General features: G+C 63.8%; 53 protein-coding genes and 2 tRNA genes (1 of these 55 cut by a window edge). 28 read left to right on the plus strand and 27 right to left on the minus strand.

Annotated elements, in window-relative coordinates:
- The 6 genes from ACP146_RS21615 to ACP146_RS21640 all read right to left on the minus strand — a co-directional run.
- Positions 1–138: the beginning of a hypothetical protein gene (locus tag ACP146_RS21615; RefSeq protein ID WP_422368823.1), read on the minus strand. Its footprint begins 291 nt before the window's first position; 138 of the gene's 429 nt are visible here — the first part of the coding sequence; the start codon lies at positions 136–138; the stop codon falls past the left edge of the window.
- 597 nt (positions 139–735) lie between these two features.
- Positions 736–1,002 (minus strand): hypothetical protein, encoded by a 267-nt coding sequence (locus tag ACP146_RS21620; protein ID WP_422368824.1) that lies wholly within the window; start codon positions 1,000–1,002, stop codon positions 736–738.
- 113 nt (positions 1,003–1,115) lie between these two features.
- On the minus strand, positions 1,116–4,598 hold the full coding sequence (locus ACP146_RS21625) for a pyruvate carboxylase (protein ID WP_422368825.1): 3,483 nt from the start codon (positions 4,596–4,598) through the stop codon (positions 1,116–1,118).
- 451 nt (positions 4,599–5,049) lie between these two features.
- Positions 5,050–6,393, minus strand: coding sequence for a hypothetical protein (locus ACP146_RS21630; RefSeq protein WP_422368826.1), 1,344 nt, complete (start codon positions 6,391–6,393; stop codon positions 5,050–5,052).
- A gap of 92 nt (positions 6,394–6,485) precedes the next feature.
- Positions 6,486–8,462: an N-6 DNA methylase gene (locus ACP146_RS21635; RefSeq protein WP_422368827.1), complete on the minus strand. Its 1,977-nt coding sequence runs from the start codon at positions 8,460–8,462 to the stop codon at positions 6,486–6,488.
- Between the two features lie 477 nt (positions 8,463–8,939).
- Positions 8,940–9,013 (minus strand) — tRNA-Gly (locus tag ACP146_RS21640).
- A gap of 156 nt (positions 9,014–9,169) precedes the next feature.
- On the opposite strand from ACP146_RS21640, the gene ACP146_RS21645 reads away from it, so the two are divergent.
- The 9 genes from ACP146_RS21645 to argE all read left to right on the plus strand — a co-directional run bounded on the left by ACP146_RS21645 (position 9,170) and on the right by argE (position 19,441).
- Positions 9,170–10,159: a 2OG-Fe(II) oxygenase gene (locus ACP146_RS21645; RefSeq protein ID WP_422368828.1), complete on the plus strand. Its 990-nt coding sequence runs from the start codon at positions 9,170–9,172 to the stop codon at positions 10,157–10,159.
- 119 nt (positions 10,160–10,278) lie between these two features.
- The gene (locus ACP146_RS21650; protein ID WP_422368829.1) at positions 10,279–10,845 is read left to right on the plus strand and encodes a c-type cytochrome; all 567 of its coding nucleotides are present in this window, start codon (positions 10,279–10,281) and stop codon (positions 10,843–10,845) included.
- A gap of 268 nt (positions 10,846–11,113) precedes the next feature.
- The gene (locus ACP146_RS21655) at positions 11,114–12,355 is read left to right on the plus strand and encodes an ABC transporter substrate-binding protein (RefSeq protein ID WP_422368830.1); all 1,242 of its coding nucleotides are present in this window, start codon (positions 11,114–11,116) and stop codon (positions 12,353–12,355) included.
- A gap of 196 nt (positions 12,356–12,551) precedes the next feature.
- Positions 12,552–14,249: an ABC transporter permease gene (locus ACP146_RS21660; RefSeq protein ID WP_422368831.1), complete on the plus strand. Its 1,698-nt coding sequence runs from the start codon at positions 12,552–12,554 to the stop codon at positions 14,247–14,249.
- Positions 14,246–14,968, plus strand: coding sequence for an ATP-binding cassette domain-containing protein (locus tag ACP146_RS21665; RefSeq protein WP_422368832.1), 723 nt, complete (start codon positions 14,246–14,248; stop codon positions 14,966–14,968). The genes ACP146_RS21660 and ACP146_RS21665 overlap by 4 nt, the downstream gene beginning before the upstream one ends.
- 234 nt (positions 14,969–15,202) lie before the next feature.
- Positions 15,203–16,069: an OmpA family protein gene (locus ACP146_RS21670; RefSeq protein ID WP_422368833.1), complete on the plus strand. Its 867-nt coding sequence runs from the start codon at positions 15,203–15,205 to the stop codon at positions 16,067–16,069.
- A 173-nt stretch (positions 16,070–16,242) separates the two neighbouring features.
- Positions 16,243–16,635: a Co2+/Mg2+ efflux protein ApaG gene (apaG, locus tag ACP146_RS21675; RefSeq protein WP_422368834.1), complete on the plus strand. Its 393-nt coding sequence runs from the start codon at positions 16,243–16,245 to the stop codon at positions 16,633–16,635.
- 192 nt (positions 16,636–16,827) lie between these two features.
- The gene (locus ACP146_RS21680) at positions 16,828–18,273 is read left to right on the plus strand and encodes a TrkH family potassium uptake protein (protein WP_422368836.1); all 1,446 of its coding nucleotides are present in this window, start codon (positions 16,828–16,830) and stop codon (positions 18,271–18,273) included.
- A 10-nt stretch (positions 18,274–18,283) separates the two neighbouring features.
- A complete protein-coding gene (gene argE, locus ACP146_RS21685; RefSeq protein WP_422368837.1) occupies positions 18,284–19,441 on the plus strand; it encodes an acetylornithine deacetylase in 1,158 nt (385 codons plus the stop codon).
- 12 nt (positions 19,442–19,453) lie between these two features.
- On the opposite strand, the gene murI is transcribed toward argE, so the two are convergent.
- The 5 genes from murI to ACP146_RS21710 all read right to left on the minus strand — a co-directional run bounded on the left by murI (position 19,454) and on the right by ACP146_RS21710 (position 24,237).
- A complete protein-coding gene (murI, locus tag ACP146_RS21690) occupies positions 19,454–20,320 on the minus strand; it encodes a glutamate racemase (RefSeq protein ID WP_422368838.1) in 867 nt (288 codons plus the stop codon).
- A 195-nt stretch (positions 20,321–20,515) separates the two neighbouring features.
- Positions 20,516–21,106, minus strand: coding sequence for a hypothetical protein (locus ACP146_RS21695; protein WP_422368839.1), 591 nt, complete (start codon positions 21,104–21,106; stop codon positions 20,516–20,518).
- 101 nt (positions 21,107–21,207) lie between these two features.
- Positions 21,208–22,146 carry an Hsp33 family molecular chaperone HslO gene (locus tag ACP146_RS21700; RefSeq protein WP_422368840.1) on the minus strand — a complete coding sequence of 313 codons (939 nt, stop codon included), beginning with the start codon at positions 22,144–22,146 and terminating at the stop codon, positions 21,208–21,210.
- Positions 22,131–23,057, minus strand: a complete 927-nt coding sequence (argF, locus tag ACP146_RS21705; protein ID WP_422368841.1) for an ornithine carbamoyltransferase — start codon at positions 23,055–23,057, stop codon at positions 22,131–22,133. The genes ACP146_RS21700 and argF overlap by 16 nt, the downstream gene beginning before the upstream one ends.
- A 1-nt stretch (position 23,058) precedes the next feature.
- Positions 23,059–24,237: an aspartate aminotransferase family protein gene (locus tag ACP146_RS21710; protein WP_422368842.1), complete on the minus strand. Its 1,179-nt coding sequence runs from the start codon at positions 24,235–24,237 to the stop codon at positions 23,059–23,061.
- Between the two features lie 513 nt (positions 24,238–24,750).
- Between ACP146_RS21710 and chrA the strand changes: the two genes are divergently transcribed.
- Complete coding sequence (chrA, locus tag ACP146_RS21715) at positions 24,751–26,055, plus strand: chromate efflux transporter (RefSeq protein WP_422368843.1); 1,305 nt, start codon at positions 24,751–24,753, stop codon at positions 26,053–26,055.
- A 29-nt stretch (positions 26,056–26,084) separates the two neighbouring features.
- Here chrA and ACP146_RS21720 read toward each other — a convergent pair whose 3' ends face one another.
- The 5 genes from ACP146_RS21720 to ACP146_RS21740 all read right to left on the minus strand — a co-directional run bounded on the left by ACP146_RS21720 (position 26,085) and on the right by ACP146_RS21740 (position 30,730).
- Complete coding sequence (locus ACP146_RS21720) at positions 26,085–26,996, minus strand: TraB/GumN family protein (RefSeq protein WP_422368844.1); 912 nt, start codon at positions 26,994–26,996, stop codon at positions 26,085–26,087.
- Positions 26,997–27,162: 166 nt separating this feature from the next.
- Complete coding sequence (locus ACP146_RS21725) at positions 27,163–28,095, minus strand: TraB/GumN family protein (RefSeq protein ID WP_422368845.1); 933 nt, start codon at positions 28,093–28,095, stop codon at positions 27,163–27,165.
- A gap of 84 nt (positions 28,096–28,179) precedes the next feature.
- Positions 28,180–28,929, minus strand: a complete 750-nt coding sequence (locus ACP146_RS21730; protein ID WP_422369683.1) for a TraB/GumN family protein — start codon at positions 28,927–28,929, stop codon at positions 28,180–28,182.
- A gap of 149 nt (positions 28,930–29,078) precedes the next feature.
- Positions 29,079–29,918, minus strand: coding sequence for an ABC transporter permease (locus ACP146_RS21735; protein WP_422368846.1), 840 nt, complete (start codon positions 29,916–29,918; stop codon positions 29,079–29,081).
- Positions 29,915–30,730 carry an ABC transporter permease gene (locus ACP146_RS21740; protein ID WP_422368847.1) on the minus strand — a complete coding sequence of 272 codons (816 nt, stop codon included), beginning with the start codon at positions 30,728–30,730 and terminating at the stop codon, positions 29,915–29,917. Before ACP146_RS21740 ends, ACP146_RS21735 begins: the two co-directional genes overlap by 4 nt.
- Before the next feature lie 98 nt (positions 30,731–30,828).
- On the opposite strand from ACP146_RS21740, the gene ACP146_RS21745 reads away from it, so the two are divergent.
- The 3 genes from ACP146_RS21745 (at position 30,829) to ACP146_RS21755 (ending at position 32,777) form a co-directional block, all read left to right on the plus strand.
- Positions 30,829–31,419, plus strand: coding sequence for a regulatory protein RecX (locus ACP146_RS21745; protein ID WP_422368848.1), 591 nt, complete (start codon positions 30,829–30,831; stop codon positions 31,417–31,419).
- A 100-nt stretch (positions 31,420–31,519) separates the two neighbouring features.
- Positions 31,520–32,137 carry a glutathione peroxidase gene (locus ACP146_RS21750; RefSeq protein WP_422368849.1) on the plus strand — a complete coding sequence of 206 codons (618 nt, stop codon included), beginning with the start codon at positions 31,520–31,522 and terminating at the stop codon, positions 32,135–32,137.
- Between the two features lie 163 nt (positions 32,138–32,300).
- Positions 32,301–32,777 carry a tetratricopeptide repeat protein gene (locus tag ACP146_RS21755; protein WP_422368850.1) on the plus strand — a complete coding sequence of 159 codons (477 nt, stop codon included), beginning with the start codon at positions 32,301–32,303 and terminating at the stop codon, positions 32,775–32,777.
- 120 nt (positions 32,778–32,897) lie between these two features.
- Here ACP146_RS21755 and ACP146_RS21760 read toward each other — a convergent pair whose 3' ends face one another.
- The gene (locus tag ACP146_RS21760) at positions 32,898–34,577 is read right to left on the minus strand and encodes an adenylate/guanylate cyclase domain-containing protein (protein WP_422368851.1); all 1,680 of its coding nucleotides are present in this window, start codon (positions 34,575–34,577) and stop codon (positions 32,898–32,900) included.
- A 183-nt stretch (positions 34,578–34,760) separates the two neighbouring features.
- On the opposite strand from ACP146_RS21760, the gene ACP146_RS21765 reads away from it, so the two are divergent.
- On the plus strand, positions 34,761–35,069 hold the full coding sequence (locus tag ACP146_RS21765; protein ID WP_422368852.1) for a DUF1289 domain-containing protein: 309 nt from the start codon (positions 34,761–34,763) through the stop codon (positions 35,067–35,069).
- A 107-nt stretch (positions 35,070–35,176) separates the two neighbouring features.
- Here ACP146_RS21765 and ACP146_RS21770 read toward each other — a convergent pair whose 3' ends face one another.
- The 3 genes from ACP146_RS21770 to ACP146_RS21780 form a co-directional block, all read right to left on the minus strand.
- Positions 35,177–35,572 carry a PilZ domain-containing protein gene (locus tag ACP146_RS21770; RefSeq protein ID WP_422368853.1) on the minus strand — a complete coding sequence of 132 codons (396 nt, stop codon included), beginning with the start codon at positions 35,570–35,572 and terminating at the stop codon, positions 35,177–35,179.
- 125 nt (positions 35,573–35,697) lie between these two features.
- Positions 35,698–35,916, minus strand: a complete 219-nt coding sequence (locus ACP146_RS21775; protein ID WP_422368854.1) for a hypothetical protein — start codon at positions 35,914–35,916, stop codon at positions 35,698–35,700.
- Between the two features lie 484 nt (positions 35,917–36,400).
- Positions 36,401–36,477 (minus strand) — tRNA-Arg (locus tag ACP146_RS21780).
- A 326-nt stretch (positions 36,478–36,803) separates the two neighbouring features.
- On the opposite strand from ACP146_RS21780, the gene ACP146_RS21785 reads away from it, so the two are divergent.
- From ACP146_RS21785 to gpt, 3 genes are all read left to right on the plus strand, one after another.
- Positions 36,804–37,976, plus strand: coding sequence for a hypothetical protein (locus ACP146_RS21785; protein ID WP_422368855.1), 1,173 nt, complete (start codon positions 36,804–36,806; stop codon positions 37,974–37,976).
- Between the two features lie 111 nt (positions 37,977–38,087).
- Positions 38,088–38,576 carry a DUF4864 domain-containing protein gene (locus tag ACP146_RS21790; RefSeq protein WP_422368856.1) on the plus strand — a complete coding sequence of 163 codons (489 nt, stop codon included), beginning with the start codon at positions 38,088–38,090 and terminating at the stop codon, positions 38,574–38,576.
- A 151-nt stretch (positions 38,577–38,727) separates the two neighbouring features.
- A complete protein-coding gene (gpt, locus tag ACP146_RS21795; RefSeq protein WP_422368857.1) occupies positions 38,728–39,213 on the plus strand; it encodes a xanthine phosphoribosyltransferase in 486 nt (161 codons plus the stop codon).
- A gap of 209 nt (positions 39,214–39,422) precedes the next feature.
- Here gpt and ACP146_RS21800 read toward each other — a convergent pair whose 3' ends face one another.
- A complete protein-coding gene (locus ACP146_RS21800; protein WP_422368858.1) occupies positions 39,423–40,175 on the minus strand; it encodes a cyclic nucleotide-binding domain-containing protein in 753 nt (250 codons plus the stop codon).
- Positions 40,176–40,336: 161 nt separating this feature from the next.
- Between ACP146_RS21800 and ACP146_RS21805 the strand changes: the two genes are divergently transcribed.
- Positions 40,337–40,816 (plus strand): hypothetical protein, encoded by a 480-nt coding sequence (locus ACP146_RS21805; protein WP_422368859.1) that lies wholly within the window; start codon positions 40,337–40,339, stop codon positions 40,814–40,816.
- 125 nt (positions 40,817–40,941) lie between these two features.
- Positions 40,942–42,669 carry a gamma-glutamyltransferase gene (gene ggt, locus ACP146_RS21810; RefSeq protein ID WP_422368860.1) on the plus strand — a complete coding sequence of 576 codons (1,728 nt, stop codon included), beginning with the start codon at positions 40,942–40,944 and terminating at the stop codon, positions 42,667–42,669.
- Positions 42,670–42,817: 148 nt separating this feature from the next.
- Here the strand turns inward: ggt and ACP146_RS21815 are convergent, their stop codons facing one another.
- The 3 genes from ACP146_RS21815 to ACP146_RS21825 are packed head-to-tail and all read right to left on the minus strand — an operon-like array spanning position 42,818 to position 46,487.
- Entirely contained in the window at positions 42,818–44,875 is a 2,058-nt protein-coding gene (locus ACP146_RS21815; protein WP_422368861.1) for a methyl-accepting chemotaxis protein, read from the minus strand.
- A 60-nt stretch (positions 44,876–44,935) separates the two neighbouring features.
- Positions 44,936–45,313 (minus strand): response regulator, encoded by a 378-nt coding sequence (locus tag ACP146_RS21820; RefSeq protein ID WP_422368862.1) that lies wholly within the window; start codon positions 45,311–45,313, stop codon positions 44,936–44,938.
- Between the two features lie 7 nt (positions 45,314–45,320).
- Complete coding sequence (locus tag ACP146_RS21825) at positions 45,321–46,487, minus strand: ATP-binding protein (protein WP_422368863.1); 1,167 nt, start codon at positions 46,485–46,487, stop codon at positions 45,321–45,323.
- Positions 46,488–46,754: 267 nt separating this feature from the next.
- Between ACP146_RS21825 and ACP146_RS21830 the strand changes: the two genes are divergently transcribed.
- Positions 46,755–47,975, plus strand: coding sequence for a class I SAM-dependent rRNA methyltransferase (locus ACP146_RS21830; RefSeq protein ID WP_422368864.1), 1,221 nt, complete (start codon positions 46,755–46,757; stop codon positions 47,973–47,975).
- Positions 47,976–48,045: 70 nt separating this feature from the next.
- Positions 48,046–48,471: a hypothetical protein gene (locus tag ACP146_RS21835; protein ID WP_422368865.1), complete on the plus strand. Its 426-nt coding sequence runs from the start codon at positions 48,046–48,048 to the stop codon at positions 48,469–48,471.
- 22 nt (positions 48,472–48,493) lie between these two features.
- On the opposite strand, the gene ACP146_RS21840 is transcribed toward ACP146_RS21835, so the two are convergent.
- Entirely contained in the window at positions 48,494–48,913 is a 420-nt protein-coding gene (locus ACP146_RS21840; protein ID WP_422368866.1) for a DUF1801 domain-containing protein, read from the minus strand.
- 80 nt (positions 48,914–48,993) lie between these two features.
- Positions 48,994–50,442, minus strand: coding sequence for an ATP-binding protein (locus ACP146_RS21845; RefSeq protein ID WP_422368867.1), 1,449 nt, complete (start codon positions 50,440–50,442; stop codon positions 48,994–48,996).
- Between the two features lie 189 nt (positions 50,443–50,631).
- On the opposite strand from ACP146_RS21845, the gene ACP146_RS21850 reads away from it, so the two are divergent.
- Positions 50,632–51,039, plus strand: coding sequence for a hypothetical protein (locus ACP146_RS21850; RefSeq protein ID WP_422368868.1), 408 nt, complete (start codon positions 50,632–50,634; stop codon positions 51,037–51,039).
- A gap of 56 nt (positions 51,040–51,095) precedes the next feature.
- On the opposite strand, the gene ACP146_RS21855 is transcribed toward ACP146_RS21850, so the two are convergent.
- Positions 51,096–51,833 carry a TVP38/TMEM64 family protein gene (locus ACP146_RS21855; RefSeq protein WP_422368869.1) on the minus strand — a complete coding sequence of 246 codons (738 nt, stop codon included), beginning with the start codon at positions 51,831–51,833 and terminating at the stop codon, positions 51,096–51,098.
- 340 nt (positions 51,834–52,173) lie between these two features.
- On the opposite strand from ACP146_RS21855, the gene rpmH reads away from it, so the two are divergent.
- From rpmH to argB, 6 genes are all read left to right on the plus strand, one after another.
- The gene (gene rpmH, locus ACP146_RS21860; protein ID WP_422368870.1) at positions 52,174–52,308 is read left to right on the plus strand and encodes a 50S ribosomal protein L34; all 135 of its coding nucleotides are present in this window, start codon (positions 52,174–52,176) and stop codon (positions 52,306–52,308) included.
- Positions 52,309–52,317: 9 nt separating this feature from the next.
- Positions 52,318–52,752: a ribonuclease P protein component gene (gene rnpA / locus ACP146_RS21865; protein ID WP_422368871.1), complete on the plus strand. Its 435-nt coding sequence runs from the start codon at positions 52,318–52,320 to the stop codon at positions 52,750–52,752.
- On the plus strand, positions 52,749–53,048 hold the full coding sequence (yidD, locus tag ACP146_RS21870; RefSeq protein WP_422368872.1) for a membrane protein insertion efficiency factor YidD: 300 nt from the start codon (positions 52,749–52,751) through the stop codon (positions 53,046–53,048). Before rnpA ends, yidD begins: the two co-directional genes overlap by 4 nt.
- A 26-nt stretch (positions 53,049–53,074) precedes the next feature.
- A complete protein-coding gene (gene yidC, locus ACP146_RS21875) occupies positions 53,075–54,847 on the plus strand; it encodes a membrane protein insertase YidC (protein WP_422368873.1) in 1,773 nt (590 codons plus the stop codon).
- Between the two features lie 31 nt (positions 54,848–54,878).
- Positions 54,879–55,556: a ribosome biogenesis GTP-binding protein YihA/YsxC gene (yihA, locus tag ACP146_RS21880; RefSeq protein WP_422368874.1), complete on the plus strand. Its 678-nt coding sequence runs from the start codon at positions 54,879–54,881 to the stop codon at positions 55,554–55,556.
- Between the two features lie 66 nt (positions 55,557–55,622).
- On the plus strand, positions 55,623–56,528 hold the full coding sequence (argB, locus tag ACP146_RS21885) for an acetylglutamate kinase (protein WP_422368875.1): 906 nt from the start codon (positions 55,623–55,625) through the stop codon (positions 56,526–56,528).
- The last annotated feature ends 30 nt before the right edge of the window (positions 56,529–56,558 follow it).

Raw genomic sequence — 56,558 nt, forward strand, 5'->3', positions numbered from 1 at the left:
GGCCGCCGCGTCGATCTGCGCGACTTCCCCGGCCTCCGCCGAAGCGCGGCCCACCGAAACGGCCTCCGCCGTGTTGTCGGGGGAGGCCAACACCGTGAGAATCAGCAGCGCAGACGCCAATCGAGCCGCACCAATCATCCAACGAATCCCTATCGATATAATCTAGTTATACCGACTATCATTCGAGTCTTGATGAAAGGTGAAACCTGGGATTTTAGGGATTTCAGGGGGCACCCTAGTAAGGGTCATACCATCGCCCGGTGACCGCTGACCCGTCACTGTTATACGCGGTGCAGTTGTCTGCGCCATGGCAGAGGCCACCCAGAAAACGCCCGACCTGCTGATTGCTGCAGGCGCTGAGACCCAAGATCAGGGCACCGAGAAGGGCCGTCCTTCCAATCCGTGAGAAAACCGGGCGCGCCACAGGCAAAGGACTAAACTCCCAAGGGTTGCAGTGCATGGAGCTTACAGGAGTTTCTTGGAAGTTTCCGTAAATCGGCCAGCCCGGCCGATACCCCGCGAGGGAGTCGGGGCGCCAGCAGATTCAAATACTTACTCAGAATGCACCTTTAAGCGATTAATTCCACATTAAATCTATCACTGGCGTTCTTCTCGGCACCCCCTTGGGCTTCCGCCAAGCATCTATGGAAGAAGAGAGCAACGCCTCGCGCTGACTGCGCAGAAGGCCGGTGGCGGCAGGCCTTGACGCTGCAGGGCCTGCCATTCTCCCCCAACCTACTTGCGCGTCTCTGCAGCGGGCACCGTCGGCGTGCCGACTGTGGGGATCCGCAGGCGCATGGCAGCGGCCGGCTGACCCACCTGGAAGTTCTGGCTTGCGCCTTCCGCCGTGTCGTTTTCCTTCTCGGGGCGGTCGCCCTTCACGACGATGGGCTCCATCGTACAGTGGTCGCAGGGGCCGTTGTCGATGGCCATGGCGGTGGAAGGAACCACAGCAGCGGTGGAAAGGGCGGCGGCGAGAGCGAATGCGGTGAGCTTCAACATCGGACTGTGTCCTTCGGGGTTCGATTGCGTGTTGCTGATACCCTTTAGTCGCAGCGCCCGAGGGAAGGTTCAAAGTCTCACAGAAAAGGCCCAACGCGAATCGCAGCCCCGGCTCACGAGGGCTCCACCACCACAACGAGGTCATGCGGCTCCACCCGGCTGCCGGCGGCGGCCACCACCTCGGTCACCTTGCCGGCGACCTCGGCATAGACGGCGGTTTCCATCTTCATCGCCTCGATGGTGAAGAGGCGGTCGCCTGCCGAAACCCGCTTGCCGGAATCGCAGATGTTGACGATCAGGCCGGGCATGGGTGCGCCGACCTGGCCGGGGTCGGCCTCGTCAGCCTTGCGCCGCACCTTGCCGGAGGCAGCCAGGGCCTTGTCCAGAACCTTCACCGTGCGCGGCTGGCCGTTCAGTTCGAAGAAAATCGTGCGCTGGCCTTCATCATCGGCATCGCTGAGCGCGAGATAGGAGATGATCAGCGTCTTGCCCCGCTCGATTTCCACCGCGGTCTCCTGGCCCGGCTCCATGCCATAGAAATAGACCGGGGTCGGCAGCACCGAGGTGTCGCTGAACTTGCGCCGGTGTTTTGCGTAGTCGACGAAGACATCCGGGTACATCAGATAGGAGGAAAGCTCGCGTTCGCCGATGTGGCGCCGCGCTTTCTTCTCCGCCTCCTTGCGCACCGCCGCGAAATCCGCCGGCGGCAGCGAGGCCCCGCGCCTTTCCGTAAAGGGCTGCTCGCCCTTCAGCACCTTGGCCTGCAGAGCCTCGGGGAAGCCGCCGTAAGGCTGTCCCACCTCGCCCCGGAACAGGGCAATGACCGAAGCCGGAAAGGCCACTTCGCGCTGCGGATCGGCAACGTCTTCCGGCGTCAGGCCGTTGGAGACCATGAAGAGCGCCATGTCGCCGACGACCTTGGAGGTCGGCGTCACCTTCACGATGTCGCCGAACATCTCGTTCACCTGGGCATAGGCCTGTTCCACCTCGCCCCACTTGCGCGCCAGACCGAGAGAGCGGGCCTGTTCCTGCAGATTGGTGAACTGCCCGCCGGGCATGCCGTGCTCATAGACCGAGGAGGCGCCGGAGCGCATCTCGCTTTCGAAACCGGCGTAGTAACGCCGCGCGCCCTCCCAATAGGTGTTGATCCGGCGCAGCGCTTCGCGGTCGAGACCCGGATCGCGTTCGCTGCCCTTCAGGGCCGCCGCGATGGAGCCCAGGTTGGGTTGGGACGTCAGGCCGCTCATGGCATCCATTGCCGCATCGGCCGCATCCACGCCGGCCTCCGCCGCCGCCAGCACCGAGGCGGCGGAGATGCCCGAGGTATCATGGGTGTGGAAATGCAGCGGCAGGCCGATCTCCTGCTTCAGGGTGGTGACCAGCAGGCGTGCCGCCGCCGGCTTGCAGAGCCCGCCCATGTCCTTGATGCCCAGGATGTGGGCGCCGGCAGCCTCCAGTTCCTTGGCCAGGCCGACGTAGTATTTCAGATCGTATTTGGTCTCGTTGGGATCGGAGAGATCGCCGGTGTAACAGATTGTTGCCTCGCAGAGCAGGCCGCTTTCGCGCACCGCATCGATGGAGACCCGCATGTTCTCGACCCAGTTCAGGGAGTCGAAGATGCGGAACAGGTCGACCCCGGTGTCGGCGGCCTGGGCGATGAAGTGGCGCACCACGTTGTCGGGATAGTTCGAGTAGCCGACGCCGTTGGAGCCGCGTGTCAGCATCTGCAGCAGCGTGTTGGGCACCGCTTCACGCAGCGCGGCCAGGCGCTCCCAAGGGTCTTCTTTCAAAAAGCGAAGCGCGACATCGAAGGTGGCGCCGCCCCAGCATTCCAGGGACAGAAGCTGCGGCATCAGCCGCGCATAGGCCGGTGCGATGGCCACCAGGTCGTGGCTGCGCATGCGCGTGGCAAAGAGCGACTGGTGGGCGTCGCGCATGGTGGTATCGGTAAGAAGTAAACGCTTCTCGTTCAGCATCCACTGGGCAAAGCCCTCGGCCCCCAATTCGTCGAGGCGCTGCTTGCTGCCTTTGGGCGGGTCCTGCAGCGCCTGAGCCGCCGGGATTTCCGGCAGAATGGCCGGCGCCACCGGGCCCGGCAGGGGCCTGCCCTCGACCTCCGGATTGCCATTGACGATGACGTCACCGATAAAGGTAAGCAGCCGCGTCGCCCGGTCGCGGCGGCGGTGAAACTCGAACAGCTCCGGCGTCGAATCGATGAAGCGGGTGGTCGCCTCGCCGCTCTGGAATTTCGGATGACCGATCACCGCTTCCAGGAACCAAAGGTTGGTGGCCACGCCGCGGATGCGAAACTCCCTGAGGGCGCGGTCCATGCGCGCCGAGGCCTCCGCCGCCGTCGGGCCCCAGGCCGTTACCTTTTCCAGCAGCGAGTCGTAGAACGGCGTGATGAGCGCGCCGGAGTAGGCGGTGCCGCCGTCGAGGCGGATGCCGAAGCCCGTGGCGCCGCGATAGGCGGTAATGCGCCCGTAGTCCGGAATGAACTTGTTCAGCGGATCTTCCGTGGTGATCCGGCACTGCAGGGCGTGACCGTCGAGGGAAAGCTGATGCTGCGCCGGCACGCCGCTTTCCGGCTCGCCGATGCGCGCACCGGCGGAGATGCGGATCTGCGCCTTCACCAGGTCGACGCCGGTCACCTCCTCGGTCACCGTGTGTTCCACCTGGATGCGCGGATTGACTTCGATGAAGTAGAGTGCGTCGGTCTCCGCATCCATCAGGAACTCGACGGTGCCGGCGCACTCATAGCCGGCGGCCCTGGCGAGGCGCACCGCGGCATCGCAAAGCTCGGCCCGTTTGGCCTCGCTGAGATAAGGCGCGGGCGCGCGCTCCACGATCTTCTGATTGCGCCGCTGCATGGAGCAGTCGCGCTCGAAGAGGTGAATGACATTGCCGTGCTTGTCGCCGAGGATCTGCACCTCGACGTGGCGCGCCTGGCGCACCAGCTTTTCCAGAAAAATCTCGTCATTGCCGAAAGCGGCCTTGGCCTCGCGCCGCCCGGCGGCCACCTGCTCATGCAGTTCGCCGGCGTTTTCGACCACGCGCATGCCGCGCCCGCCGCCGCCCCAGGAGGCCTTGGCCATGATCGGATAGCCGACCTGCTCCGCCAGGGCCGCCGCTTCCGCCTCGTCGCGCGGCAGGGCGCCGGTCGCCGGCATCACCGGGATACCCGCCTCTTCGGCCAGGTTGCGCGCCTCGACCTTGCTGCCCAGGCGGCGCATCACATCGGGCTTCGGTCCGATAAAGGTGATGCCGGCCTTGGCGCAGGCCTCCGCAAAGTCGGGGTTCTCCGACAGGAAGCCGTAACCCGGATGGATCGCATCGACCCTGGCGTCATGGGCCACCCGCAGGATGTCGTCGATGTCCAGATAGGCCGCCACCGGCTCCTTGCCCTTGCCGACCAGAAAGGCCTCATCGGCCTTGAAGCGGTGCAGGGCGAAGCGGTCTTCGTGGGAGTAGATCGCCACGGTGCGGATACCCAGTTCGCTGGATGCGCGCAGCACGCGGATGGCGATTTCACTGCGGTTGGCGACCAGCAGCTTGCGGAAAGGCGGACGTGCGCCGCCGATGCGGGATGGGCTCACCCTGGTTTCCCCCAGTTGGATTATTGTGGTGCGAGCGCGAGATTGTTGCGCTGCAGTATAGACCCCGGGCCCGCAGAGGCAAAGGGGTCTCGGCAGGACAACGCCGGCGGGAGCGATCTATTCCCGTCGAGGCTAGCGAGGAAAGATCGGCAGCGCGACTTCCGGCGTCTCTCGGCACGCATCATGACCGAGATGTTGTTGCTGTCGATCGAAGAGCTCCGAAGATGAAAAGCCCCCGGAAGAGAACCTCGAGAAGTTGGAGTGGGTAGCGAGAATTGAACCCTTATCATTTGCTTGGGAAGCAAATGCTCCACTATTGATTTATACGAAAACCCTATTCTCAAATATCACTTCGGACGGACAGTCTTCAAGACGAAAGCACTTCGCGGCAACGCTAGAGATCGAAGAACCTGCGATCACGACTATCCAAACTGACCGAGCACTCGCAGTATCACGCTTTGACCTTGTCGGCAACGAACTCTGAGACAATGGTTTCAGCATCTGAGGCAATTTCTGACTCAAGCGTATCGGCCGCATCGCGAAGGCTCGCCGCTTCCTCTACTCGGTCAGCGATTGCATTCTCAGTCACCTTGGCAAGACGTGGCACAGTGAAGTGCTGAACGTCGAACACTTCGATCTCAGGAATGCTTGATCCGTATGGAAGTGCTTTCACCCGAGGTCGCCCAAGCTTGGGGTGAGTCATCGCCATCAACAAGTAGCCTACACGGCACTGCGCGCTGCGCGGTGCAATCCGAATAATATGATCCGAGACCACCTTTTCTTCGTGACAAACGCCTGCGACCATAGCTGAACCGTTCAACCCGTAAATCTGGCCGGAGCGCGAAAGAAGGAGCCAGCCTGCTTTAACGCGTCCAGCGAACGGATCGCCAAAATTCTGATCAGCAATGCGTTTGGTGATGTCGGGATTAACCTCGAACAGATCGGAGCTATCCATCAATTCGAGGCCTTCAGAAGCTGCAATGCGCTTGAAGCGTGTTGGTAGCCAAACGTCAAAACCGAGGCCTTCGACTGATGCCCATGCTTGTGCTTTTCCATTGAGGTGGTCAGTGATGGCTTGCGCGCTTGGATTGTGGTGCCACGCGTCGAGGCGGCGACGCGCACTAAATAGTTCGCTCGCCTTGCAGGCAAAGCCCTGTTCGCCAAAGTCGCTAGCCTCGAAAGGGCCGAACGCTTGCTCAAATAGGGTCTCGGCTTCTAAAGTCAGTGCGTGCGCCCTCGTGCGCTTTACCAGAACGTCGTTCACTCGTGTGTTGAATGCGGTTCTATAATGTTTGCCGGCGTGGACAATAGGCAGCGCATCCATGTGATGCGTTTCAAGGTGCTTGATTATGTGACCATACTGCACAGCCTCCATCATCGCTCGTGCTGTGGGCGCACGCAAAAAAGCGTAAACCCAACCCCACCACTCAGGATCATCTACCTCGATGCGCAGCAGATCGTGAGAGATTAGCATCCCATGGATAGTCACATCCGCAAGTGTGGCACGCCCTACACTGCCGGAACAGGTGACGAGGATCGTACCGTCCTTGACGAAGCGTTCTGAGTGATCGCCGGTCTTGGCCAACGATAGCCATTTCCGAGGTATTGGCCGAACGTCAAACACTTGCGTCGCTGCCAGGAACGGCGTGCCATATTCTCTGCTAACCTGAATACCTTTCAGGCGCGACGGTTGCCAAGTGCGCGCCACGGTGGAAAGGGTCGACCATCCGCCCGACTTCACCTCAATCGCAAGTCGAGTGCCGAAACCGCTGGCAAGGAAGTTCTCGGCTTCCATGCGGCGCCCGCCGCCGAACAGCAACGACGCCCGGAGGGACGACGATTTAACCTCGTGCCAAGGCCATTCAGTCTTTGTACTGCGCGGCGGGGTTAGTCTTGCTCGTAGAGCCATGACCGGAACGCCTGTGCGATTTGAAGGGTGTTGTCGTCGATGACCTTGCGCTGCGTGCGCTGCTTTCTGTAGACGGGCTTTCCGTCTTCGTATTCTTTGAGGGTTTCCTCGACTTCCTCGACGATCTCGTTGCCCTTGCGGTCACGGACATAGGTGACGTTGCCGCGTTTATCGTGGCCGATGTGGTTCGCTACCGCCATAAAGACCTCATAGTCGTTTAGGTAACCCGCCGCCGTTTCGACAACAATCTGCTCATCGGTCTTGCGTTCGAGAACGAGCACGCTCGTCTGTACACTGACATGGGGCTGAAATGTATCAGAGTGTAGATCGATGCTGGCCAGCACGCGCGCATTCTGTAAAATCCATTCACGCACATAGCCAAGCCCCGGCGAGCCTAGAATGCCATCAGGCAAAACAATGGCGCAACGGCCCGTTCCGGGTTTCAGAAGTTTGACGCACCGCTCGATGAATAGGATTTCCGGTGGTTGCGACTTCTGAACGACGTCTGTCTTCGCCCACTTGTCGGCGTCGGCGTCATAAGACCAAGTGTGCCCGAGGTCATAAGCCTCCAAGGTCGACGGTTCGTCGATCGGAATTTTCGAGCCGAAAGGGGGATTGGTGAACAGCAAATCGACTTGGCCCATGATCTGCCGATCACGAAGAGAGTCTTCCCAAGTAGCTGGGGCCTTGAGCGAGTTCGCCTGGTACAGCCCGCCGGCTCCGTCATTGTTCATGACCATATTCATCTTGGATGCTTTGACGAGGTTGGGATTTAGATCCATTCCAACGATGTAGTTCTCCGCAAAGCGCTGCACGCGCTGACGGATCGCCATTTCAGCGCGCTCAACGTCACCCCACTTGCTGATCTCCGCAGACCGGATTTTCTCAATCACGTAATTCATGGCCGTGATTAGAAAGCCGCCTGTCCCACAGGCAGGATCGAGGATGATTTGCCGCTCGCCCGGGTCAAGCATCGCAACAGCCATTTGGCAGATGTTGCGAGGAGTAAAAAACTCCCCGCGATCGCCACGCAAGTTCGAGCCGACGATTTCCTCGTAAGCACGCCCTTTCACGTCAATGTCGCTTTCCAGCAGCGAATACATCTGCAACTGGCTGACGATGTAGGCGCGAACGCCGTCATTCAGTTCGACAGTTTCATTCTCGCGGAAGATGGTTGGGTACTCCGCCTTAACCTCGTCGAACAGTCGGGCAATGCGAGCCTTGATCTTGATTTGCCCGTTCAGGCCGCGCCGCTCTTTCGAGGTCGCATAGAATTCCACCTCATCTGAGCTTCGCTCGTCATGGATTTTGCAGAAGATGATCTTGAGAAGTTCCCAAAAGGCCTCAGGCTTTTGAAGACCTTGGTTTCCGGCGATGTAGTTGTGGCAGCGGCGGAAGGCGAAGAGTAGCGCGTCAGATGATGCCGCTTTCAACTGGTCGAAACGCGGGCGCTCAACTTCGTCTTCCGTCCGACCTTTGCCGGGAATATCAGGGATTTCGTCAAAGGCGACTTTGCCATTAGTATCGACACGCCGGTAGCAATAGCGTTCGATCCCGTTCGTCCAAAGGCCATAGGCAACATTCGGGCAAGCGGCCATATAGCTTTGTAGTTGGCCGATCCCCTCTTTTCGGTCAGATGACTTTATCTTCTGCGACTTGCATTCGATGATGATGCGGGCACGGTCCTGATTATGCTTATCGCTCTCATCGAAAATTACAAGATCAGCCCGCGGCTTTCGGGAGCCAAGCCGAAGGACGAATTCTACCGACACCTCAGCTTTGTCATATCCGTATTCCCGAACTAGGGATTTTGCGATCTCTTGGCGAACATATTCTTCGGGGGTTTCTTTCCGCTGAGTAATCCCGTCGATGTAATCGAGGATCTTGCCCTGTTGGACAATGACGGCAATAGGCCGGTCCGCTGTCTTCTTTGCTTCCGCAGGTTGGGTGGCCATGATCACTCTCCCTCTTCGGTGACCTTGGGCCATTGCTCTGTCACGGCCTTCTGAACCAACTGGGCCACCCAGGTTTGCACCGACGTATCCTCAGCAGCGACAACGATCCTGAGCTTTCGGTGAAGGTCAGGCTCCAACCTCACATGTACCATGCGCGGCCCACCTGACCGCTTTGACCTTTTGGCGGTACGAGCCATCGGGCAATCCTCATCACTGTTGCGATTCTTGTAACATTGTGACTCCCATAGCACTAGGAAAATGATCAAACATCTGAATTACCTGTGAAACCTCACGGCCGCTACACCACGAAGAGCAAAAAGAGGCGGCCATCGAGCCGCCCCTTCGCCATGTCAGTAGCGTGGTCGGCCGCGAGTTCACACGGGCGTCTCTCGGTACGCATCATGACCGAGGTGCTGTTCCCGTCGATCCGGGAACCCTGAACACGAAAAAGGCCCCCGACAGGGAGCCTCGGAGAGTTGGAGCGGGTAGCGAGAATCGAACTCGCGCGTTCAGCTTGGGAAGCTGACAGGCTACCATTACATCATACCCGCCCGGGGGCCGAAAACAGGTCTGAAGAGAAGCCTGTTTGCAGAGGGAAAGTTAGGATTTCCAGGCCGCCAAGGCAAGCCATCATAAAGCGCAAGAATCGGATGTAACGGCGGTTGCTCCCCAGGCTATCAAGAGGGCCTGCAAGGAGGAGCAATGCCATGGCCGACAGCGGCATTCTGAACGTCGAGGACTCTTTGGATGAAGCCCGCTGGGCCGCCGTGCTGCGGCGCGATCATGCCATGGACGGGCGTTTCGTCTATGCCGTGAAGACCACCGGCATCTACTGCCGGCCGAGCTGCCCCTCCGGCCCGGCGAAACGCGAGAACGTCCGCTTCTTCCTGGACAACGCGGCGGCGGAGGCGGCGGGCTTTCGCACCTGTAAGCGCTGCCGGCCCGATGGCGTCGTGGTAGCGGACAAAGCGAGGAACGACGTGAAGAAACGCATAGCGGCACTGGACTGGCGGCGCATCGACGCGGAACTGGACGAGTATGGTGTCGGGCAACTCGGCCCGCTGCTGTCGCCGGTCGAATGCTCGGATCTGGCGGCGCTCTATGGCCGGGACCAGCCGTTCCGCAGCCGCGTGGTCATGCAGCGCCACGGCTTTGGCAGCGGCGAGTACAAATACTTCGACTATCCCCTGCCGGACCTGATCGGCGAGCTGCGCAGCGCCGTCTATCCCGAGGCGGCGCGCACCGCCAACCGCTGGCGCCGGATGCTGGGACAGGACACCGCTTTCCCCGACAATCATAAGGCCTACCTGCAGCAGTGCCACGCCGCCGGGCAGCGGCGGCCGACGCCGCTGCTGCTGCGCTACGGCCCCGGCGACTACAACTGCCTGCATCAGGATCTCTACGGCCCCGAGGTGCTGCCGCTGCAGATGGTGATCCTGCTCAGCGAACCCGGCCCAAAATCCAGAGGCGGGGATTTCGAGGGCGGCGAGTTCGTGCTCACCGAACAGCGCCCGCGCATGCAGTCCCGCGCCGAGGTGGTGCCCCTGCGCCGGGGCGAAGCGGCGCTCTTCGCCGTCAACGAACGGCCGCGCCAGGGTGCCAAGGGCTTTCACCGGGTGAAGCTGCGCCACGGCGTCAGCCGCATCCGCGCCGGCCGGCGCTTCACCGCCGGCATCATCTTCCACGACGCGCAATAAAGTCGGCGCACTTAAGAAACCACGCGCTCTCGATCCGCACACTTTGACTTGGGTCATGGAGATGTATTGCCGCAAAGACAAACATGGACCGACTGCAATGCTTCGAGGAAAGCCCGGCCATGTCTGCTTCTTCATCCAAAGGCATCACCCTCTACATCCTGCTGGCCCTGCTCGCCGCACCTCTCGTTGCCGCGGCGCAAAGCGGCAGCGATGCCCTGCAGCCGCGCCCGGGCCTGGACCCCTGGGCGGTGGAGATCGAGGAACTGCCGGCCTGGGACCTGCAGCAAAGTCCGCCACCCTTGGAAGCGCGCGCCCGGCGCCACCTGGAATTCATCCAGGCCGGCGTGCCGCTGGAATACCGCAGCCGCCGCAACCCCTTTCCAAACACCCTGGGCACCATCGAAGAGGGCGCGCGTCTCTACGGCGCCAACTGCGCCGGCTGCCACGGGCAGGACGGCCGCGGCAACGGCGACGCCGGGCTCGACCTGCTGCCCTCGCCGGCGCTGCTGGCGAGCCTGATGGACAAGCAGGGCGCCATCGACGAATACCTGTTGTGGTCGGTCGCCGAGGGCGGCGAGCCCTTCGACACCGCCATGCCCGCCTACCGGGACCGCCTGCGCGAAGCCGACATCTGGCGCATCGTCACCTACATGCGCGCCGGCTTTCCGGATGAAAACGGCGGCTGACGACGGCACGGCCCCTGGCCCTGACAGCGACCGGGCACCGGCCGGGCGTAACCCTTCACGGAATGGCGTCATCCAATAAAAGCCCTGTGATCAAGAACCCCTGACGGATGACAGGGCCGGGGCGCCCCTGTAGGCTGCCCCTTCTAAGCTAATGGGCTGGAGTTTGCGGTCTTTGACCCGGCCCGAGGTCCATAGCGGGGGCAGCCGAACGGCCCTTTATCAGCCGTATCGGATGCTTTTACCTGTCGAGAACCGGGAGACGACAACCATGCGCCGCCGTATCGCGCTTCTGCCTCTGCTGGCCGCCTGCCTGACCGCCTTTGCAACCGGCGCCTTGGGGCTGGGCGCCGCCCAGGACGCCCAAGCCGCCGAGGAGCGGCCCTGGAGCGAAATCACCGATGCCGCCAAGGGCCAGACGGTCTATTGGAACGCCTGGGGCGGCGACGAGCGCATCAACGCCTATATCGCCTGGGTCGGCGAGCGGGTCTGGGACGACTACGGGATCATGGTCCGCCATGTGAAGCTGGCCGACACCGCCGATGCCGTGTCGCGGGTGCTGGCCGAGCGCGCCGCCGACAAGACCGAAGGCGGCTCCATCGACCTGATCTGGGTGAACGGCGAGAACTTCGCCACCATGAAGGAAAACGACCTGCTCTACGGCCCCTTCACCCAGGCGCTGCCGAACTTCCAGCTCGTTGATTTCGAGGACAAGCCCTCCACCCTGGTCGACTTCACCGTCCCGACCGACGGCCTGGAGGCGCCCTGGGGCATGGCCAAGCTGAACTTCATCTATGATTCCGCAAGGGTCGGCGAAACCCCGGGCTCGATCCCCGCCCTGCTCGACTGGGCCAAGGCCAATCCGGGGCGCTTCAGCTATCCGACGCCGCCGGACTTTTTCGGCACCACCTTCCTGAAGCAGGTGCTGATCGAACTGGCGCCCGATCCGGCCTTTCTGCAGCAGCCGGTGGAAAGCGATTCCCAGGTCGAGCAGGTCGCCCACCCGCTCTGGGAATTCCTCGATGCGCTGCATCCCCATCTCTGGCGCGGCGGCGAGGTCTTCCCGGCCAGCGGCCCGGCCCAGCGCCAGTTGCTGGACGACGGCGAGCTGGACATCGCCATTTCCTTCTATCCCTCCGAGGCCTCCTCGGCGATCGCCAACGGCCTGCTGCCGGAAACCGCCCGCACCTTCGTGCTGGACGGCGGCACCATCGGCAACACCCACTTCGTCGCCGTGCCCTTCAATGCCAGCGCCGCCGAGGGCGCCATGGTGGTGGCCAACTTCCTGATGGGGGCCGAGGCCCAGGCCCGTAAGCAGAACCCGGAGATCTGGGGCGACGACACGGTGCTGGCCATGGCCAAGCTGGACGATGCCGGGCGCAAGCTTTTCGAAGACCTGCCGATCGGCGTCGCCACCCTGGCGCCCGAGGACCTGGGCCCGACGCTGCTGGAGCCCCATCCCTCCTGGATGGTGCGCATCGAAGCCGAGTGGCAGCGCCGCTACGCCCGCTAGGCGCTGTCGGCAAGTCGCAGGCCAAGGCGGCGAACGGCTTTATGGGTTGCAGGATACCCCTCACCCCGACCCTCTCCCACAAGGGGAGAAGGAGTCCCACTGGCGTGCTCCCTGACTCCCTTACTGCCCCCTCTCCCTTGACGGGAGAGGGCCGGGGTGAGGGTGAAACCGCCGTCTGCAACATGAAGCCGACCCCATGAACCGCCGCGATCTGCTGGGCTATCTGCCGGGTCTGACGCTGCTGCTGTTCCTGGCGCCGGTCGCTGCCGGGCTGATCGGCACCTGGCTGCCCGCCTTCGGGTACTTCCCGGCGCTGGGCGGCGAGGGCTTTGGGCTGACCCCCTGGGTGATGCTGTTCGACCATCCGGGCCTCGGCGAGTCGCTGCGGCTTACCCTCGTCTCCGGCCTGCTGGCAACGCTGGTTTCCTTCGCGCTCACGATGTTTTTCCTTGCCGCCTGTCACGGCAGCCGCTTCGTCCTCGCGGTCCGCGGCCTGATGGCGCCGCTGCTGGCGGTGCCCCATGCCGCCATGGCCCTGGGGCTCGCCTTCCTCATCGCCCCCAGCGGCTGGCTGGTGCGGCTGGCTTCCCCCTGGGCGACCGGCTGGGACCTGCCACCGGACGTCGCAACGCTGCAGGACCCCAACGCCCTGGCGCTGACCCTGGGTCTGATCATGAAGGAACTGCCGTTCCTGTTGCTGATGACCCTGGCGGCGCTGGAGCACAGCCGCGCGGACGAGCGCCTCGCCATCGCGCGGTCCCTCGGCTACGGACCGGTCATGGCCTGGCTGAAGACCGTGCTGCCGGCGATCTACCGCCAGATCCGTCTGCCGATTTACGCCGTGCTTGCCTATTCCCTGTCGGTGGTCGACATGGCCCTGATCCTGGCACCGCTTTCGCCGCCGCCGCTGGCGGTGCAGGTCTTCCGCTGGTTCAACGATCCCGATCTCACCATGCGTTTCGTCGCCGCCGCCGGCGCCGTGCTGCAGTTGCTGGTGGTGGTCGGCGCCATCGGCCTCTGGCGCTGCGCCGAAGTCCTTGCCGCCCGGCTCGGCCGCATCTGGATCGCCGGGGGCCGGCGCGGCGGCAAGGGGCGGGTCCTGCGGGTCCTGGTCACCGCCGTGATCCAGGTTTTGGTGGCCTTGGCCGCCGCCGGGCTGCTGGCCATGGCGATCTGGTCCGTGACGCGGCGCTGGCGCTATCCCGACGCCCTGCCTTCGGCCCTGACCACCGATGTCTGGGCACGCCAGGGCCACGATCTGATCTGGACCACCGGCACCACCCTGATCAGCGGCCTCGCCGCCGCCTTTATCGCCCTCGCCCTGGTGCTCGGCTGTCTGGAAAACGAACAGCGCCGCGGCCTGTCGATCTCTACCAGGGCCCTCTGGCTGCTTTATGCGCCGCTGCTGGTGCCCCAGGTCGCTTTCCTCTTCGGCAGCCAGGTGCTTTCCATCCAGATCGGCATAGATGGGACCTGGATTGCCCTGGTCTGGAGCCATCTCCTCTTCGTGCTGCCCTATGTCTTTCTTTCCCTCGCCGACCCCTACCGCGCCCTCGACGAACGCTACAGCCGCACGGCGCTCTGCCTGGGGGCCAGCCCGAACCGTATCTTCTGGCGCGTGAAGCTGCCCATGCTGCTGCGTCCGATCCTCTTCGCCACCGCTGTCGGTTTCGCCGTCAGCGTGACACAATACCTGCCGACCCTGTTTGCCGGGGCCGGCCGCTTCGTCACCTTGACGACCGAGGCCGTCAGCCTTTCCGCCGGAGGAGACCGCCGCGTCATGGGTGTCTTCGCCTTCCTGCAGGCAGCCCTGCCGCTTGCCGCCTTCGCCGCCGCCCTGGCGCTTCCCAAGCCCCTGGCGCGCAGCCGCGCGTTGCGGGAACAACGCGCATGACCGTGGTCTCCGTCACCAGGGACTACGGTCTCGCCCTGCGCCAAGTGGCGCTGAGCCACGGCGGCCGGCGCTTCCTCGGTCCCCTCAGCCTGGATGTCGCGCCCGGCGAGGTGGTCACCGTGATGGGACCCAGCGGCTGCGGCAAATCGAGCCTGCTGGCCTTCGTCTGCGGCACCCTGGACCCGGCACTCAGCGGGGCCGGCCGCATTCTGCTGAACGGCGCCGACATCGGCGCCCGCCCGCCGGAGCAGCGGCGGGTCGGCATCCTGTTCCAGGACGACCTGCTGTTCCCCCATCTCTCGGTGGCGGGCAACCTGGCTTTCGGCCTGCCGCCGGCAATGCGCGACCGCAAGGCCCGGCGCGCGCGCATCGAGGAAGCCCTGGCCGAAGCCGACATGGCGGAATTCTATGACCGCGACCCGGCCACCCTGTCGGGCGGACAGCGGGCGCGGGTCGCCCTGTTGCGTACTTTGCTGTCAGAGCCTTGCGCTCTGCTGCTCGACGAACCCTTTGCCAAGCTGGACGTCGCCCTCAGGGCCAGGTTCCGCAGCTTCGTCTTCGATCATGCCCGCGCCCAGGAACTGCCGACCCTGCTGGTGACCCACGATCCCCAGGATGCCGCCGACGCCGGCGGTCCGGTCATCGAAATCGACGCCGCCGGGCGTCTGCTTGGCGGCAAACAGGTCGCGGCAAACCAGCGCAGCCCGCAACGTCCCTAAGCGGCTGGCGCGACGGGCGTCGGACCCTGGGTCTCTGTTGGGCAAACGGAATAGTTTCTCAGATTCTCCGTCTTACCTTTAACGCGCCCCTCTAGGTGCGGTCATCGCCATACCCGCTCTCGATTTCAGGCCCATCAAAACACGAAAATCCTACACAAAGCACAACTGGGAACCGTTCAGCTTGCCAGACTGACCTGCGGGGGCGGCTTTGCAAAAAACGGGAGACTTTCGGAAATGATGCTACCGAAGATACTGATCTCACTGACAGCGGCCGTTGCGCTCAGCGGCTGCGTTGCCGGTTATAACGTCGACGAGATGCGGGGTGCTCAAGGCAGCGGCACCCCCTTCACCCAAGCGCTGACCGACGAATACAGAGACCTCACGGTCTTCGAAGCCGACGAAATGGTCGACTGGGTCTCCGCCGACCTCTATGCCCGCAAAGGCCTTCTCGCCGCCGAAGGCAGCGAGGTACAGCCGGAAGTCGTCAGCGACTGGCATCTACCGGAATCCATGGTCGATGAATTCACCACCGCCCGTGCCCGCCTGGTCGAGCTGCTGGATGCCAGCGCCAGAACCAAGGCGCCGGAAGATGCCGCCATCGCCCAAACGCGCTTCGACTGTTGGATCGAACAGCAGGAAGAAGGACACCAGTTGGACCACATCGCGCGCTGCCGCGAGGAATTCTATGCCGCCATCGAACGCCTCGAAGGCATGATGGCTGCCGCACCGCCGCCGCCTGCCCCCACCCCGGCCCCACCGCCGCCGGCGCGGCCGCAGGCCTTTGTGGTCTTCTTCGACTTCGACAGCGCCAGCCTCTCCCCCGACGCCGACGCGGTGATCGACGAGGCTCTGGCGGTCTCAGGTTCCGGCGGCTTCACCGAGTTCTCGGTAACCGGCCATGCCGACCGCGCCGGTTCCGAAGACTACAACCTGGAACTCTCTCTGCGCCGCGCCAACGCCGTGCGTGACGCCCTGAGCAGCGGCGGGGCCGATCCGGACGGGCTCTTCGTCGCCGGTCGCGGCGAAGCCGAACCGGCGGTTCCAACCGCCGACGGGGTGCGCGAGCAGGCCAACCGACGAGTGGAAATAATTCCTCAATAACAACAACTTATTATGTTTTTGGGCCGGAGTCGCAGATCAGCGGCTCCGGCCCTTTCTTGTCGGTCCCTGAGGGCGTAAACTGCGGTCGATCAGATATCGTCGGGCGGCAGCCGAGAGGCTTCGGACTAAAAGCCTCGCTGCGGGCCGCCGGCCGAAAAGGAACCCTCAAGATCATGTACAGCGCCACCACCCAGTCCATCAACGTGACGGTGAAGCCGATCTACCTGGACGACCAGTCCTCGCCCACCGAGGGACACTATGTCTGGGCCTATCAGGTGACCATTGAAAACAGCGGCCGTGAGACCGTGCAGTTGCTGAATCGCTATTGGCGGATCACCGATTCCATGGGCCGCGTGCAAGAGGTTCAAGGTGCCGGTGTGGTCGGCGAGCAGCCGACCCTGGAACCCGGCGAAAGCTTTGAATACACCAGCGGCACCCCCCTCACCACACCGTCTGGAATCATGGTCGGAACCTACGAGATGGAGTGCGCCGACGGGCGGCGCTTCGACGTCGAGATCCCGGCCTTTTCGCTGGACAGCCCGCATCAGCCCGTGCAACTCAACTAGCGCCTGTCAGGCTGAGCCGTTTGGCCGGGAACCTTGGGGGAAGAACGCCGCGTGAGCGACAGCCACAACATTCAGCCGCTTGCCGCTCGCGGACGGCCGAGCCGGCAGCAGGGCCCGTTCCGCAGCAATGCCTCGACCCGGCGCGCGTTCCTTGCCCTGGTCGGCAATCCTGTCAGCTAGAGCGCCGCAACCGTGATCGAACTGCGCCCGGTCATCTTCGTCATCGGTATTCTGATCACCGTCCTGGCCATCGCCATGATCATTCCGGCGGTGGTCGACGCCGCGGTCGGCCATCCCGACTGGCTGGTCTTCTCCAAGGCCTCGGCGGTCACCCTTTTCACCGGGGTGTCGATGATGCTGACGACGCGGGCGAAGCTGGGCAACTTCTCCCTGCGCCAGGCCTTTGTGATGACCAACCTCGCCTGGCTGGTCATCGCCATCTTCGGCGCCCTGCCTTTCACCTTTTCAGAGCTGGAGCTGAGCTTCACCGACGCCTTCTTCGAATCCATGTCCGGCGTCACCACCACCGGCGCCACGGTGATCGTCGGCCTGGATTTCGCCCCGCCGGGCATCTTGTTGTGGCGGTCGATCCTGCAATGGCTCGGCGGCGTCGGCATCATCGTCATGGCCGTCGCCATCCTGCCGGTACTGCAGGTCGGCGGCATGCAGATGTTCCGCGTCGAAGCCTTTGAAACCGACAAGGTGCTGCCGCGCGCCGCGCAGATCGCCGGCGGCATATCGATCATCTACGTCTTTCTGACCGCCGTGGCGGCGATTCTTTTTTGGTCCGTCGGCATGAACACCTTCGATGCTGTCGCCCATGCCATGACCTCTATCGCCACCGGCGGGTTCTCCACCTACGACGCGTCGGTCGCCCACTTCGCCAATCCCGCCGTCGATTGGACCATGAGCTTCGTCATGGTGCTGGGCTCGATCCCCTTCGTGCTTTACCTGCGGGTCATCCGCGGCGACTTGCGGCCGGTCTTCGCCGACGCCCAGGTGCGCTGGTTTCTGACCATCCTGGGCATTACCATCGTTCTCATCACACTCTGGCTCGCCTCCGGCTCGGCTCTGGGTTTCTTCGACGCCCTGCGCTATGCCACCTTCAACGTCATCTCGGTAATGACCGGCAGCGGCTTTTCCACCGCCGACTACAACGCCTGGGGCAGCTTTGCGGTTTCGGTCATGTTCATTCTGATGTTCGTCGGCGGCTGTGCCGGCTCGACCACCTGCGGCGTCAAGATCTTCCGTCTGCAGGTGCTTTATTCCACCGCCCGGGCACAGCTCCACCGCCTGATGCAGCCCAACGGCGTGTTCTTTCCCTATTACAACAAGAAGCCGATCCCCGAAGCCGTCGCGTCTTCGGTGATGTCGTTCTTCTTCCTCTTCGTCATCTGCTTTGCCTTTCTCGCCATGGGCCTGGGCATGACCGGCCTGGACTTCGTCACTGCCATTTCCGGCGCCGCCTCAGCCATCGCCAATGTCGGCCCGGGCCTGGGCGACGTGATCGGACCGGCCGGGAACTACGCCAGCCTGCCGGACAGCGCCAAGCTGCTGCTTTCGGTCGGCATGCTGCTGGGGCGTCTCGAACTCTTCACCGTGCTGATCCTGCTGGCCCCCGCATTCTGGCGTGGTTGAGGAAAAAAACATGATACGACCCACCTCCCGCGACATGATCGAGAAGCTTGTCGGCTTCGACACGGTATCGGCCAAGTCGAACCTGGCGCTGATCGACTTCGCGCAGAACTATCTGGAAAGCCACGGCGCGCGCTGTCAGCGCAGCACCAATCCCGAAGGCACAAAGGCCAACCTGCTGGCCAGCCTGGGCCCCGACCTGCCCGGCGGCGTGGTGCTTTCAGGACACAGCGATGTGGTGCCGATCGACGACCAGCCCTGGGACAGCGATCCCTTCACCCTGGTCGAAAAGGACGGACGGCTTTACGGCCGCGGCACGGCGGACATGAAAAGCTTTCTCGCCATTGCCCTGGGGCTGGTGCCGGAGTTCACCGCCAAGCCCCTGGCGCGGCCGATCCACCTTGCCTTCTCCTATGACGAGGAAGTCGGCTGTACAGGCGTTCCCGGCCTGATCAACGATCTGACTCACAGCCTGCCGGAGCCGGCGCTGGTGATTGTGGGCGAGCCGACCTCCATGCAGATCGTCAACGGGCACAAGGGCTGCTTTCTCTTCGAGACCCGGATCAAGGGTCAGGCCGCCCATTCCAGCCTGCCGCAACTGGGCGCCAACGCCATTATGGCCGCCGGCAGAATCATCGCCCACATCGCCGAACTGGCAGAGGCAAAGCGCAGCGCCGCCGACCTGAACAACCCCTTCGACCCGCCCTACACCACCTTCAACCTCGGGGAAATCAACGGCGGCAAGGCCATCAACATCGTCGCCCAGGATTGCCGTTTCACCTGGGAATTCCGCCCCCTGCCCGGCGAAGACACCGCAGCCATCATTGCCGAGATTGAACGCTTCACTCAGGAAGACGTCCTGCCGAAGTTGCGCGAATTCGCGCCCCATGCGGAGATCGAAACCCTGCGCCCCGCAACAGTCCTTCCGCTCGCGCCGGAAGACGAGGGTGCGGCGGAGAGCCTGGTGCGCCGCCTCACCGGGGCCAATGACAGCAGGGTGGTTTCCTTCGGCACCGAGGGTGGTTTGTTCCAGGCCGCCGGTCTGTCGACCATCGTCTTCGGGCCCGGCTCCATCGACCAGGCTCATCAGGCCAACGAGTACATCGACCTTTCGCAGGTGGCGGCCTGCGAGACCTTCCTGCTGAAGCTCCGCGACTGGGCGGCCGCCTGAAGGTCTCAAGCACTACTTCTGAAGCAGATCCAGTTCCGCAACGCTGTGGAATGTGACCGCCGCGCCGAAGAAGCGGCTGGCGAAGGTCGACACCCGTTCGGGATCGCCTGATGTCAGGAAACGGACACCGCCGGCAGCGTTCTGCGCTGCGGCAAAGCGCTTATGGCGGCGCAGATAATCCGCCAGGCTGTCCGCCACGATCAGGGGCTGGTCGAGCAGGCGGGTTTCTTCCGGCAGGGCAGCGGCAAAGCAATCGGCCACCAGCGGATAGTGGGTACAGCCCAGCACGGCGGAGTCCGGTTTCTCGCCGCCGCTCGCCGCCATCAGTTCGCCGACATAACCGGAAACCATGCTCTGCAGTTCGTCCGCTGCGGCCTGTCCTTCGATCGCCGCCACGAGGTTTTTGCAGGCCTGGGAGACCACCCGCAACTGCGGTGCGCGCAGAGAAATCTCCAAGGGATAGGCACCGGAAAGCACCGTGCGTTCGGTGGCGAAGATGGCGACCAGTCCGTCCGGTTGCGTTTGGCCGGGCACCGGCAGGCCGTCGCGCCAGGAAACCGCCGTCAAAGCCTCAACCATCGGCACGAAGACGCCGAGCACCCGGTGATTGGGCGCGTTCTGCGGCAGCCAGTCCTGCTGCATCCGCCGAAGGGCGACGGCCGAAGCGGTGTTGCAGGCCAGCAGCACCAAGCGGCAGCCGTGCTGGAACAGCCGCTCCACCGCCTCCAGCGTCAGGCGGTAGACTTCTTCCGGATCGCGCCGGCCATAGGGCGCAAAGGCGTGATCGCCGAAATAGACGAAGTGTTCCTGCGGCATGCGCGCCGTCAACTGGCGCAGCACCGTCAGCCCGCCGTGACCGGAATCGAAAACCCCGATCATTCTGATAAATCCATTCCAGCGGCCTGCTGAAAAAGGAGGATGGAGCCCTCAGCCATCCTTCGGGACAGCCCCCTACGGGGCTTCCTCAGGATGAGGTTTGGGCCCGACTTCAAAGAGTTGACCTCATGCTGAGGAGGCGCGCAGCGCTGTCTCGAAGCATGTCTGCCCCAATCACGCGACCCTTTCAGCAGGCTGCTAGAGCACGATGTAAGGAAAGAAGGCACTGCGGATGGTTTCCTCAAGCTGGCTGTCGAGGTCCTTCATGACGTCCTCCGTCAACTTGTACCAGACCGCCTCGCGTTCTCTCAGGCTAATATCTTCCGGCACGGTGACAGAGCGGCGCGCCTCGGCCCGCGCCGTGCCCTGAACCTGGCGGCCGTCGAGAACCTCCATGTCGATGACGATCCTTGTCTCATAGCGCTCCGACTGGTCCGTGGTCAGCAATCCGGTGACGCCGCTTTCGGTCGCCAGCGCCGTCTCGACCGCGGAAGCCTCACGCACGATGTAGCGGAACACCAGGCGATCGCCCTCGGCCTCCAGCCGGTCCTGCGCCCAACGCACGGCGGCATCGTTGGGCCTTACGGGAAAGCGGTGTTCGACATTGGGATCCTTCCCCGGCGCCAGATAAGCCTGTTCGACGCGAACCTCGCCGACATCGAGCCGGATTTCCGGCTTGTGGGCATAAGTGATCTCGGCAAAGCGGTTTTGCGGATCATCCAAAGCACAAGCCGCCACCAGGCCGAACAGGAATACCGAAAAAGGCAGACGCCTCACATAGGCCAACATGCCGCAGACTCCTTAAACTCTCTCTTTCGAAGGCAGGGGACAGGGATAGTGAGGGAATTGGGCAGGATCAAGGCGAGGGACTTGTCAAGGCGGGCGCCTGATCAAGACGCGTAGATGCGTTCCAGGTCGGCGTCGTCGAAACGGTAAACCCTGGTACAGAACTCACAGGTTACTTCAACCGCGCCGTTCAGCTTCAGGTCCTCAATCTCCGCCCGCGGCATGGCGGCCAGTACGGCCTCCAGCCTCTCGCCGGAGCAGCGGCAAGCCTCCACCAGAGGGCGCGGCTCGAAGACCCGCACCCCCTCCTCGTGGAACAGGCGGTAGAGCAGATCGTTCAGCGGCAGGCTGTCGTCGAGCAACTCCTCGGGGCTGCAGCTTGCCTGCAACACCATGGCCCGGCGCCAGTCGTCCTCATGATCGATATCGCCGATGCTCTCCTCCGGCAGGCGCTGCAGCACCAGGGCGGCGGCGACCCAGGCACCGCCACGCCGGCCAGCCGCCAGCACGATGCCGCTCTGCAACTGTTCGGACTGCATGAAGTAGTGCTGCAAACAGTCCGCCAGGGTATCGCCGTCCAACGCGACGATGCCCTGATAGCGGTCGCTGTGAGATCCCTGATCCACGGTAAAGGCCAGCGCCCCCTTGCCGAACAGGGCCGGCACCGTCGGGCGGCCGCCGTCCGCCGCCGCGACGGCCCGGTCCAGCTTTTCCTGGTCGAAGCTGGCATAGCCGCGCATCGCGCCCTCGGAGGTGACGTCGACCACCATGATGCGGATCGCGCCGTCACCGCTGGCCTGCAGCGTGAAGACCCCTTCATACTTCAGCATCGCCGAGAGACCGCCGCAGAGCGCCAGCATCTCCGCCAGCAACTGGGCGACGGGTTCGGGATAGTCGTGGCGCCTCAGGATCTCGCTGCTGACCTGCTCCAGGCGCAGGAGGCGCCCCCGGATGTCGGAGGATTCGAGCAGGAAGGGCTGGACCTGGTCGGCTTCAAGCCGTGCGCCGGGACTGCCGCCTTCCGGCATCAGGTCAGACACCATGTGAGAATGCCCTTTTGGGCATGAAGCCGATTTTCAGCCTCGTCCCAGACCGCCGACTGCGGACCGTCGATGACCGCCGCCGTCACCTCGTCGCCGCGATGGGCCGGCAGGCAGTGCAGGAAAATCGCATGCGGCTTGGCCTGCGCCATGACGCGCTCGTCCACCTGATAGGAGCGCAGCAGGTTATGGCGGCTCTCGCCGTCGTCGTCGCCCATCGACACCCAGGTATCGGTGACCACCGCGTCGGCATCTTTCACCATGGCATCGACATCGGAGGAGACGATGATCTTGCCGCCTTCCGCCGCCGCCCAGTCGAGCACCGGCTGCGGCGGGCGCAGGGGTTCCGGACAGGCCAGACGCAGTTCGAAGTTGAAACGCACCGCCGCGTGAATCCACGAGGCCGCCATGTTGTTGCCGTCGCCGCACCAGGTCACCACCTTGCCGTCGATGCGGCCGAGATGTTCCTCGAAGGTCATGACGTCGGCCATCAACTGGCAGGGATGGGTCACATCGGTGAGGCCGTTGATCACCGGCACCGTCGCGTAGTCCGCCATCTCCAAAAGGATCTCTTCCTTGGTGGTGCGGATCATGATGGCATCGACATAGCGCGAGAGCACGCGGGCGGTATCGGCAACGGTCTCGCCGCGGCCGAGCTGGGTGCCGCTCGGCTCCAGCACCACGGCTCTGCCGCCCAACTGGTTGGCCGCCACCTCGAAGGAAACGCGGGTGCGGGTCGAGGGTTTCTCGAAGATCATCGCCAGGGTCTTTCCGGCCAGAGGCGCTGCCTCGCCGTTGGCGGCCTCGCCGCGCTTTATGCGGCCGGCGGTATCCAGCATGACCCGCAGCTCGGCGGTATCGAGCCGGTCGAGATCGAGAAAGTGTTTGGGCCGGTTTGCGGTCTGCGCTGTCATGTCACGCAGCCTTCGCCCAGGTAGCGCAGGCCCGGTCGATGGCCTGAACCGCTTCCTTCACCTGGGTCTCGTCGATGATCAGCGGCGGCAGCAGGCGAATGACGTTCTCCGCCGCGCCGACCGTCAGCAGGCCCTCTTCGCGCAGCTTCGCAATGATTTCGGTATTGGGCGCCACGCACTGCAAACCCAGCATCATCCCGGCCCCGCGCACCCCGGCCAGAACCTCGGGATAGCGTTTCACCAGATCGTTCAGTTCGCGCCACAGCAGGCGGGCGATACGGTCGACCTGCGGCAGGAAACCTTCTTCCAGCATCACGTCGAGCACCGCATTGGCAACCGCCATGGCCAGCGGGTTGCCGCCGAAGGTGCTGCCGTGGGTGCCGGGCTGCATGGCCTCGGCCGCCTTGTCCGTCGCCAGGATGGCGCCGATCGGAAAGCCGCTGCCCAGGCCCTTGGCCAGCGCCATGACGTCCGGCGCCATATCGGCCCACTGATGGGCGAAGAGCTTGCCGGTCCGGCCCATGCCGCACTGAATCTCGTCGAAAATCAGCAGCAGGCCATATTCGTCGCAGACCGCCCGCAGGGCGCGCAGATAGTCCAGATCGGCCGGGCGCACGCCGCCCTCGCCCTGGATTGGTTCGACCAGGATCGCCGCGGTCTCCGACGTGATCGCGTTGCGCAGTTCGTTCATGTTGCCGAAGGGCACCGAGTCGAAGCCCTCGCTGACCGGCCCGAAACCATCGAGGTACTTGGGGTTCCCGGCCGCCGAGAGGGTCGTCAGGGTGCGGCCGTGAAAGGCGCCGGTGCAGGAGATCACCCGCGTCTTTTCCGGATGACCGGCGGCGAAGTGATAGCGGCGGGCGAGCTTCAGGGCGCCCTCCACCGCCTCGGCGCCGGAGTTGCAGAAGAACACCCGGTCGGCAAAGCTGCTGGCGGCGATACGCTCGGCCAGCCGGGCACCGTCGGGAATGGTGTAGAGGTTGGAGACGTGCCAAAGCTTGGCAGCCTGTTCCTGCAGCACCTCGACCAGATGCGGGTGGCTGTGGCCCAGGGCGTTCACCGCAATGCCGGAGGCAAAGTCCAGATATCGTCGCCCGTCCGCCGTATAGAGATAGGGGCCTTCGCCGCGCTCGAAAGCGAGGTCGGCGCGCGCATAGGTCGGCATCAAAGCGTCACTCACGGACCAAACTCCTAAATCCAGGACCACCAACGGCTGTCGCCCGGTCTGGCCCCGAGAGGTCAAACCCAAGATTCGCTTGGTTTTGGGCTGATATTCAAGCCACTTCAAAGCCTATGCGGCTTTCACCCCAGGCTGAAGGGGCGACACTATTGGCGGAATACCGGGCACTGTCAACCAAACCGTCAACGATGAAGGAGCCAAGCGGCGCGACCCACGGCCATCGCCGGGTGTGGACCGACATCACCCCCAAACGCCTCCGCGGCTTCTGATTGCGCGCCGCCCAAACCCGGCTGCAAGACCAACCCGCCGGCAAGATCGTCACCCAACCGTCATGCTTCGCGCTGCCAAGGCCAAGGCGCCAACGGCGGAATTGCTGGCCCTTCCGGAAACCAACCGCAACGGCCTTGCGCAACCGGAGAGGCGCATGGCCTTGTAGGTCCTTCAGAGCCGACAGATCTTCGGCGCTTTCACCGAAGTCACGCAGACCAACGGCGCCGGACCGCAGGCAGGAAGATGAACGCCCAGGCAACCGAAACAGAGATCGATCCGCAACTGGCACCCAGCCTGGGCGAGGCCTTTCGCGTCTTCGCGAAAATCGGACTCCTCTCATTCGGCGGGCCGGCGGCGCAGATCGCCCTGATGCATCGCGTCATCGTCGAAGAGAAGGGCTGGTTGAGCGAGAGCCAATATCTGAGCGCGCTCAGCTTCTGCATGCTGCTGCCGGGGCCGGAAGCGATGCAACTCGCCACCTATTCGGGCTGGCGACTGCACGGCTGGCGCGGCGGCCTGCTGGCCGGGCTGCTGTTCGTTCTGCCGGGGGCGGTGGTCATCCTGGCGCTGGCGGCGGCCTATGCCGCGTTCGGCCAGGTTCCGCTGGTCGCCGCCCTCTTTCTCGGGATCAAGGCGGCCGTCCTGATCATTGTCGTCGAGGCTTTGTTGAAAGTAGCCAAGCGGGCGCTGCTGCACAGCGAACACTGGATGCTGGCGGGCTTTGCCTTCGTCGGCCTGTTCTTTCTCGCCCTACCCTATCCGCTGATCGTTCTCCTGGCCGCCGCCTTCGGCTTTCTGTACGGGGCCAAAACCGGGGAGGCCCCCGCCACCCGGAAGCCGGCCGGCGCGCCGCTGCGCCAGACCGTGACGACCATCTTTCTCTGGCTGGCGATTTGGTGGATACCGGTACTGGCGGTCGGACTGTTCTTCGATCAGGCGATCCTCTCGGAAATCGGCGCCTTCTTTTCAAAGCTGGCGGTCGTGACCTTCGGCGGTGCCTATGCCGTGCTGGCCTACATGGCCCAGGACGTGGTCCATCACTTCGGCTGGCTCACGGCGGGCGAGATGATGGACGGGCTCGGCCTCGCCGAGACCACCCCGGGCCCGCTTATTCTGGTGACCGAGTTCGTCGGCTTCATCGCCGCCTATCGCGAGGGCGGCCTGGGGCTGGGTCTGGCCGGGGCCGCCGTCACCCTCTGGGTCACCTTCGTTCCCTGCTTCCTGTGGATCTTCGCCGGGGCGCCCTACATCGAGTGGATCTCTACCCAGCCACGCCTCAGCAGGGCGCTTTCCGCCATCACGGCCGCAGTCGTCGGCGTGATCCTCAACCTCTCGGTCTGGTTCGCCCTCCACGTCGTCTTCGCCAGTGTTTCGGCGGAGATTTACGGCCCCTTCACCATCTGGCAACCCGATCTTATGTCCGTCGACTGGCGGGTGCTGGTGCTGTCGGCTCTCTGTGCTTTTCTCATTCTCAGGCGGCACTGGGGCATCACACCGGTCCTGGCGATTGCATCCCTCGCCGGCGCGGTGCTGAGCGTTCTGTTCTAGCCGGGCACCGCAAGGCGGCCGGCGGCAGTTCAGTGCAGCCGCGTGACGGTGAAGCCCTGCACCTCAAGCAGTCGGAGAATACCTTCCTCCCCCGAGAGGTGGCCTGCCCCGACGGCCACGAAGGTGGGGCCTTCCGCCATCAGCGGCAGCATGCGCTCAACCATGATCCGGTTGCGGTTTCTCAGAATCCTGAAGTCCAGCTTCTCCGCAGCCTGGGGTTCGTACCAACTGAGGCTTTCATGCCAAAAGGCATGCAGCATCGCGAGGTCGCCGTCGAGATAAGACTGCACCATCGGCGCGCCGGATCGCCGGCTGTGATAAAGCTCGACCGTGGCCCGCAGCAGCATCGCCTGGATTTCAAGCGGGATGGTGTCGTACTTGGTGAAACCCTCTTCCTGGGTTTCCAGACCGACAACGGTCTTGCCTTCGTCGCGCGCGCGGGTCTGCAGCCAGTCGTCCAGGACCGGCTGGTTGCGGATCGATTCATCATCATTGGTGTAGAAGCCGGCCCGCGCACCGCCGAGGTAGTCCCAGAAGATCCAGGGCTTCAGATCGTTGCGCGGCCGCTGGTCCCTAGACCGCATGATGAACTGAAGTTTGCCGAAGGTGTCATTGCCGACGATACTGCGCAGGGTGGTTCCCTCAGGCAACTTCACCATCTCGACATCGGCTTCAAAGGCCTCGGCATCCGGGCCGTAGTCGTACTCGAAGGCGGCAATCTCAGAGTCGACAAACGCACTCTCCACCGCCGCGGGGATGTCGAGCACCCGCGGATCGGAGATATGGTAGGTGCCGAAGACGTAACTGGGCTCGATGCCCTCGCCGTCAATCTGCCAGATGCGGCCCTGGCCAAAAGGGATGTCCGGCCGTTCCGGCAACGGACGCGGCTCCGGCGCCGCGCAGCCGGCAATCACTGCAACCAGCAGTCCGCAACACGCCACGCTCCGCGCGCGGGACCTCCATATCTCGGCGAACATCACATCCCAACCCCAAAGATCAATCAAGCAAGCGGCAACAGCCTCAACTGCCGATCTTATCCCTCAAGGATTGCACCCTAGGCATGAAATTTGAAGTCGGAAAATTCAACCGAAACCAATCCCTACGAAGTCAGTAAATCCGCGTCACCCGATAGCCGCGCTGCTCCAGAAGATGAAGGATGCCCTCCTCGCCGGGCATGTGCAGGGCGCCGACGGCGATGAAGGCCTTGCCGCGCTTCAGCAGCGGCAGCATCCGCTTCACCATCGTGTGGTTGCGCGCGTCGAGAAAGGCTTCCTTGAACACCTGGGCATCGGGTTCGGCGTCGTTAGCAGCCATCTCCTCGACCTGACGATAGGCGGTCCGCATGTCCCCCGCCAGATACTGTTCAAGCAGTTCGGCATGGCCGTCCGGGTTCTCCTCCAACTGCGCCAGCACCTCGCGCAGGATTTCCGCAGGATCACTCTCGCCCTGAACCGCCTCGAATGCGGCAATCTGCTCTTCGACCTTCTCCAGCGCGACCACCCGCATGCCAAGATCGTAGGCCCATTGGATCAGCCAGAGATCAAGGATCAGATCACCGTCTAGACGACGCCGGAATTCTTCGGGGGAAACCTGGAACGTCAAAGCCAGGGCCCAGGGCTGCATCGTCTCGACCGCCCTGGCCGGAATGCCATAGGCCGCCGCCAGTTCTACGACCTTTTCGTAGGTTTCCTTATCCAGCAATTTGGCAAGGGACGTCCGCTTCGGCAGACGCTGGGCCTGTGCCGTCTTCTCGCGCTCTTCGGGATGAAACAGCAACTCGAAGGCGGCCTGCTCCGATCCTTCAAAGGCCCGGCGGATTTCCGGTGGCAGATCGCGCACCCGTGCGTCTGTTACGTGGATGGTGCCCATGACATGACTGGGCGGCGCATCGCCCCGCTCGATCTTCCAGAGCCGGCCCTCGCCGTGGCGGACCGGATGGTCTTCGGCGGCGGCGGCCACGCCCGACCACAGCAGCAGAATCCCGAGGACGGGAAGTCCAAGAACAGCACGGAACGGCAGGCCAAAGTGTTTTCCGGTCATGGCAGGTTCCCAAGGCGCGGTCGATTGCCGATCGCCTCAGGCTGCCCCGGAAAGCTTAAGAATCAGGCAAATCCGGGATTTGTCTCAATACACCCGGGTCACGCGGTAACCCTGCTTTTCCAGGAGATCGAGGACGCCGCCTTCGCCCGGCAGGTGGGCGGCGCCGATGGCAATGAAGGCCTGCCCGTCGGCGAGGTAGGGCTGCATCCGCGTCACCATGGTGACGTTGCGGTCATAGATCAGACGCTGCCGAAACCGTTCTGCCGCTTCCTGATCGCTGACACCGGACATGTCGTTTACCTGATCCAGGATGGCCCCGATATCGCTCTTCATGTAAGCCTGAAACAGTGCCGCAAATTCATTTTCCGCCTTGGCGCTGTCAGCCACGAGATCCCGGACCATGGCGACCTGTTCGGCTTCCGTCATCTCGTTGAAAACGGCAATCTGTTCGCGATAGCTTTCCAGGCCGTGCACCGGCTTGCCGCGGCGCTGGGCCTCGCTGCGCAGCCATTCGTCCAGGCTCTTCTCACCCCGGGCCTTGCGGGCCATCTCCGCCGGCGGCGCAACGAGGAAAAGGCTTAGGGCCCAAGGTTTCAGCGGCCGCAATGCCTGGGGCGGCAGATTGTAACGGGTCGCCGCCTGGGCGACCGTCGCGAAGAGTTCCGGCCCCAGGATCTCGTCGAGTTGGCGCCCGTCGGAGAGCATCATCGCCTGGGTCATGAGCGCCGGACCCTGCGGGTCGTCCGGCAACTCAAAGACCGCGACATGCGCGGCGATAAAGGGCTGGCGCACCTGTTCCGGCAGCTCGCGCAGACGTGGATCGCTCAGATGGATGGTGCCAAAGACATGACTTGCAGGACGGCCGTCGCGCTCGACCTTCCAGAAAACGCCCTGGGTGAAGCGCGTTTCCTCTGCAGCGGCCGGCGCGGCGACCAGTAGCGCCGCAAGAAAACCCGCAAGAAGAAGCGGCAGAGCCGCCGACTTTACGGTTTGATCTTGTAACCCACGGCAAAGAGCCGCCAGCCCAGTAAAGCCAGCCCCAGAATGAGGATGCCGAGTACCGCGAAACCGACGGTATGGGAGCTTTCCGCGTGGCCGATCAGCCCGGCGCGGAAACCATCGATCGCGTAGAAGACGGGGTTGTAGAAGATCCATTCTCTGAAAGCCTCCGGCAGGCGCTCAACCGAAAAGAAGGTTCCGGACAGCAGCCCCAGGGGCACGACGACGAAACCTTCCACTGCAGAGTAGTGATCCCAGCGCTCGGCCCAAAGCCCCACGACAGTCCCGAGAAAGCCGAAGAGCAGAGCCGTCGCGACGGCAAAACCGATAACCAAGCTTGCATCGAAAGATGAAAAATCCACGAAGACCGACGCCGCCCCGCCGACCAGCAAGCCTACCGCAAGGCCGCAGGTTGCCGAGGAAAGCGCATAGCCGGCGAGCAGTTCAAGCGGGCTCAACGGCGCCATCTGCACGTCGGTGATCATGCCTTCCATCTTCTCGAAAACCAGCATCGCCGCCGCATTCTCAAAGGCGGTGTGGGCGATGGCGTAGAGAATGATCCCCGGGGCGATGAACTGGATCAGGTCGATTCCCGGCACCATGGCGGCGCGTTCGCTCTGGGCCACGGCGAAGACCAGTACGAAGAGCAGGCTTGAGACCAGGGGCCCGACCAGCAATTCCAGGCCGAAGCGGAAGAACCGCAGGACGCCGCGTTTGTAATAGTGCGTCCAGAAGCCGAGGCGGTTGAAACGCCTGAAGGCCGGCGCCTGCCAGCGGCGGAAGGAGAGCAGTGCCCGGGGGGAGGACGGCTGCCGTATGCTCATGGTTTCAAGCGATAGCCGCTGGCCAGCATGCGGTGCGCCACGGCCCAGAGAAACAGATTGAACAGCGCCATGACCACCAGGCCGGTCCCCAGCGAACCGTCGGCATGGCCGATGAAGCCGTAGCGAAAACCGTCGATCATGTAGAAGAAGGGATTGAAGTGCGCCACCGTCTGCCAGATCGGCGGCAGACGCTCGATCGAGTAGAAAGTGCCGGAGAGAAAGGAGAAAGGCGTGATCACGAAGTTGGTCACCGCGGCGATGTGATCGAACTTTTCCGACCAGATGCCGCCGATCATGCCGAGCAGCGCCAGCATCAGCGATGCCATCAGCGCATGATAGAGGATGAACAGCGGCGCGTGGATCTGCAGCGGTACGAAGAGCCACATGCCAAGGCCCACCGCCGCGCCGACCATCAGGCCGCGGGTAACGCCGCCGGCGGAAATGCCCAGGGTCAGCTCTGTCGCGGAAAGCGGCGGCATCAGAATGTCGACGATATTGCCCTGAACCTTGGCGATCACCAGGGAGGAGGAGGTGTTGGCGAAAGAGTTCTGCACCATCGCCATCATGATCAGGCCGGGGCCCAGGAAGACTGCGAAGTCGACGCCGCCGACCTGGCGCCCGCCGCCCCCCAGCGCCAGGGTGAAAATGGCGAGAAACAGCAGAGTCGTGACCATGGGGGCCAGCAGGGTCTGGGTAAAGACGTTGAGGAAGCGGCGGACTTCCTTCATGTAGAGGGTCCAGAGGCCGCGCCAGTTGACCAGCCCCAGGCGACGGACCGAAAGGGCGGCGGGAGAGACAGTTCTGTGTTCCATCTGCGATGCATAATCCGAGCCGCCGTCCGGCGCAAGCAAGGGAACTTTTGCTGCGGCTGCGAAACGAAGGGTCCGCTACCGCCGGATGGGGCCAGAGCGTGAGCGAAGAAGATCCCGCGAAGAAGCCGGAAAACCGCAGTAAGAAGCGCCGCCAGCCGCTGAAGGCGACTCCGGAAGCGCTGGAGCGGTCGGCGCTTTACTACCTCGACCGCTATGACACGGCCAGCGGGCATCTGCGGCGCCTGCTGATGGGCAAGGTGACGCTCTCGGCGCGACTCCACGGGACCGACCCCGCCGAGGGCGCCGCCGCGGTCGAGCGCCTGGTTCAGCGATTCCTGAAGGCCGGGGTTCTCGACGACGCGCGTTTCGCGCGGGAGCGGGTGCGCAGCCTGCGCGCCCGCGGCACCTCCCGGGCCATGGTGCGGGCCCGGCTGCAGGCCAAGGGCGTCGCCAGCACCTTGATCGACGAGGCGCTGGCAGGCGAAGAGGCGCCGGCGCGGGACCTCGCGGCTGCCGTCACCTACGCCAAGCGCCGCCGGCTCGGCCCCTTTCGCCTTGACGAGCGGGCAGAACGGCGGGCGAAAGACCTGGCCGCCCTGGGGCGTCAGGGCTTCGACTACGAAACCGCCCAGCGGGTGATCGACTGTGAGGATGTCGAGGAACTTCTGGCCCGATTGCCGCAGGACTGAGCGGTTTCAGGGCGCAGCAAGAGCCCCGAGAACCGCCCCATGCATCCGATTCCGCCGTTTCTGCGTAACAAGGTGTAGGCACAACTGCTGGGAAGACCCTATGCTGGTGAAACTTGGTCTCGGCAAAGCCCTGCGGAGGTTCTGTTCGATGCGTCTGCGCGCCATGGCGCTTGCCGGCCTCGCCGCCGCCGGCCTGCTGGCCAGCGGCCCGGCCCCCGCCGGGGCGACCTCGGCGCACGACTTCAGCTTTATCTCGATCGAGGGCGAGCCGCTGCCGCTGGAGCGCTATGCCGGTAAGGCGGTGCTGCTGGTGAACACCGCGTCGCGCTGCGGATTCACCCCGCAGTACGCCGGCCTGCAGGAACTCTGGGAGCGCTACCGCGGCCGCGGCCTGGTGGTTCTGGCGGTTCCCTCCAATGACTTCCTCAATCAGGAGCCGGGCAGTTCCCAGGAGATCAAGGAGTTCTGCGAGGCCCACTTCGGTATCGACTTTCCGATGACCGAGAAGCAACAGGTGATCGGCCGCGACGCCCATCCGCTCTACCGCTGGATCGCCGCGGAACTGGGCCGCGAGGGCAAACCCCGCTGGAACTTCCACAAGTTTCTCATCGGACCTGACGGCGCCGTCGTCACCGGCTGGAACTCGCGCACCCGCCCGCTGGCAGACGATGTATTGGCGGAGATTGAGCGCGCGATACCACAGGCGGCGACGAACTGAGGTGTTCCCAACCGCTCAAGGAAGCGCAGCGATCAACGGATTTTGACTTGGTATGGTGGCACCCGCTGAGCATATTGATTTGGCGCTGCAAAACGATGTTCGCGGCAGGAGGGCTACTGGTGGAAGCCGCCTCTTCCGCGCGATCCAAAGGATGTGAAACGCGATGCATGCACTGACCCGCCTCATCACTCCCGTCTTCCTGGCCTTTGCACTGAGCGCAGGCTCGGCCTGGGCGGATTCAAACGCCGGTTCCGCCGCAGCCAAGAACAAGGCCGACCCGAACTACACGCGGGCTCAGCAGATGGTCGACGACGGCAAATACGCCGACGCGATCCCGCTGCTGGAAAAGATCCTGGCCGGCGACAAGGAGAATGCCGATGCCCTGAACCTTCTGGGCTACAGCAACCGGCAGCTCGGCCAGAACGACGCGGCATTGGCGCACTACCAGGCGGCCCTGGCGCTGGAGCCGCGCCATCGCGGCGCCAATGAGTACCTGGGCGAGCTTTATCTGACCCTGGGCGACCTCGCCAAGGCGGAGGAACGTCTGGATGTCTTGGACAGCGCCTGCTTTTTCGGCTGCGACGAATACACGGAGCTGAAAAAAGCCATCGCCGACTACAAGGCAAAAGCCGGCAGCTAGACTCCGTCACGATTTGACGGCACCGGCCCGCTCCCCCTCCCGGCCACCCATAGGATACTGGCGTTGGGTGGCCGGGAGGGGGAGCGGGCCGGAACCGCTTCGACGTAAGTCGAAAACGCCCTAGTCCTTTTGCCGCTCTGCCGCCCCTGCCGGCAGCGCCCGCGCATCCTGCAGCACATGAATGTCGAGGGGTGCGGCGCGACCGCGGACGTCGATCTGATGGCTGGGAAAGGCGCTGAGGTCGAATCCGGCGTGCCCGGCCAGGGGTGCCGAGACGATGAGCTGGGCATCGAACTCCTTGGTTAGAGCCTCCAGCCGGCTGGCGGTGTTGACCGCATCACCGATGGCCGTCACCGAGGTGGCCGGACCGTAGCCCATCTCGCCGACAATGACTGAGCCGGAATGCAGGCCGATGCCGATGCGCAGCGGCTGGGCCAGATCGGCCGCAAGGCTGCTGTTCAGCTCGTCCAGGTGGGCCGCCATGCGGCGCGCCGCCTCCATTGCATTGCGGCTGCCCTGGGCGACGCCCTGCTCAATCCCGAAAAGCGCCATGACACCGTCGCCGATGAACTTGTCGACCCGGCCACCGGCCTGCTCCACCGCTGTCCCCATGGCGGTGAAATAGCGGTTGAGGACGAAAACAACGTCGTAGGGCAGGCGGTCTTCCGAGAGGGTCGTAAAGCCGCGCAGATCGGCGAAGAGGATGGCAATTTCGCGCTCGTCGCCCTGCAGATAGCCGGGCCGCGGCTTGGCCTGTTGAGGGCCCGCGGCGGGCGGCAGCAGGGGGGTCACCTCACAGTCGGTGACGACGGCGGTCTGGCAGGCCAGTCGCACATTGGGGGCGGCGCCGACCCGGGCCAGCACCTTGCGCTCCTCCGCATCGGCGGGCGGCAGATTGGCCCCGCCACGGCCGACCCGCACCCGGCAGGTCGAGCAGCGCCCGCGCCCGCCGCAGACCGAGGCGTGGGGGATGCCCGCTGAGCGGCTGGCTTCCAGCATCGTGGTTCCCTTGTTCACGGTGACCTGGCGGCCGCCGGGATAGGTGAGCCGGGCGGTCCCACGGCGGCGGCGCCAGAAGCGCCACAGCAGGCGCAGTAGCAGGGTGGCGACCAGGATGGCGAAGAAACCGGCGACCAGGGCATCGCGCAGAGTGAGAATCTCAATGATCTGATCCGAGCCCGGGGCATTGACGCGCTCCCGCATCGCCGGGATCCAATCCGGGTCCTGGGCGAGGCGGAGCACCTCGCGCCCTGCCACCAGATAAGCACTGAGCGCGAGGGCGGGGACCAGAACCGCACAGGCAAGCAAGGGTGCCGCCACCTTGTCGTACCAGGGCTTCAGGCGCAGCCAGAGATGCAATCCGATGCAGCCGTGCAGCCAGACCACCAGCACCAGCGCCACCTGCTGAATCGCAGTGGAGATGTCGAAGGCCACCTGGACCGTGACGATGTAGAGATAACTGTCCTCTAATCCATAGATTTCATGGGCAAGGCGCGTGCCCAGCACATGCAAGGCCGCCAGCGGCACGATCAGGATGCCCAGCAGGTAGCGCAGCGCCTCGGCCGCCGGCATCTTCCAGCGCTCCCGCATGAAAATGGCATAGACGGCCAGCGCCAGATGCACCAGAAGGGCCGTGTAGAGCAGGCTGCTCAGGGGCCATGAGCGCCAGAAGGCGATGAAGACCTCGCGTCCTGCCTCCAGGACCTGAAAGGAAATGAGGCCAAGCGTGAGATTCAGCAGGTGCGTGAGCACATAAGCGAAGAGAATCAAGCCGCTGAACAACCGGAGGCGCCGGATCATGTCGTTCCCTTCGAATGCCCTTAACAAAGCGGCCAGTAACCATAAACAAGGCGGCGCAGCCAGGAAAATGCATTTAGCCTTTTCTAAGGGCTTTACTTATAAAGATCCCGCTACAACTGGAAGAGGGCGGTGCAGCGCAAAGCGGGGCCGTCTCGAAAGAAGAAGAGCCGAAAAGGGTGACGAATGAAGGGCAACGATCGTCTCTCCGGGTCATCCGCCGCCGGTCGGGAAAGGCGGGCGGAGTCCCCAGACCACAAGGTTGGGGAAGAGAGAGCAGCGCGTCGGGAAAGACGGCGCGCAAAGCTGCGCCAAGGGCTCGATAACTCGGTACCCTCGCCCTGCATCACCGTTTGCCAGGTCGATCCGAAGAACGACTGCTGCATCGGCTGTCACCGGCATATCGATGAAATCAGGGATTGGCCGATCCTGAGCGCCGACGAGAAACGCGCGGTCCTGGCGCTGCTGCCGCAAAGAAAAGCGGGCCAAAGCTGAACAGCCGGGGTTGCATCACCCGGCCTGCAAAACGGTGCAGCCTGGCCACGGACAAGTCCTGAGACGGGCGACGGCGCGCTCAGCGCTGCACGGTCAAACGGGGGCGGTCAAACGTGGAGAGCGGCTTTATCGGCGCCGGTGTCGAGCCCGCTTTTCTGGGCCCGGGAAAAGATTGCGGTCATGATCCGCTCCTGCACCGACATATCCAGCCGGGTGAAGACACCGGCAATTTCACGGCGGTCCCGATCGACCCAGACCACCACCGCCTCGCAGGAAAACTCCAAGGCCTCGTCGTCCAGTTCGACCCGCACCGTCATGTCGACTTTGTCGCCGGGATAGTGTTCTGCGCGGTAACGCGTCGCGGAAAAACCCCTGCGAGACCAGTCGCGCAGGGGATAATCGCAGCCATCGATTGAAACCAGGCCGTCCAGCCTGGCGCCCCGCGGCTCGCTGCGGCGGTCGGAACGGGGTGTGGAAAAACGCGACAGGAATCTAAAGACCATATCTCATTATTGACCCATCAGCCTGAAGCCTTCGTTAACGATTGCATCGAATCGGCCCTTAGCCGCCGGCCGCTGGGCCGCCGGCCTGCCCCGGACGGCAACCGCGAAAGAACCGACTGGATTGTTTAGTTGGAGCCGAGCGGACGAAAGCGGCTGCGGTCCATCAGGACCGAGCAGGAGAGCGTCACCCGCCGTGACGGATCGAGCGTATCGCGCAGCGAGACATGGTTGATGGCCCGGGCATCGGTGAAGAAGGACTCCACTTCCCATTGCCGGGCGGTGGCCCGCATCTCCTGAAATCGCTCACCGACGCGCACCGAAGCACCGGCCATCATTCGTTGCATTTCCTGTTCCCCTATCCGCCGGCCCTGTTTCGACCCGGCTTCCGGCCACCATCGACTGCAGCCAAACGCCGTCTCTGCGGACGATTTATTGCTTTTTCATTGTCGCAGCCGGCTGTGCAGCTTTACCTCTTCGGGCCGATCAGGCGCGTGTAAAAATTGAGGCCGCAACAGCCCTCAACCTGAGGCTCCGCCTTATCTTTTTCGATTTCGCCGAGTTGACCGGCCGGCGGTCGAACAACGGTCCATAAGGGGAACATCTATGCACTGAGAAGGAACAGAAATAGCCCATCCAAGAAGCGCCTGGCGAAGGCCGTTCATCTTCCGCCGGGTGTTCAACTGCGCCTGGCCGGCTCAGCGTCCGCAGCCGATGAAGCGGACCCCGCAGCGGCCGATCCCATTACTTGGGACTCAGCAGAAAGAGCGCGCAGGTTCGAACAGAGCTCGAACTCTCTTTCCAATAACGGGAGGACAATTCCAGAAGGAATGGCGCGCCCGGGAAGATTCGAACTCCCAACCTCCTGATCCGTAGTCAGACGCTCTATCCAGTTGAGCTACGGGCGCTGATGCGAAGAAAAACCTTCGCGCGGGGGCTCTCGCCGCCGCGAAGAGGCCGGACATTACTCGAAGGCAGAGTCCCTTGCAAGCGCTTCACACGGGTCCGCGGCGTTGCCGCAACACCCCCGCAAGGCCAGGGAATCCATGCGAAATCCGGGATCGCGGCTCCGGCTGACCCGGGGAAATGGCTCTTGTACCCCCAGAATCCATCCTCTACTATCTCGCGATCTTCCTAGGGGGGCTGGGATAGCAAGAATCTGTAAAGACTTAGATGGTTAATATGTAAGTCGTTATTTGGTTTTGCTGTCCCGTAAATCTGTACGGAAATCTCTATGTCGAATAGACAATTCTTGCCCGTCCGCCGGACCGCTGTCGTGATCGGCGCGCTTCTTCTTGCCGCCGGCTGCGCGATGCCGCCGAAAGAGTCGAGAACCGCCAGCAGCACTGCCGAAGCGCCGCAGGCCGAATCGGCGGAGGCCACCCAGACCGCTGCGGTTGAAACCGCGCCGGCACCCGCCGCGGCCCCCGCGACTCCGGTTCCGCAGATCCTGGGCACCACCAACTTCGAGCCGCCCACGGTCAGCAACATGCGCCCGACCGGCACCGTCGTCGGTCAGAAGATCGAGGGCCTGCGCAGCGACCTCCTGCGACTCCAGGGCGAGTTGTCGAGCGAGAACAATTCGCTGCAGAGCCTCCGCGTCTCCGCGCGCCAGTTCGCCGGCAACTATCACTCACTGAAGGCGGCCATGAATGCCCGCCTGCAGGTCGGCACCACCCCCGGCAATCCGGAACTGGTGGCCCAGTGGAACCAGGCACAGGCCGAGCTGCAGCAGGTCGGCGCCTCCATCGCCGCCCTGAACACCCTGGCCAGCCAGGTCAGCGGCACCGCCTCGCTTTCGGCTTTTCTGCTGGAATCCACCAGCACCACCTTTGAACTGCGCGGCGCCGTCGAAGAGGATCACCGTCAGCTGGCCGTCCTCGAGGACGAGGTCAACAAGACCGTGGTGATCATCGACCGGCTGCTGAACGAGCTGACCGACGATATCGCGCGCACCCAGAACTATTTCGCCAACGAGCGCTTGAACCTCACCGCCATGCAGGTGGCGATCGACAACGGCGAATACATCGGCGGCAGCCTGGCCAACCGCTCCTACGGCGTTCCGGCCCCGGCCCCGGCCGGCGGTGCGGCGAGCCAGGTCGGACAGCGCCAGCCCCTGGCGGTGATCCGCTTCGATCGTCCGGACGTGGAATACGAGCAGGCGCTCTTTACCGTTGTCGGCTCGGCCCTGGAACGCCGGCCCAATGCGGCCTTCGACATCGTCGCCGTGTCGCCCAGTGTCGGCGATACCGCCCAGGTGGCGCTGGACACGACGCGTTCACGCCGCAATGCCGAGGGTGTGCTGCGGACCCTGACGTCCATGGGTTTGCCGGCCGACCGCATGACGCTGTCGGCAACCAGCAGCGCCCAGGCCCAGGTCAGCGAAGTCCACGTTTACGTCAGGTAACGACCGGCATTTAACCCGGATCGATTATCCGTACAGCCCAGTCCGCTTACGCAGACTGGCCAAAGCGCTCCCATGCCCTAGTTTATGTAACGACTAGAGAAAGGGGGGATCATGAAACGCTTCGTACTGCCGCGCCTCGGCGGCCTCTTCGCGACTGTCCTGCTGCCGGCCGTATTGGTGCTGGGCGCGGCAGCCGGCGGCACGGCGCAGGCCCAGTCCGGCGGCGCTGAGGGCTACAGCCAGCCGGCGCCGGGCGACCAACAGGCGATTCTGAACACAATCCAGTCCCAACTGGACGCCTTTCAGGCCGATGACGGCGCCCGCGCCTTTTCCTTCGCCACGCCGCGGCTGCGCCGGATGTTCGGTTCCCCGGAAAACTTCATGGCCATGGTGCGCGGCGGCTACATGCCGGTCTACCGGCCGCAGTCCGTCGAGTTTCTCGACGCACGCGTGGTCTCCGGCCGTACCGGCCAGGCCGTGCGCTTCGTCGGACCCGACGGCATCGCCGTTATCGCCCTCTACACGATGGAACAGCAAGCCGACGGCTCCTGGCGGATCGCCGGGGTCCAGTTGGTCCGCACAGGCGAAGTTTCCAGCTAGAGCGGACCATAATCAGAGCATTTGACAGGCCGCCCCCCGACAGAGAATAAAGGCCCCATTAAGCCTGCCCCTCGGCAGGCATTTCGCACGCCCGGACAGCATGGCGCCACAGCACCGCGCCTGACCGGCACAAGGGGGAACAAGACGCAAGATGGCGCAGGCCGAACCAAAAACCTTTCCGGTATCCTGGGACCAGCTTCACCGCGATTCACGCGCGCTGGCCTGGCGTCTCGTCGAGATGGGCCCCTTCAACGGCATTGCCGCCATCACCCGGGGCGGTCTGGTCCCGGCGGCCGTGATCGCGCGTGAGCTGGATCTGCGGATGATCGACACGATCTGCATCGTCAGCTACCGCGACGACAACACCCAGGGCGAACTGGAAGTCTTGAAAGGCGTCGAGCATGACGGCGAGGGCTGGCTGCTGATCGACGACCTGGTGGATACCGGCAAGACCGCCACGGTGGTGCGCAACATGATGCCCAAGGCCCACTTCGCCACCGTTTACGCCAAGCCCGCCGGCCGGCCCCTGGTGGATTCCTTCGTGACGGAGGTCAGCCAGGACACCTGGATCCTGTTCCCCTGGGACGCGGAACTGCAGTCGGTCCCGCCGATTATCCACAACTCCCGCAAGGGCTAGCAGGCTGCTAAAAAGCGACGATGAAGCCCTTGGCCATCCTTCGAGACAGCCCCTTGCGGGGCTTCCTCAGGATAAGGTTCGTCATACTTTCAAGAATTTGACCTCATGCTGAGGAGGCGTGAAGCGCCGTCTCGAAGCATGTCTATGCCGAACTCTCGATCCTCTCAGCAGCCTGCTAAACCAGATCCGCGCAGTAGGCCGCGGCGGCGTCAGAACCCGCCGGCGATGTCTTCCAGTTCGGCGCGCTGGCTGAGTTCGACCTGGCTGTTGGGCAGCAGGCGGATCAGGTTGGCTTTCTTCAACTGTGTGAAGGTGCGGCTGACGGTCTCGGTGGTAAGCCCGAGATAGTCGCCGATGTCGGTGCGGCTCATGGGCACCGATACGCTGTCGTCCTTCTGTCCGCGTTGCTGCGCCCGCTTGGCCAGCAGCAGCAGGAAAGACGCAATCTTTTCCCGGGCTGTCTTGCGCCCCAGCAACAGCATCTGCTCCTGGGCGACCGCCAGTTCGTTGCTCGCGATGTTCAACAGGCGCTGCTCGACCTTCGGGAACCGCGTCATCAAGTCTTCCAGCTTGCGGCGTGGAAAGCGGCAGAGATGACAGGCCGTCACCGCTTCGGCGCTGTAGGCATAGGTGTCCTGGTTGGCCAACCCGAGAAAATCGCCGGCGAAGAGGAAGCCCGTCACCTGCCGCCGCCCGTCGGGCAACAGTTTGTAGACCTTTATGGTGCCGGCGGTGACATTGAAGACGTGATCCGCCGGCTCGCCTTCATCGAAAAGCGGGGTGCCCGGCGGCTGCTCGATGTTGGTGACGATCGCCGCCATCTGGGTCTGTTCGATGTCATTCAGCGGCGCACAGATGGTCAGGTTGCGAATCGAGCAGGCACTGCAAGGCGACGCCCCGGCACCTTCGCGCGGCACCGCCGGCGCCAAACCGCCCGCATGATTGATATCGAATGCAGCCATCTTGACCGATCCCTCATCACCCACCGACGCAAATCCGCTGCCTCTCTCCGGGCCATTTCCAGACACGACCGAAGCCGCTTTGGATTGACCCAGATCAAGGACGCGGTCTTGCGATAAAGCCCACCCTTCGTGGTCCCTCTCTCATTAGGATGCGCTGGATCTTGCGAAAACTCAACGTCAGTCTTTTATCCCACGATGAGGTCGACCGCGCCTATCCTCTGGTCCAGGCCATTCAGCCGGCCGCCACGATCGACGCTTGGCGGCGCTTCGCCAAGGGCCGCCTGGAGGGTACCGCGGCCCGCGATATGGGAATTCTTTCCGTTCGTAATGAACAGGACTATATCGTCGGTATCGGCGCCTACATCCTGGCCCAGGACCTGCTCCACGGACCGATCCTCTTTGCTGATCATTTCTGTGCGCTGGACATCATGGACAAATCCGGCGTCGCCCGCGCCCTGCTGCGCGGGATGGAGCGGCTGGCAGAGCAGAAGGGTTGTTCGGCGATCCACACCACCCTCGCCCAGGCAGCGATCATCGAGAACAGCGACTGGATGTCCAACGTTCTGCACGAGCGCGGCCACTGCGTGAGGGGCCTGCAGATGTGCAAACTGATTCCCGCAGCGTCCCGGACCAACGCCTGAACAAGCACTGCGACAGAACTCCCCTGTCACGGGTCTGCGACGACAGGCATTCTTCCCCTGGTGTTAAATGCCGCCTTGACCGATGCTAAGGTTGTTCCGCTGCATCGTTGATTGAGGGTCGCCCCATGTCCGTCGTCCGCCGCCTTACACCGACATCCCTGTATAAGACCGTTCTCGCCGCCGCCGTCACGGCCTTGGCCGCCGGCTGCACGACGATGGAGGAGCCGGCGACCCCGGAAGCCGAAAGCCCCCAGCACATGGTGACCGCGGCCAACCCGCTGGCCGCGGAAGCCGGCATGCGCATGCTGCGCCAGGGCGGCTCCGCCGTCGATGCCGCCATCGCCACGGCGGTCGTACTGGGCCTTGTGGAGCCGCAGTCTTCAGGGATCGGCGGCGGCGCCTTTCTGCTGCACCATGAGGCCGCAAGCCGCCGCGTGACCGCCTATGACGGCCGCGAAAACGCCCCGAGCGAAGCCGGCGAGGATCTGTTCCTGAAGGCCGACGGCGAGCCCATGGGCTTTTGGGATGCCGTGGTCGGCGGCCGCTCCGTGGGCACCCCGGGCCTGCTGCGCATGCTGGAGCTGGCCCACCAGGATCATGGGCGCCTGCCCTGGGCGGATCTCTTCCAACCGGCCATCGAACTGGCGGAACAGGGCTTTGCCATCTCCCCCCGGCTGAACGGGCTGGTCGCCAACGACAAGTATCTGAAGCGCTACGAGGCCACCGCCGCCTACTTTTACGATACGGACGGCGAGGCCCGCGCGGTGGGCAGCCTGCGCCGCAATCAAGCCTACGCGGACACTTTGCGGGCGGTGGCGGAAAACGGCGCCGATGCCTTCTATACCGGCGAAATCGCCGTCGATATCGTCAACCAGGTGCGCGCGGCGACCGGTAATCCGGGGCTTCTGAGCTACAGCGACATGACGGGTTATCAGGCCAAGCGGCGCAAGCCGGTCTGCGCGCCCTACCGCCAGTGGCAGGTCTGCGGCATGCCGCCGCCGACCTCCGGGGGTGTGGCGGTCCTGCAGATCCTCAGCCTGCTGGAGCCTTTCGACCTCGCCGCCATGCCGGTGGCCTCGCCGGAGGCCATCCATCTGGTCGCGGAAGCCGGGCGCCTCGCCTTTGCAGACCGCAACCGCTTTCTGGCGGACAGCGATTTCGTCGATGTGCCGGTCGAAGCCCTGCTGGACCCGCAGTATCTCGACGAGCGGGCAAGGTTGATTTCACCGGACCGCAGTCTCGGTAAGGCCGAGCCCGGCCTGAAGCTGCAGCAGGCGCACAGCCCGCAGCAGCTCAATCCGCCTTCGACGTCGCACCTTTCCGTGGTCGACAGCGACGGCAATGCGGTTTCCATGACCGCTTCCATCGAGAGCGCATTCGGCTCGCGCTTGATGGCGCGAGGCTTCCTGCTGAACAACGAGCTGACAGATTTCTCTTTCCGGCCCTCGGTCGACGGGTTGCCGGTGGCCAACCGGGTGCAGCCCGGCAAGCGGCCGCGTTCTTCCATGTCGCCGACTTTGGTTCTGGACCAGCAGGGTCGCTTCGTCATGGCCATCGGCTCGCCCGGCGGCAGCCGCATCATCGGCTACACCACCAAGGCCATCATCGGCGCCCTCGACTGGAACCTCTCCATGCAGGCGGCCATCGACCTGCCCAACTTCGTGAACCGCAACGGCGCGACGGACCTGGAGGAAGGCCGCGGGCTGGAAGCGGCCAAGGCGGCGCTGGAGGCCCTGGGCCACGAGGTGAACCTGCGCGGACTGACATCGGGCCTGCACGGCATCCGCCTGACCGAGGACGGCCTGGACGGCGGGGCCGACCCGCGCCGCGAGGGGGTGGTGCTTACCCGCTAGATCGGATCATGTTTTGACGGAACCACTTCGTGGTTGCGCCAAAACATGTGAATCCGATCGACATTAAATGGTTAGAGCAGATTCACCGGGTTGGATGGATCGCTCCCAAGTGGTTTGCTAGGGCGATTCCATCAAACCCGGATCTGCTCTAGGCGGCCCTCATCGTCAGTTTGCCGATTTCCTCCTGCATCCAGGCCATCTTCTCCTGGGTCAGGGGAAGCTGCAGGACGATGCCCTCCGCATCGACCAGGGCGACACGGGCCTGGACCGGGGCGCTGAGGGCTGCGGAGCGGACCTCGATGGCCGTGCCCGCGGCCCGCTCGATCCCTGGCTTCAGCCGCAGATGGGTGGGTGAGATCTCGACCAGCGTCGCCTTCCGTTCCTCCCCATCGACGTAGAGGCTCGCCTCGACCTCGACCCGGTGGGTCTGCAGCGCAACCGAGTCGTCATCGGAGTCGGATCCCCTCAGAGCCGACAGGAAGGCGTCGACCTCGCCGCTGAGCGACGTCGCCTCCTCGTAGAGCTCGCCGGCCGCAAGGCGCAGATCCTTGGCGCGCGTGCCCGAGGATTCCGCCTGGTCGCGCATCTGGCCGACACTGCCGCTGACCTCCGAAGCGCTGCCCGCCACCTGGGTGATGTTCTGCGAGATCTGCTGGGTGGTCGCCTCCTGCTCTGTAATGGCGGAGGAAATGACCGTCGAGAACTCGGCGAGTTGATTGATGATCTCGCCGATCGACTGGATCGATTCGGCCGAGCTGCCGGCGGCGTTCTGAATTTCGCTGATCTGGGCGCTGATCTGGTCCGTTGCCTTGCCGGTCTGGTTGGCCAGCGACTTGACCTCGTTGGCCACCACCGCAAAACCCTTGCCCGCCTCGCCGGCGCGCGCCGCTTCGATGGTGGCATTCAGGGCCAGCAGGTTGGTCTGCTCGGCAATGTCGGTGATCAATTCGATCACGGCGCCGATCTCCTCTGCCGCCTTCTTCAGTTCGAGGACCTGGGTGGAGGAGCGGTCGGCCTCCGCCCGCGCCTTGTCGGCAACGGCCATCGAGTCATTCGACTGGCGGGAGATTTCCTTGATCGAAGCAACCATCTCCTCGGTCGCGGCGCTCAGTTGCTGGGCGTTCTGCGAGGTGCTGTCGGACTCCTTCAGGACCGTCGCGGAAAGGGAGATGGCGGTATCCGCCTCGCCGAGCATGCTTTCCGAGTTCCCCTGCATCTTCGAGGAAGACTCGGAGACGATATCGAAGATTCCGCGGATGCTGGCCCCGAAGATGCCGACCAGCTGGTTCACTTCCTCCTGCCGGCGATTGCGCTCTTCCTGCTGTGCCTTCGCCTCGGCCTCGGCCTTGCGGCGGGCGATGGCGTTCTCGCGGAACACCTCCATCGCCTGGCGCAGCCTCAGAACCTCGTCCTCATACCAGGGGCGAGGGATTTCGAAATCGAGTTCGCCGTCGGCCAGGCGGCCGGCCGCCTGCGTCATGCCCTTAAGCGGTATTGCGACCGAACGGTAGAGCCAGAGACCGCAACCAGCCGCGGCAACCAACGAGACGAGACTGACAACAATCAGAATCATGAGGCCGCGCTGTTCGTCGGCCAAGGCCTGTTCGGTGGCAGCACGGGTGAAGCTGGACACCTCTTCGAGCAGCGCCTCGACCTCATGCACCAGCTCTTCCTCCTCAGCCAGGATCTCCGTCTCGCGCTCGGCGAGGTCCGTGAGGTTATGGGCCAGTTCCAGATCAATCAGCTCGAGCACATGCTTGTCGAAGTCCGCATGATGCTTCTCGATCACCAGAAGCTGGGCGTAGACCTTTTCGAACTCCTCAGCAACGCGGGGGTCGTGGGCGTATTCAATGCCGTGCTGGGCGATGGCCTCAGCCTGCTTGATCTCCTCATCGACTTTATGGGCCAGCTTCTCGAACTCCGCGCGCAGCCCGGGCAGGTCGTAACGGCTGTGAGCACCGGCCTCGAGCAGCTCAACGGTCGCGATCACCCGTTCGGTGATGATCGTCTGTTCGAGCTGGTGGACCGTTATCTTCTGCAGCATCTCCGTCAAGGGAATGTCTTCTTTGGCAATGTCGGTCAACTTATTGCCGATCTGCTGCATGGTGAGGGCGCCTGTCAGGGAGAGGGAACCCATGAGGATCATCAGGGCGGTCAGCAGCAGAGCGATACGGCCGCCGATGTTCAGTTTGCGAAATCGGTTCATTGACTTCTCTTTTCGAGTTCTGCAGATGTCTGGAGCGGGTTCTTGTTCGCAGCAGACAGCCTAGGCTTCGACCTTGCCCGCGAGCCTATCGACGGCCTCGAGCAGTTCAGCCCGGGAAAACGGCTTGGGCAGGATCGCCTCGGCCGTATTGCGCGCCACCATCAGGGCGTTCTCTGCGGTGACCGAGGCGCCGCCGCCGGAGATCGCCAGGACCGGCAGGTTGGGTTTGCGCTCCTTCAAGGCCAGGATGACCTCGGAGCCGTCGAGCTTGGGCATGATGATATCGGTGATGACCAGGTCGAAGGACTGCGCGGTGGCTTTCTCCAGGCCGGCTTCGCCGTCTTCGGCCTCGATCACCTGATGCCCCGCCGACTTCAGAACGGTGGTCAGCGAGGAGCGGACCCCGTTCATGTCTTCGATCAAAAGAATAGTCGCCATTTGAACCTCATTGTGCGGAAGAAACGGGGATCAGGACACGAAAGACCGAGCCTTCGCCAAGAACGCTCTCGGCGGCGACGCGGCCGCCCCAGCGCTCAACGATGCCGTAGATCGTGGAGAGACCAAGGCCGGTCCCCTGTCCCGGCGCCTTGGTCGTGAAAAAGGGCTCGAAGACGTGCTTCAGAGTCTTGGGATCGATGCCGCAGCCCTCATCGGCAACGGAAATCTCAATCGCCGGCCGTCGTTCGTTCTCACCTGCTACAGGATCCAAACCTGTCTGCAGTAAGGAGAGCCCGACGCGAAGCCGGCCACGGTCGTTCATGGCCGCGGCAGCATTCTTGAAGAGGTTGGTAATTATCTGGTAGAGCGCCGTGCGGTTGACGGTGATCCGCCGTTCGGCCAGGACCGTCGCGGCGTCGAAGCCCTGCAGTTCCAGGCTTATGCCCGCCGGCAGGTAGTCGGCGGCGAAATCGACCGCCTGGGTGATGATCTCCAGAGCTTCGTGGTCGCTGTCTTCCAACCCGTCGCGGCGGGCGAAGGCGAGGATCTGGCTGACCACGCTGCTGGCGAAGCGGGCATTCTCGACGATGCCCTTGGCGCAGTCTGCCTGGGCCTGCGCATCGAGCGCATCAGGTTGTTCCAGCATCTCGGCATAAAGCAGGATCGGCTGCAGGGCGTTGTTCAGTTCATGGGCGACGCCGCCGGCGAGGCGTCCCAGAGTCTCCAGTTTCTGGCGTTCGCTCTCCAACCCGATCCGGTCGACATCCGCGGTGATGTCGACCTGCATGCCCAGGTAAGCCGCCAAGCGGCCGGTTTGGTCATGCACCGGAGAGAGCTGAAAGCGGTTCCAGAAACGGCTGCCGTCTTTTCGGTAGTTGAGGATCAGAACGGTCGAGGCCGTTTCGAGCTGCAGGGTGCGGCGGATTTTCGCGACGCTCTCCGGATCAGTCTCCGGCCCCTGAAGCATCCGGCAGTTGTTGCCCAGAACGTCCGCCGCCTGATAGCCGGTCATGGTCTTGAAGGCCTCGTTGGCGTAGACGAGCGGCAGGTCCGGCTGACGCGCATCGGCCAGCGTCAGCCCGAATTTGCTGGTCTCGGCGGCGCGCAACAGCAGCGCCGCCTGCCAGCCATCCAGCCCGGTCGGGTCGGCCTTTGCCGTAGCGTATGGCCACATTTGCCAGAAACTCTACCCAGTTATTATAAACTAAATTGACTATTCATATAGTTGAAATATCTAATTTATCTACCTTTACAAATGATTACTTCGCCAGAATTTGCAGCAAGAACGGGACTTGGCAAAGGCTCTGGAAGGACCGCCTATCCGGGGCGCCGGTACGGAAATCGTCCCGTATTGGGCGGCGAGCGCTTGCAGCGGCGACGGCGACAGCTAGACTGCGGGTAGATGAACAACTCTGCTCCTCCGCAAGATTCCTCACAGGCAGTGGCCTCGACGGCAACGCCATCAGGCGAAAGCGGCGCGCGGCTGCCGAGCGTTACCCTGAAAACCCACGGATCGAAGCGGCTGCGCCGTGGCCATCCCTGGGTCTACTCCAATGAAGTCGAGATGAATGCCGCCGCCAAGGCCGTGCCGCCCGGCGGGCTGGTCGCCCTGCGCGATGCAGACGGCAGCTATCAGGGCACCGCGTTTTTCAACCGCCACCCGTTGATCGCCGCGCGGCTGTTGACCCAGAAACGCGGCGAGACGATAGACCGCGATTTCATCGCTGCCCGCCTGACCCGGGCCCTGGCGATCCGCGAACGCCTGATCGGCAAGCCGTACTATCGCCTGGTCCACGCCGAGGCCGATGGCCTGCCTGGCCTGATCATTGACCGTTTCGGGGATGCCCTGGCGATCCAGGTGAACACCGCCGGCATGGACCGCCTGACCGATGTTCTGATCGACGCCCTGGAACAGGTCGTTGCCCCGGCCACCATCGTGCTGCGCAACGACGGCGCGGTACGCGCCCTGGAGCAGTTGCCCGAAAGCGTCCAGGTCGTGAAAGGAAAGATCGACGGCCCCCTGGAACTGGAGGAAAACGGCGCGCGCTTCTTCGCCGACCTGCAGGGCGGCCAGAAGACCGGCTGGTTCTACGATCAAAGGGACAACCGGCGCTGGGCTGCCGCCCTGGCCAAGGATGCGCGGGTGCTGGACTGCTACAGCTTTGCCGGCGGCTTTGCCGTGACCTGCGCCCTGGCCGGCGCCAAGTCCGTCACCGCCGTGGACCGCTCGCAGGCAGCCCTGGATCTCGGCGCCATGGCGGCGCAGGCCAACGGCGTGAACGACCGCTGCCGCTTCGTGAAGGCCGAAATCTTTCAGGACCTGCAGCGCCGCGCCGCCGGGGGCGAACGCTATGAACTGGTGATCGTCGATCCCCCGGCTTTCGTGAAATCAAAAAAAGACCTGGCCCAGGGCCTGAAGGGCTACCGCAAGATGACCCGCCTGGCGGCCACCCTGGTGGCCAAGGGCGGTTATCTGGTTGCCGCCTCCTGCTCCCACCACGCGGATGTCGACAGCTTTGCCGGCCAGGTGCGCCGCGGCCTGCAGGATGCCGGACGCAGCGGGCGCATTCTGCGCACCGCCGGCGCCGCCGCCGACCATCCGGTGCATCCGGCCCTGCCGGAAAGCGCCTATCTGAAGGCACAGTTCCTGGCCTTGGATTGAACACTTGTCTGATGGCAAGGCGCGTACTTGATTCTTTGAAGCCGGTGGTCGTCTTCTTGGAGACCAGTATATGTCGATGCAGTTGTTGGTTCTGTTCGCGATGCAGGATGCACCTGATATCGACGAATGGAAAAACGCCCTGACGGAACAGAACGTCCCTGTCTCAATCACAGAGGAAGTGGACCTGGGCTCGCATGCAGGCTTTCTTCCGATGCGGCTGGAAAACAAGGATACGGGCCTCTATTTCCAGATCGAAGACTATGCGGACCTGGCCGCAAGCATTCCGCCTCTGAAGGAAGTCTCAATTGAGGACCCGGTGGTCTATTCCCTGGGCTACGGGGGCAGTCTGGAAGAGGGCGCGGTCGCCTTCTATTCCGCCTTTGCAATGACCGTGGCGTTCAACGGTGTCGCCTATGAACCTCAAGGAGGCGGGTTCATGAGTGCCGACAGCCTGCTGGAAGCCGCGACGCAGCTCTACGAACTGACGGCCAACTAGCAGAGGCCCAGCGGCCGTTCCGTCACCGCCGCTGCTTAAGATGATAGGTCAGCGCGTTCCGGATCAGCAGCCGCAGCCTTTCGATCGGCAGCGCTTCACCCTCTTCGAAGAGGAGCGCACGATTTCCCTCGTAGACGAAGTCGTCCGGAAAGAGGCTTTGAAAATCAGATACGATCGAGGTCCGGCAGTGGACGTAGAGCGCGAAGCCGCCCTGCTTCGGCCGGCCCAGGCGGATCGTCGAGCCAGATTTGGTTTCCGGCGTCAGGTAGGCGGGCTGGCCCCACTTCAGGGTTTCCTGCACGGCGCCGACACCAGGTGTCGCCGCCGCCGTTTCGAAGATCAGGCGGCGCAGCGTCAACAGACCGCGGCGCGGCCGTGGCGGAAAGCCCGCAAAGGTCGCCTCGACATCGCGATCTTTGAAAAGCGGTGCCGGTGTTTTCAACCGTTCAATCTCTCCCGACTCGATGCAGTCCTGACGCACAGAAGCAAGAGAAGTGCTTCAAGGCCTGACTCTGAGGGCCTCTAGCTCGCCTTCTTGGCTGCCGGTTGTCCCTTACTCTGTTCGACGGGGAACACAAGCCGGAAGATCGTTCCGCCGCCGCTGGACCGTTCCATGCGAATGTCGCCGCCATGGGCACGCACGATGTCATGGGCGATCGACAGGCCAAGACCGGTACCGCCTTTGCGGGTCGATCCGGTGAAGGGTTTGAAGAGATGCTCCCTGGCCTCCTCCGGCACGCCGGGGCCGTTGTCCTCGACATCGACAACCAGAAAGTCGCGGACCGGGCGGGCGGCGATGCGCACCTCGCTGGCGCCGGCCTCCAGCGCATTGCGCCCGAGGTTTGAGAACACGCGGTAAAGCTGCTCGCGGTCGGCTTCGATCACGAAACCACGCTCCACCTCGTTCAGCCAGCCGGCGCGGCCGACGCCGACACCGGCCAGCCCTTCGCGCACCTCGGTCATCAGATCGCGCAGGTCGAAGCGCTTCAGGTCCAGATGCGCCGGCCCTTCGCGGGTAAACTCCAGGATCTGGGCGCAAAGATGCAGGGCCCGGTCTATGGCCCCCACCAGGGTCGGCGCCATGGAGCGCACGGCCGGGTCGCCACTACGCGCAAGGCGATCTGAAATCAGGCTGGCGGTCGCCAGGATGTTGCGCAGATCATGGTTCACCTTAGTGACCGCCGCGCCCAGGGCCGCCAGGCGCGTCTTCTGCAACAGGGCGGCGCGCAGGCCTTCCTGCATGGTGACCAGCTCACGCTGGGCGACGCCGATCTCGTCGCTGCGTTCGGTGGAGGTCAGCCCCCCGGCCGCGACCTCCGGGTTTTCGCGAAAGGCGGCCATGCTGGCGGTGATGCGCCGCATCGGCCGGACCATCAGCAAATGCAGGCTGAGATAGACCAGGGCCGCAGTAAAGACCGAGATGATCAGCGAGAGGTTGAGAATGCGATAGGAGAAATCCAGCATGTCGCGGCGCATCGGCGCCTCGTCCAGAACGATTTCAACCTCGACTGCCGGGTCCTTGGGCGATGGGCCGATGATCCGCAGCAGGCGGTTTTCCTGGGCCGCCAGCGCCACCACCGCATCGCGGATCAGACCGAAGAAACTTGCCCGGCTGAGATCGTAGGTTGCGTCGATGGTTTCCGGCCCGTCGACCATCAGCATCAACTTGCCCTGGTCCGGCTTTTTCAGGGCCACCATATAGGCGCCGACATGCTGCAGCAGTTCGGCCTCCAGGGCCTTGCTGACCATATTGTCGGGCGTTGCCTCCAGCGCGAGGATCGAGAGATGGGCGGCGGCCAGCCGCTCCTGCAGGTAGACCAGCCGCATGCGCCCGATGGAGGGCGCATAGATCAGCACCTCGGCCAGCATCACGAAGACGATCGTCAACAGCAACAGCTTGGCCGAGAGGCTTTTGATCAGGGGGGGCAGCCGCAGGCGCTCCCCAGATGCTTTGTGGCCCCACATGGTCATGGCTTATAGCACGCCCGATAGCGGCGCGGGAGTGCGGCCCCCACAGAGATCACATCCCGCCGGAACGCCAAACGGGAGGAGGCCCGTCCCCACGCCGGCCGAAGCCGACGCGGGAAGACGGGCCTCCCACATTACGCTCTGTCGCTTCAAGCTTAGTTGGACTTGGCGGCGCAGGGGTTGCAGGGATTCTTGGCCGCGCAAGGATTGCAGGGGTTCGCCGCCGCGCAGGGATTGCAGGGGTTCGCCGCGCAGGGGTTGCAGGCCGCCTTCTTCTTCACGGCGCAGGGATTGCAGGCGTTTGCAGCACAGGGATTGCAGGCAGCGATCTGCACCGAGGTATCGGCGGCATTGGCTGCTGCGAGCGGCAGCGCCACCGCACCGGCGGAAACAGTGGCAACGCTCAGCGCAACAAGGGTTTTCTTCAGCATCGTGGTTAAGCCTCCAAGCTTGATCGATCTGTTGCGGCGCCCGCACCCGGGCGCCTTCCGATCCGGCTGGCCGCCGATGGGGGGCCGTCGTCTGCCGGTTCTCAGAGAATGGTCAGATGCGCGATCAAACACGAATCACGCTCCGGCGATCTGCTTCAACTTTCTGTGAAAAACCGTGAAAAACCGCCTCATTTCAGTCACAGCCCTGTTCGGAGAACGGGCAGATCACACCCTATTCTTGCGGTCCTTCATCTTCTTGTAGATCACCGGAATGACCGCCAGGACCGCCAGCCCCAGGATCGGCGCCAGGAACTGCGGCTGGAAGATGGCGCCGAGGTCCGGCACCTCGCCGCGGTCGAAAATCGCCCCCAGGCCGTTGCCGACCAGGGCATAGACGAAGCTGCCGGGAATGATGCCGATGAAGGTGGCAACCACATAGGTCCGCAGCGTCACCCCGAGGAAGGCCGGCACCAGGTTGACCACGAAGAAGGGAAACAACGGCACCAGGCGCAGCAACAGCAGATAGTTGAAGGCATTCTCGCGAAAACCGTCTTCCATCTTGCGGATCGCCGCCCCGGCCTTGGCCCGCAGCAAATCGGCAAAAGCGTAGCGCGCCGCCAGAAACAGGGCACTTGCCCCCAGGGTGGCCCCGATCACCACGTAGATGGTGCCGAAGACCGGCCCGAAGAGAAATCCGCCGGTTATGGTCAGAAGCGCTCCGCCGGGGATCGAGAATGCGGCCACCAGGGCATAGACGCCGATAAAGCAGAGGCCGGCAACGATGCCGTAGCGCGCCACGAGATCGAGAAGGTTGGCGCGGTTGTCCCGCAAGACATCAAAACTGACGTAATCGTTCAGGCCGAACAGGAAAAAGGCCGCCAGCCCCGCCAAGAGGATGAGGATCGGGATCAGACGACCAAGGGAAAAACCCTTTTTGGCGCTGTCATGGCTGGGTTCGGTCATTGCTGCTCCCCACAGGTTCCAACCTTAGGCGGAACATGGTTAACGAAATGCTGAAACGGTCCCCATCTGGGCGCTTTGGGGGCCGCAGCACGGCGTTCGGGGTTGCTTGTGAGCGGCGCAAAACCGAACCTGTCAGCGGTTTTAGCCCCTGTCTGCACTGACCACCAGTCACCAAGGTGTGAGGCCGGGTTGTGGGCCGGGAGCCGGGGGCGGGCCCGGCGGGCCGGCCAAAGCCGGAAAAGAAACCCCGATCCCGGCGTCTGCGGTCGTTGACAGAGCCCGGGCCCGCCCTTATACAGCCCCGTCCATTCAAGAGTCAGCCTGGTATTGGAGACTTACCGTGAAGCGCACCTATCAGCCCTCAAAGCTGGTCCGCAAGCGCCGCCACGGGTTCCGCGCACGCAAGGGAACCGTTGGCGGGCGTCGCGTCCTCGCTCGTCGGCGCGCCAAAGGCCGCAAGCGCCTTTCCGCCTAGGGTGTCGTGATGCCGACCGTTGGGCGGCTCAAGACACGACCTCAATTTCTAAAGGTCGCGGCGGCCAAGCATAAATGGGCCACGCCGGGCCTTGTTTTACAGGCAGCAAGGCGCAGACGCGGCGAAGACCGGGCAGCGCCTGAAGTGCCTGAAACCCTTACCAAAGATCCTGGAGAGCCGGACGTGCGGGTTGGCTTTACGGTGACGCGTCGCGTCGGCAATGCGGTGGTCCGCAACCGGGCCAAGCGACGCCTGCGCGCCGCGGCGGCGGCGGTCTTTCCGCGCCTGGGGCGCAGCGGCACCGATTATGTCGTGATCGGCCGCCTCGGCACGCTCGAACGGCCCTTTCCCGATCTCATGAAGGATCTGGAGCAGGCCATCATACGGTTGGACCGCAAAGGCCCTGGCCGACCCTCAAAAGACGGCCGGGAGGCAAGGCTATGAAGCTGGTCAGCCTGCTGCTTCTGGTCTTGATCCGCGGCTACCAGTTCCTGGTATCCCCTTTCTTCCCGCCGTGCTGCCGCTATCTGCCGACCTGTTCGGAGTATGCCCGCGAGGCCGTGACGGTCCACGGCCCGCTGCGCGGTTCCTGGCTAACACTGCGCCGCCTCGCGCGCTGCCACCCCTGGGCCGGCTGGGGCTACGACCCGGTGCCGGAGAAGAAATCCACTGAAAATGTCACATCCGGGCTTGGCCGGCGCCCGGACTGTTGCCATCTAGATCACCAATCGGGCCGCTAAGGCCACCTGGGAGCCGAACGAGTCTTATGGAACAACGCAATCTCCTGCTGGCGATCGTCCTCTCGGTGGTCATCCTCTTTGGCTTCAACTATCTGTTCCCGCAGCAGCCCCTGACGCCCCAGCCCGATCCGGCGACTTCCGGCGAAACCGGTGCCCCGGCAACAGCGGGCAGCGTGCCCTCGATCCCCGGCGTCCCATCGACCGGCGGTGCGGCCGTTCCCTCCCGGGACGAGGTGATCGGGATCAGCCCGCGGCTGTCCATCGACACCCCGCGGCTCACCGGCTCCGTGGCGCTGCGCGGCGCGCTGATCGACGATCTCATCCTCACCCAGTTCAAGGAAACTCTGGAAGAGGACAGCCCCAACATCACCCTGCTGTCGCCGACCGGCTCGGCCAACCCCTACTTCTCGCGCTTCGGCTGGGCGGCCAATCCGGGCAGCGGCGTGGCGGTGCCCGATGCCGAAACCCTTTGGCAGACAGACGGCGGCCCGCTGGCCCCCGGCGATCCGGTGACGCTGAGCTGGGACAACGGTGCCGGACTGGTCTTCGAACAGGTTATCTCGGTCGACGACGAATACCTCTTCACCATCACCCAGCGGGTGACGAATTCAGGCACAGACGCCGTCGAACTGGCGCCTTTCGGGCTGGTCTCCCGCACCGGCACGCCGGACATTCTGGGTTTTTACATTCTCCATGAAGGGCCGATCGGCTTTCTCGACGAGCAGCTCCGCGAGATCGACTACGACGATCTGAAGGACGACTTCCAAGGCCAGGAAGTGGTCATCGATCACCCCACCACCGGCGGCTGGATCGGCATCACCGACAAGTACTGGCTGGCGGCCCTGGTCCCCGATCAGAATCAGGCTGTAAAGACTCGTTTCGTCTACACCCAGCCGTCGAACCAGGACCGCTACCAGGCCGACTTTCTCTACAGTGCCGCCAGCGTGCCGGCGGGCGGCAGCCTGGAGACCACCAGCCGCCTCTTCGCCGGCGCCAAGGAAGTCGTAAAGCTGGACGCCTATCGGGACGAGCTTGGGATTGTGAGTTTCGATCTGGCCGTGGACTTCGGCTGGTTCTACTTCCTCACCAAGCCGCTGTTCTACGCCATTCACTGGCTGAACGCGCAGGTCGGCAACTTCGGTGTCGCCATCCTGCTGCTCACCATCGCCGTGAAGCTGGTCTTCTTCCCGCTGGCCAACAAGTCCTACAAGTCGATGGCCAAGATGCGCAAGCTGCAGCCGGAGATGATGGACCTGCGCGAACGCTTCAGCGAGGACAAGCAGCGGCTCAATCAGGAAATGATGGCGCTCTATAAACGCGAGGGCGCCAACCCCTTGTCCGGCTGTCTGCCGATCCTGATTCAGATCCCGGTGTTCTTCGCCCTCTATAAGGTGATGTACGTCACCATCGAGATGCGGCACGCCCCCTTCTTCGGCTGGATCCACGATCTCTCCGCGGCGGATCCGACCACCATCCTGAACGGTTTCGGCCTGCTGCCCTGGGGTGCGCCGGACCTGGGCCTGTTGAACCTTCTGAACATCGGCGTCTGGCCGCTGCTGATGGGCATTTCCATGTTCCTGCAGCAGAAGCTGAACCCCCAGCCGCCCGACCCGGTGCAGGCCAAGATCTTCCTGATGATGCCGATCATGTTCACCTTCCTGCTGGCCACCTTCCCGGCCGGTCTGGTGATCTACTGGACCTGGAACAACATTCTCTCCATGGCCCAGCAGGCGATCATCATGAAGCGCGCCGGGGTGCCGCTCGGCAGCGGCACGCCGAAGCAGCCGACCAGCACCTAAAGGGAATCGGGCGAAGTTCCGCCCGGACGCCATGACTGAGAACGCCCCCAGGGACCCGGAAGAGGAAGCCGCCGAGGCCGCCGCCCTGGAGGCTGGGCGCCTGCTGTTCTCGCGCGCATGCAATTTCCTGATCTCGGCGGCGGACGAAGCGCAGTTGCCCGCCTTTGCCCTGAACGAGGTGGCCTTCGCCGGCCGCTCCAACGTCGGGAAATCGAGCCTGCTGAACGCGCTGACCGGGCACAAGGCGCTGGCCCGCACCTCCAACACCCCGGGCCGCACGCGGCTGTTGAACTTTTTCGAACTCGGCGGGCGGCTGATCCTGGTGGACCTGCCGGGCTACGGCTACGCCCGGGCTTCGAAGACCGATATCGCACGCTGGACCAAGCTGACCCGTGGTTATCTGAAGGGACGGGCCCAACTGCGGCGGGTCTGTCTGCTCATCGACTCGCGCCATGGGCTGAAGGCAAGCGACAAGCAGGTCATGGACGAACTGGACAGCGCCGCGGTTTCCTATCAGGTGGTGCTCACCAAGGCGGACAAGATGAAACCCGGCCCCCTGGCCCGGATGGTCGAGGAGACCGGCGCCGCCCTGGCGAAAAGACCCGCCGCCCATCCAGTCTGCCTGGTCACCTCTTCCGAAAGCGGCGCCGGAATCGACCAGCTTCGCGCCGCCCTGGCGGCGCTGGCCGAACCGCCCGGCGCAGAGTAAAGTGGCGCCGGCCTCAGTCGATTCGCCAGCCGGGTCGATCCTTCTCCGGGGCCGGGGGTTTAGAGCATGAGTCGGAAGAACATCAGCGATACCAAGCACTGGCTGCGCACGGCCCGGACAATCTCCGAGGCGCTGCCCTTCATGCGCCGCTATGCCGGCAAGACCTTCGTCGTGAAGTACGGCGGTCATGCCATGGTCGACGAGGAACTGGCCGCCCTCTTCGCCAGCGACATCGTGCTGATGAAGCAGGTCGGGGTGAACCCCATCGTGGTGCATGGCGGCGGCCCGCAGATCGGCCGCATGCTGGAGCGCCTTTCGGTGCAGACCGAGTTCGTCGACGGCCTCAGGGTCACCGATGCCAAGACCGTCGAGGTGGTGGAGATGGTGCTCTCCGGCACCATCAACAAGTCCATCGTCTCGGCCATCAATGCCGCGGGCGGACGGGCGGTCGGCCTTTCCGGCAAGGACGGCAATCTGATCCAGGCCCAGAAACTGAGCCGCACCACCCGGGACCCGGATTCCAATATCGAGAAGGTGCTCGATCTCGGCTTTGTCGGGGAACCGAGCCTGATCGACCCCCGGGTGCTCACCTCGCTGCAGGAATCCGGGCTGGTCCCGGTTATCGCGCCGATCGGCATCGGGCCCAAGGGCGAGACCTACAACATCAACGCCGACACGGCGGCGGGCGCCATTGCCGCGGCCTCCGGCGCCTCGCGTCTGTTGATGCTGACTGACGTGGTCGGTGTGCTCGACAAAGACGGTGAACTGATGCCGGAGCTGAACACCGGCCAGGTCGAGGCCCTGCGGCAGGACGGCACCATCCACGGCGGCATGATCCCGAAGCTGGAAACCTGCGTGAAGGCGGTGGAGAACGGCGTCGAGGCCGCGGTCATCCTGGACGGACGCCTGCCCCATTCGATGCTGCTGGAAATCTTCACCGGCGGCGGCATCGGCACCCTGGTGCACCGCTAGAGCCGACCCTGTCCCGGTCAACGGGGCTTC

The organism is Pelagibius sp. (assembly GCF_965249265.1).
Classification (GTDB): domain Bacteria; phylum Pseudomonadota; class Alphaproteobacteria; order Kiloniellales; family Kiloniellaceae; genus Pelagibius.

Bases quoted from the DNA above. Each gene is read 5' to 3' on its own strand.
- ACP146_RS21835 (WP_422368865.1), top strand. From the start codon at position 48,046: ATGTCGATGCAGTTGTTGGTTCTGTTCGCGATGCAGGATGCACCTGAT.
- yihA (WP_422368874.1), top strand. From the start codon at position 54,879: ATGACTGAGAACGCCCCCAGGGACCCGGAAGAGGAAGCCGCCGAGGCC.
- ACP146_RS21770 (WP_422368853.1), bottom strand. From the start codon at position 35,572: ATGGTCTTTAGATTCCTGTCGCGTTTTTCCACACCCCGTTCCGACCGC.
- ACP146_RS21800 (WP_422368858.1), bottom strand. From the start codon at position 40,175: ATGGCTGCATTCGATATCAATCATGCGGGCGGTTTGGCGCCGGCGGTG.
- ACP146_RS21735 (WP_422368846.1), bottom strand. From the start codon at position 29,918: ATGAGCATACGGCAGCCGTCCTCCCCCCGGGCACTGCTCTCCTTCCGC.
- gpt (WP_422368857.1), top strand. From the start codon at position 38,728: ATGGCGCAGGCCGAACCAAAAACCTTTCCGGTATCCTGGGACCAGCTT.
- argB (WP_422368875.1), top strand. From the start codon at position 55,623: ATGAGTCGGAAGAACATCAGCGATACCAAGCACTGGCTGCGCACGGCC.
- ACP146_RS21750 (WP_422368849.1), top strand. From the start codon at position 31,520: ATGCTGGTGAAACTTGGTCTCGGCAAAGCCCTGCGGAGGTTCTGTTCG.
- ACP146_RS21645 (WP_422368828.1), top strand. From the start codon at position 9,170: ATGGCCGACAGCGGCATTCTGAACGTCGAGGACTCTTTGGATGAAGCC.
- ACP146_RS21755 (WP_422368850.1), top strand. From the start codon at position 32,301: ATGCATGCACTGACCCGCCTCATCACTCCCGTCTTCCTGGCCTTTGCA.
- ACP146_RS21785 (WP_422368855.1), top strand. From the start codon at position 36,804: ATGTCGAATAGACAATTCTTGCCCGTCCGCCGGACCGCTGTCGTGATC.
- apaG (WP_422368834.1), top strand. From the start codon at position 16,243: ATGTACAGCGCCACCACCCAGTCCATCAACGTGACGGTGAAGCCGATC.
- ACP146_RS21650 (WP_422368829.1), top strand. From the start codon at position 10,279: ATGTCTGCTTCTTCATCCAAAGGCATCACCCTCTACATCCTGCTGGCC.
- ACP146_RS21760 (WP_422368851.1), bottom strand. From the start codon at position 34,577: ATGATCCGGCGCCTCCGGTTGTTCAGCGGCTTGATTCTCTTCGCTTAT.
- argE (WP_422368837.1), top strand. From the start codon at position 18,284: ATGATACGACCCACCTCCCGCGACATGATCGAGAAGCTTGTCGGCTTC.
- ACP146_RS21700 (WP_422368840.1), bottom strand. From the start codon at position 22,146: ATGGTGTCTGACCTGATGCCGGAAGGCGGCAGTCCCGGCGCACGGCTT.
- ACP146_RS21790 (WP_422368856.1), top strand. From the start codon at position 38,088: ATGAAACGCTTCGTACTGCCGCGCCTCGGCGGCCTCTTCGCGACTGTC.
- ACP146_RS21725 (WP_422368845.1), bottom strand. From the start codon at position 28,095: ATGACCGGAAAACACTTTGGCCTGCCGTTCCGTGCTGTTCTTGGACTT.
- ACP146_RS21825 (WP_422368863.1), bottom strand. From the start codon at position 46,487: ATGTGGCCATACGCTACGGCAAAGGCCGACCCGACCGGGCTGGATGGC.
- ACP146_RS21820 (WP_422368862.1), bottom strand. From the start codon at position 45,313: ATGGCGACTATTCTTTTGATCGAAGACATGAACGGGGTCCGCTCCTCG.
- murI (WP_422368838.1), bottom strand. From the start codon at position 20,320: ATGATCGGGGTTTTCGATTCCGGTCACGGCGGGCTGACGGTGCTGCGC.
- ACP146_RS21630 (WP_422368826.1), bottom strand. From the start codon at position 6,393: ATGGAAGCCGAGAACTTCCTTGCCAGCGGTTTCGGCACTCGACTTGCG.
- yidD (WP_422368872.1), top strand. From the start codon at position 52,749: ATGAAGCTGGTCAGCCTGCTGCTTCTGGTCTTGATCCGCGGCTACCAG.
- ACP146_RS21815 (WP_422368861.1), bottom strand. From the start codon at position 44,875: ATGAACCGATTTCGCAAACTGAACATCGGCGGCCGTATCGCTCTGCTG.
- ACP146_RS21660 (WP_422368831.1), top strand. From the start codon at position 12,552: ATGAACCGCCGCGATCTGCTGGGCTATCTGCCGGGTCTGACGCTGCTG.
- ACP146_RS21855 (WP_422368869.1), bottom strand. From the start codon at position 51,833: ATGACCGAACCCAGCCATGACAGCGCCAAAAAGGGTTTTTCCCTTGGT.
- ACP146_RS21620 (WP_422368824.1), bottom strand. From the start codon at position 1,002: ATGTTGAAGCTCACCGCATTCGCTCTCGCCGCCGCCCTTTCCACCGCT.
- rnpA (WP_422368871.1), top strand. From the start codon at position 52,318: ATGCCGACCGTTGGGCGGCTCAAGACACGACCTCAATTTCTAAAGGTC.
- ACP146_RS21765 (WP_422368852.1), top strand. From the start codon at position 34,761: ATGAAGGGCAACGATCGTCTCTCCGGGTCATCCGCCGCCGGTCGGGAA.
- ACP146_RS21665 (WP_422368832.1), top strand. From the start codon at position 14,246: ATGACCGTGGTCTCCGTCACCAGGGACTACGGTCTCGCCCTGCGCCAA.
- ggt (WP_422368860.1), top strand. From the start codon at position 40,942: ATGTCCGTCGTCCGCCGCCTTACACCGACATCCCTGTATAAGACCGTT.
- ACP146_RS21845 (WP_422368867.1), bottom strand. From the start codon at position 50,442: ATGACCATGTGGGGCCACAAAGCATCTGGGGAGCGCCTGCGGCTGCCC.
- ACP146_RS21695 (WP_422368839.1), bottom strand. From the start codon at position 21,106: ATGTTGGCCTATGTGAGGCGTCTGCCTTTTTCGGTATTCCTGTTCGGC.
- ACP146_RS21775 (WP_422368854.1), bottom strand. From the start codon at position 35,916: ATGCAACGAATGATGGCCGGTGCTTCGGTGCGCGTCGGTGAGCGATTT.
- chrA (WP_422368843.1), top strand. From the start codon at position 24,751: ATGAACGCCCAGGCAACCGAAACAGAGATCGATCCGCAACTGGCACCC.
- ACP146_RS21740 (WP_422368847.1), bottom strand. From the start codon at position 30,730: ATGGAACACAGAACTGTCTCTCCCGCCGCCCTTTCGGTCCGTCGCCTG.
- ACP146_RS21670 (WP_422368833.1), top strand. From the start codon at position 15,203: ATGATGCTACCGAAGATACTGATCTCACTGACAGCGGCCGTTGCGCTC.
- ACP146_RS21655 (WP_422368830.1), top strand. From the start codon at position 11,114: ATGCGCCGCCGTATCGCGCTTCTGCCTCTGCTGGCCGCCTGCCTGACC.
- argF (WP_422368841.1), bottom strand. From the start codon at position 23,057: ATGACAGCGCAGACCGCAAACCGGCCCAAACACTTTCTCGATCTCGAC.
- yidC (WP_422368873.1), top strand. From the start codon at position 53,075: ATGGAACAACGCAATCTCCTGCTGGCGATCGTCCTCTCGGTGGTCATC.
- ACP146_RS21635 (WP_422368827.1), bottom strand. From the start codon at position 8,462: ATGGCCACCCAACCTGCGGAAGCAAAGAAGACAGCGGACCGGCCTATT.